Source organism: Pseudomonas sp. PAMC 25886 (genome assembly GCF_000242655.1).
In the GTDB taxonomy this organism is placed as follows: Bacteria; Pseudomonadota; Gammaproteobacteria; order Pseudomonadales; family Pseudomonadaceae; genus Aquipseudomonas.
In genome coordinates, this window is record NZ_AHHC01000081.1 from 1 (window position 1) to 55,321 (window position 55,321).

The 55,321-nt window shown below is 60.8% G+C and carries 59 protein-coding genes and 1 tRNA gene (1 of these 60 cut by a window edge); 27 read left to right on the forward strand and 33 right to left on the reverse strand.

Annotation, left to right across the window (positions count from 1 at the left end):
* Window positions 1–808: 808 nt before the first annotated feature.
* The 7 genes from MUM_RS0125395 to MUM_RS0125425 are packed head-to-tail and all read right to left on the reverse strand — an operon-like array spanning window position 809 to window position 9,774.
* A complete protein-coding gene (locus MUM_RS0125395) occupies window positions 809–2,209 on the reverse strand; it encodes an LLM class flavin-dependent oxidoreductase (RefSeq protein WP_010175519.1) in 1,401 nt (466 codons plus the stop codon).
* 36 nt (window positions 2,210–2,245) lie between these two features.
* On the reverse strand, window positions 2,246–3,904 hold the full coding sequence (locus MUM_RS0125400; protein WP_010175521.1) for a dipeptide ABC transporter ATP-binding protein: 1,659 nt from the start codon (window positions 3,902–3,904) through the stop codon (window positions 2,246–2,248).
* Window positions 3,901–4,764: an ABC transporter permease gene (locus tag MUM_RS0125405; protein ID WP_010175523.1), complete on the reverse strand. Its 864-nt coding sequence runs from the start codon at window positions 4,762–4,764 to the stop codon at window positions 3,901–3,903. The genes MUM_RS0125400 and MUM_RS0125405 overlap by 4 nt, the downstream gene beginning before the upstream one ends.
* Before the next feature lie 15 nt (window positions 4,765–4,779).
* Window positions 4,780–5,832 carry an NADP(H)-dependent aldo-keto reductase gene (locus MUM_RS0125410; RefSeq protein ID WP_010175525.1) on the reverse strand — a complete coding sequence of 351 codons (1,053 nt, stop codon included), beginning with the start codon at window positions 5,830–5,832 and terminating at the stop codon, window positions 4,780–4,782.
* Between the two features lie 32 nt (window positions 5,833–5,864).
* Complete coding sequence (locus MUM_RS0125415) at window positions 5,865–7,118, reverse strand: acyl-CoA dehydrogenase family protein (RefSeq protein ID WP_010175526.1); 1,254 nt, start codon at window positions 7,116–7,118, stop codon at window positions 5,865–5,867.
* Between the two features lie 23 nt (window positions 7,119–7,141).
* Window positions 7,142–8,074, reverse strand: coding sequence for an ABC transporter permease (locus tag MUM_RS0125420; protein ID WP_010175527.1), 933 nt, complete (start codon window positions 8,072–8,074; stop codon window positions 7,142–7,144).
* Entirely contained in the window at window positions 8,071–9,774 is a 1,704-nt protein-coding gene (locus MUM_RS0125425; protein ID WP_010175528.1) for an ABC transporter substrate-binding protein, read from the reverse strand. Before MUM_RS0125425 ends, MUM_RS0125420 begins: the two co-directional genes overlap by 4 nt.
* Window positions 9,775–10,207: 433 nt before the next feature.
* Here MUM_RS0125425 and MUM_RS0125430 point away from each other — a divergent pair, with 433 nt between their 5' ends.
* The 3 genes from MUM_RS0125430 (at window position 10,208) to MUM_RS0125440 (ending at window position 14,053) form a co-directional block, all read left to right on the forward strand.
* Window positions 10,208–12,358: a TonB-dependent receptor family protein gene (locus MUM_RS0125430; RefSeq protein WP_010175529.1), complete on the forward strand. Its 2,151-nt coding sequence runs from the start codon at window positions 10,208–10,210 to the stop codon at window positions 12,356–12,358.
* A 92-nt stretch (window positions 12,359–12,450) separates the two neighbouring features.
* Complete coding sequence (locus MUM_RS0125435; RefSeq protein ID WP_010175530.1) at window positions 12,451–13,191, forward strand: SDR family NAD(P)-dependent oxidoreductase; 741 nt, start codon at window positions 12,451–12,453, stop codon at window positions 13,189–13,191.
* Window positions 13,192–13,219: 28 nt separating this feature from the next.
* Window positions 13,220–14,053 carry a CmcJ/NvfI family oxidoreductase gene (locus MUM_RS0125440; RefSeq protein WP_010175531.1) on the forward strand — a complete coding sequence of 278 codons (834 nt, stop codon included), beginning with the start codon at window positions 13,220–13,222 and terminating at the stop codon, window positions 14,051–14,053.
* A 67-nt stretch (window positions 14,054–14,120) separates the two neighbouring features.
* Here the strand turns inward: MUM_RS0125440 and MUM_RS0125450 are convergent.
* The 9 genes from MUM_RS0125450 to thrS form a co-directional block, all read right to left on the reverse strand.
* Window positions 14,121–14,197: transfer RNA gene (locus tag MUM_RS0125450), tRNA-Pro, on the reverse strand.
* A gap of 90 nt (window positions 14,198–14,287) precedes the next feature.
* A complete protein-coding gene (locus MUM_RS0125455) occupies window positions 14,288–14,644 on the reverse strand; it encodes a MerR family transcriptional regulator (protein ID WP_003219935.1) in 357 nt (118 codons plus the stop codon).
* The gene (ihfA, locus tag MUM_RS0125460) at window positions 14,625–14,927 is read right to left on the reverse strand and encodes an integration host factor subunit alpha (RefSeq protein WP_002553164.1); all 303 of its coding nucleotides are present in this window, start codon (window positions 14,925–14,927) and stop codon (window positions 14,625–14,627) included. The genes MUM_RS0125455 and ihfA overlap by 20 nt, the downstream gene beginning before the upstream one ends.
* 3 nt (window positions 14,928–14,930) lie before the next feature.
* Window positions 14,931–17,309 carry a phenylalanine--tRNA ligase subunit beta gene (gene pheT / locus MUM_RS0125465; RefSeq protein ID WP_010175599.1) on the reverse strand — a complete coding sequence of 793 codons (2,379 nt, stop codon included), beginning with the start codon at window positions 17,307–17,309 and terminating at the stop codon, window positions 14,931–14,933.
* A gap of 26 nt (window positions 17,310–17,335) precedes the next feature.
* A complete protein-coding gene (pheS, locus tag MUM_RS0125470; RefSeq protein WP_003219939.1) occupies window positions 17,336–18,352 on the reverse strand; it encodes a phenylalanine--tRNA ligase subunit alpha in 1,017 nt (338 codons plus the stop codon).
* Window positions 18,353–18,461: 109 nt separating this feature from the next.
* Window positions 18,462–18,818: a 50S ribosomal protein L20 gene (rplT, locus tag MUM_RS0125475; protein WP_002553161.1), complete on the reverse strand. Its 357-nt coding sequence runs from the start codon at window positions 18,816–18,818 to the stop codon at window positions 18,462–18,464.
* Window positions 18,819–18,846: 28 nt separating this feature from the next.
* Window positions 18,847–19,041, reverse strand: coding sequence for a 50S ribosomal protein L35 (gene rpmI, locus MUM_RS0125480; protein WP_002553160.1), 195 nt, complete (start codon window positions 19,039–19,041; stop codon window positions 18,847–18,849).
* Window positions 19,042–19,101: 60 nt separating this feature from the next.
* Window positions 19,102–19,653 (reverse strand): translation initiation factor IF-3, encoded by a 552-nt coding sequence (infC, locus tag MUM_RS0125485; protein WP_169875357.1) that lies wholly within the window; start codon window positions 19,651–19,653, stop codon window positions 19,102–19,104.
* Window positions 19,653–21,575: a threonine--tRNA ligase gene (gene thrS / locus MUM_RS0125490; RefSeq protein WP_010175631.1), complete on the reverse strand. Its 1,923-nt coding sequence runs from the start codon at window positions 21,573–21,575 to the stop codon at window positions 19,653–19,655. Before thrS ends, infC begins: the two co-directional genes overlap by 1 nt.
* 364 nt (window positions 21,576–21,939) lie before the next feature.
* Here thrS and MUM_RS0125495 point away from each other — a divergent pair, with 364 nt between their 5' ends.
* Window positions 21,940–22,254: a hypothetical protein gene (locus tag MUM_RS0125495; RefSeq protein ID WP_029616096.1), complete on the forward strand. Its 315-nt coding sequence runs from the start codon at window positions 21,940–21,942 to the stop codon at window positions 22,252–22,254.
* Between the two features lie 289 nt (window positions 22,255–22,543).
* Window positions 22,544–22,756 carry a cold-shock protein gene (locus MUM_RS0125500; RefSeq protein ID WP_003179963.1) on the forward strand — a complete coding sequence of 71 codons (213 nt, stop codon included), beginning with the start codon at window positions 22,544–22,546 and terminating at the stop codon, window positions 22,754–22,756.
* 73 nt (window positions 22,757–22,829) lie between these two features.
* Here the strand turns inward: MUM_RS0125500 and MUM_RS0125505 are convergent, their stop codons facing one another.
* Complete coding sequence (locus MUM_RS0125505) at window positions 22,830–23,150, reverse strand: I78 family peptidase inhibitor (RefSeq protein ID WP_010175633.1); 321 nt, start codon at window positions 23,148–23,150, stop codon at window positions 22,830–22,832.
* A gap of 147 nt (window positions 23,151–23,297) precedes the next feature.
* Entirely contained in the window at window positions 23,298–23,603 is a 306-nt protein-coding gene (locus MUM_RS0125510) for a hypothetical protein (protein ID WP_003219949.1), read from the reverse strand.
* Window positions 23,604–23,749: 146 nt separating this feature from the next.
* Between MUM_RS0125510 and MUM_RS0125515 the strand changes: the two genes are divergently transcribed.
* Window positions 23,750–23,962, forward strand: coding sequence for a hypothetical protein (locus MUM_RS0125515; RefSeq protein ID WP_010175634.1), 213 nt, complete (start codon window positions 23,750–23,752; stop codon window positions 23,960–23,962).
* Between the two features lie 33 nt (window positions 23,963–23,995).
* Here MUM_RS0125515 and MUM_RS0125520 read toward each other — a convergent pair whose 3' ends face one another.
* From MUM_RS0125520 to MUM_RS0125550, 7 genes are read right to left on the reverse strand one after another with little or no spacing between them, the layout of a single operon-like run.
* Window positions 23,996–25,024 (reverse strand): nucleoside hydrolase, encoded by a 1,029-nt coding sequence (locus MUM_RS0125520; RefSeq protein WP_010175635.1) that lies wholly within the window; start codon window positions 25,022–25,024, stop codon window positions 23,996–23,998.
* Window positions 25,025–25,050: 26 nt separating this feature from the next.
* Window positions 25,051–25,455, reverse strand: a complete 405-nt coding sequence (gene rbsD, locus MUM_RS0125525; protein ID WP_010175637.1) for a D-ribose pyranase — start codon at window positions 25,453–25,455, stop codon at window positions 25,051–25,053.
* The gene (gene rbsK, locus MUM_RS0125530) at window positions 25,452–26,369 is read right to left on the reverse strand and encodes a ribokinase (protein WP_010175639.1); all 918 of its coding nucleotides are present in this window, start codon (window positions 26,367–26,369) and stop codon (window positions 25,452–25,454) included. Before rbsK ends, rbsD begins: the two co-directional genes overlap by 4 nt.
* Before the next feature lie 23 nt (window positions 26,370–26,392).
* Window positions 26,393–27,415, reverse strand: a complete 1,023-nt coding sequence (locus tag MUM_RS0125535) for a LacI family DNA-binding transcriptional regulator (protein ID WP_010175641.1) — start codon at window positions 27,413–27,415, stop codon at window positions 26,393–26,395.
* Between the two features lie 3 nt (window positions 27,416–27,418).
* Window positions 27,419–28,396, reverse strand: a complete 978-nt coding sequence (locus MUM_RS0125540) for an ABC transporter permease (RefSeq protein WP_003219960.1) — start codon at window positions 28,394–28,396, stop codon at window positions 27,419–27,421.
* On the reverse strand, window positions 28,393–29,946 hold the full coding sequence (locus MUM_RS0125545) for a sugar ABC transporter ATP-binding protein (protein WP_010175644.1): 1,554 nt from the start codon (window positions 29,944–29,946) through the stop codon (window positions 28,393–28,395). The genes MUM_RS0125540 and MUM_RS0125545 overlap by 4 nt, the downstream gene beginning before the upstream one ends.
* Before the next feature lie 58 nt (window positions 29,947–30,004).
* Window positions 30,005–30,964 (reverse strand): sugar ABC transporter substrate-binding protein, encoded by a 960-nt coding sequence (locus tag MUM_RS0125550; protein WP_010175646.1) that lies wholly within the window; start codon window positions 30,962–30,964, stop codon window positions 30,005–30,007.
* A gap of 568 nt (window positions 30,965–31,532) precedes the next feature.
* On the opposite strand from MUM_RS0125550, the gene MUM_RS0125555 reads away from it, so the two are divergent.
* From MUM_RS0125555 to MUM_RS0125565, 3 genes are all read left to right on the forward strand, one after another.
* Complete coding sequence (locus tag MUM_RS0125555) at window positions 31,533–32,621, forward strand: asparaginase (protein ID WP_010175648.1); 1,089 nt, start codon at window positions 31,533–31,535, stop codon at window positions 32,619–32,621.
* A 228-nt stretch (window positions 32,622–32,849) separates the two neighbouring features.
* Window positions 32,850–33,101: a DUF1654 domain-containing protein gene (locus MUM_RS0125560; RefSeq protein ID WP_010175649.1), complete on the forward strand. Its 252-nt coding sequence runs from the start codon at window positions 32,850–32,852 to the stop codon at window positions 33,099–33,101.
* A 4-nt stretch (window positions 33,102–33,105) separates the two neighbouring features.
* Window positions 33,106–33,795 (forward strand): endonuclease, encoded by a 690-nt coding sequence (locus MUM_RS0125565; protein ID WP_010175651.1) that lies wholly within the window; start codon window positions 33,106–33,108, stop codon window positions 33,793–33,795.
* A 42-nt stretch (window positions 33,796–33,837) separates the two neighbouring features.
* Here MUM_RS0125565 and MUM_RS0125570 read toward each other — a convergent pair whose 3' ends face one another.
* Window positions 33,838–34,230, reverse strand: coding sequence for a hypothetical protein (locus MUM_RS0125570; protein ID WP_010175653.1), 393 nt, complete (start codon window positions 34,228–34,230; stop codon window positions 33,838–33,840).
* A gap of 247 nt (window positions 34,231–34,477) precedes the next feature.
* On the opposite strand from MUM_RS0125570, the gene csrA reads away from it, so the two are divergent.
* Entirely contained in the window at window positions 34,478–34,672 is a 195-nt protein-coding gene (gene csrA, locus MUM_RS0125575; RefSeq protein WP_003192511.1) for a carbon storage regulator CsrA, read from the forward strand.
* Window positions 34,673–34,791: 119 nt separating this feature from the next.
* Here csrA and MUM_RS0125580 read toward each other — a convergent pair whose 3' ends face one another.
* Window positions 34,792–35,250, reverse strand: a complete 459-nt coding sequence (locus MUM_RS0125580) for a DUF2214 family protein (protein ID WP_010175656.1) — start codon at window positions 35,248–35,250, stop codon at window positions 34,792–34,794.
* Between the two features lie 170 nt (window positions 35,251–35,420).
* On the opposite strand from MUM_RS0125580, the gene MUM_RS0125585 reads away from it, so the two are divergent.
* Together MUM_RS0125585 and MUM_RS0125590 are read left to right on the forward strand one after the other, a co-directional pair.
* A complete protein-coding gene (locus MUM_RS0125585; RefSeq protein ID WP_010175658.1) occupies window positions 35,421–35,681 on the forward strand; it encodes a hypothetical protein in 261 nt (86 codons plus the stop codon).
* Window positions 35,682–35,797: 116 nt separating this feature from the next.
* A complete protein-coding gene (locus MUM_RS0125590) occupies window positions 35,798–36,112 on the forward strand; it encodes a hypothetical protein (protein WP_010175660.1) in 315 nt (104 codons plus the stop codon).
* A 16-nt stretch (window positions 36,113–36,128) separates the two neighbouring features.
* Here MUM_RS0125590 and MUM_RS0125595 read toward each other — a convergent pair whose 3' ends face one another.
* Window positions 36,129–36,803, reverse strand: coding sequence for an HAD-IA family hydrolase (locus MUM_RS0125595; protein ID WP_010175662.1), 675 nt, complete (start codon window positions 36,801–36,803; stop codon window positions 36,129–36,131).
* A gap of 244 nt (window positions 36,804–37,047) precedes the next feature.
* On the opposite strand from MUM_RS0125595, the gene MUM_RS0125600 reads away from it, so the two are divergent.
* The 7 genes from MUM_RS0125600 to MUM_RS0125630 all read left to right on the forward strand — a co-directional run bounded on the left by MUM_RS0125600 (window position 37,048) and on the right by MUM_RS0125630 (window position 41,976).
* On the forward strand, window positions 37,048–37,299 hold the full coding sequence (locus MUM_RS0125600) for a hypothetical protein (protein WP_010175664.1): 252 nt from the start codon (window positions 37,048–37,050) through the stop codon (window positions 37,297–37,299).
* Window positions 37,300–37,468: 169 nt separating this feature from the next.
* Window positions 37,469–38,239, forward strand: a complete 771-nt coding sequence (locus MUM_RS0125605; protein WP_010175667.1) for an alpha/beta fold hydrolase — start codon at window positions 37,469–37,471, stop codon at window positions 38,237–38,239.
* Between the two features lie 111 nt (window positions 38,240–38,350).
* On the forward strand, window positions 38,351–38,608 hold the full coding sequence (locus MUM_RS0125610) for a DUF2790 domain-containing protein (protein WP_010175669.1): 258 nt from the start codon (window positions 38,351–38,353) through the stop codon (window positions 38,606–38,608).
* A 51-nt stretch (window positions 38,609–38,659) separates the two neighbouring features.
* Window positions 38,660–39,331, forward strand: a complete 672-nt coding sequence (locus MUM_RS0125615) for a heavy metal response regulator transcription factor (RefSeq protein ID WP_010175671.1) — start codon at window positions 38,660–38,662, stop codon at window positions 39,329–39,331.
* Window positions 39,328–40,728: a heavy metal sensor histidine kinase gene (locus MUM_RS0125620; protein WP_010175673.1), complete on the forward strand. Its 1,401-nt coding sequence runs from the start codon at window positions 39,328–39,330 to the stop codon at window positions 40,726–40,728. Before MUM_RS0125615 ends, MUM_RS0125620 begins: the two co-directional genes overlap by 4 nt.
* A gap of 94 nt (window positions 40,729–40,822) precedes the next feature.
* The gene (locus tag MUM_RS0125625; RefSeq protein ID WP_010175675.1) at window positions 40,823–41,368 is read left to right on the forward strand and encodes a DUF4410 domain-containing protein; all 546 of its coding nucleotides are present in this window, start codon (window positions 40,823–40,825) and stop codon (window positions 41,366–41,368) included.
* 104 nt (window positions 41,369–41,472) lie between these two features.
* Window positions 41,473–41,976, forward strand: a complete 504-nt coding sequence (locus tag MUM_RS0125630) for a zinc ribbon domain-containing protein (protein ID WP_010175677.1) — start codon at window positions 41,473–41,475, stop codon at window positions 41,974–41,976.
* 3 nt (window positions 41,977–41,979) lie between these two features.
* Here the strand turns inward: MUM_RS0125630 and MUM_RS0125635 are convergent, their stop codons facing one another.
* Complete coding sequence (locus MUM_RS0125635) at window positions 41,980–42,405, reverse strand: GNAT family N-acetyltransferase (protein WP_029616097.1); 426 nt, start codon at window positions 42,403–42,405, stop codon at window positions 41,980–41,982.
* Between the two features lie 165 nt (window positions 42,406–42,570).
* Between MUM_RS0125635 and MUM_RS0125640 the strand changes: the two genes are divergently transcribed.
* The gene (locus MUM_RS0125640; protein WP_010175681.1) at window positions 42,571–43,491 is read left to right on the forward strand and encodes an SGNH/GDSL hydrolase family protein; all 921 of its coding nucleotides are present in this window, start codon (window positions 42,571–42,573) and stop codon (window positions 43,489–43,491) included.
* A 24-nt stretch (window positions 43,492–43,515) separates the two neighbouring features.
* Here the strand turns inward: MUM_RS0125640 and MUM_RS0125645 are convergent, their stop codons facing one another.
* Window positions 43,516–43,992 (reverse strand): hypothetical protein, encoded by a 477-nt coding sequence (locus MUM_RS0125645; RefSeq protein ID WP_010175683.1) that lies wholly within the window; start codon window positions 43,990–43,992, stop codon window positions 43,516–43,518.
* A gap of 74 nt (window positions 43,993–44,066) precedes the next feature.
* Window positions 44,067–44,843 (reverse strand): AraC family transcriptional regulator, encoded by a 777-nt coding sequence (locus MUM_RS0125650; RefSeq protein ID WP_010175685.1) that lies wholly within the window; start codon window positions 44,841–44,843, stop codon window positions 44,067–44,069.
* Between the two features lie 210 nt (window positions 44,844–45,053).
* Here MUM_RS0125650 and MUM_RS0125655 point away from each other — a divergent pair, with 210 nt between their 5' ends.
* The 5 genes from MUM_RS0125655 (at window position 45,054) to MUM_RS0125675 (ending at window position 51,626) form a co-directional block, all read left to right on the forward strand.
* Window positions 45,054–46,670: an APC family permease gene (locus tag MUM_RS0125655; RefSeq protein ID WP_010175687.1), complete on the forward strand. Its 1,617-nt coding sequence runs from the start codon at window positions 45,054–45,056 to the stop codon at window positions 46,668–46,670.
* A 30-nt stretch (window positions 46,671–46,700) separates the two neighbouring features.
* Window positions 46,701–47,627, forward strand: coding sequence for a 4-hydroxyproline epimerase (locus tag MUM_RS0125660; protein ID WP_010175689.1), 927 nt, complete (start codon window positions 46,701–46,703; stop codon window positions 47,625–47,627).
* A gap of 38 nt (window positions 47,628–47,665) precedes the next feature.
* Window positions 47,666–48,613, forward strand: coding sequence for a dihydrodipicolinate synthase family protein (locus MUM_RS0125665; RefSeq protein ID WP_010175691.1), 948 nt, complete (start codon window positions 47,666–47,668; stop codon window positions 48,611–48,613).
* Window positions 48,614–48,791: 178 nt separating this feature from the next.
* Complete coding sequence (locus MUM_RS0125670; RefSeq protein WP_010175694.1) at window positions 48,792–50,363, forward strand: aldehyde dehydrogenase (NADP(+)); 1,572 nt, start codon at window positions 48,792–48,794, stop codon at window positions 50,361–50,363.
* A gap of 3 nt (window positions 50,364–50,366) precedes the next feature.
* A complete protein-coding gene (locus tag MUM_RS0125675; RefSeq protein ID WP_010175696.1) occupies window positions 50,367–51,626 on the forward strand; it encodes an NAD(P)/FAD-dependent oxidoreductase in 1,260 nt (419 codons plus the stop codon).
* Between the two features lie 45 nt (window positions 51,627–51,671).
* Here MUM_RS0125675 and MUM_RS0125680 read toward each other — a convergent pair whose 3' ends face one another.
* The gene (locus MUM_RS0125680; protein WP_010175698.1) at window positions 51,672–52,763 is read right to left on the reverse strand and encodes an NADH:flavin oxidoreductase/NADH oxidase; all 1,092 of its coding nucleotides are present in this window, start codon (window positions 52,761–52,763) and stop codon (window positions 51,672–51,674) included.
* Between the two features lie 58 nt (window positions 52,764–52,821).
* Here MUM_RS0125680 and MUM_RS0125685 point away from each other — a divergent pair, with 58 nt between their 5' ends.
* Together MUM_RS0125685 and MUM_RS0125690 are read left to right on the forward strand one after the other, a co-directional pair.
* Entirely contained in the window at window positions 52,822–53,157 is a 336-nt protein-coding gene (locus tag MUM_RS0125685) for an ArsR/SmtB family transcription factor (RefSeq protein WP_010175700.1), read from the forward strand.
* Window positions 53,158–53,332: 175 nt separating this feature from the next.
* Window positions 53,333–54,505 carry an alpha/beta hydrolase gene (locus tag MUM_RS0125690; RefSeq protein WP_050543226.1) on the forward strand — a complete coding sequence of 391 codons (1,173 nt, stop codon included), beginning with the start codon at window positions 53,333–53,335 and terminating at the stop codon, window positions 54,503–54,505.
* 414 nt (window positions 54,506–54,919) lie between these two features.
* Here the strand turns inward: MUM_RS0125690 and MUM_RS1000000133555 are convergent, their stop codons facing one another.
* Window positions 54,920–55,321, reverse strand: the 3' portion of a protein-coding gene (locus MUM_RS1000000133555; RefSeq protein WP_081480130.1) for an anti-virulence regulator CigR family protein. Its footprint extends 60 nt past the window's final position; only the last 402 of its 462 coding nucleotides appear in the window; the start codon falls outside the window, past its right edge; it ends in the stop codon at window positions 54,920–54,922.

Consider the following 55,321-nt stretch of genomic DNA (forward strand, 5'->3'; position numbering starts at 1 on the left):
GCTCGATGTGCCCTCTCTCCGGTACTACTCCGCGGGCCGCCGCGACGGGGCGTCCCTGCCCCGTCGCGGCTAAACCGGCGTCCTGCCGGTTTACCCGCTCCGTACTACCTGCGTTCGGCCAGCGTGGTTTAACGGGGCGCCTAAGATCAAAGGCAGATCAACAGCACAGCGGCCTACAGGCCGGCTTGAGTGGTGTGAAGCAAAGGCAACATCAAGATCAAAATCTACAGCGGGCACAGTCAAATGTGGGAGCTGGCTTGCCTGCGATAGCATCGCCTCGGTGTACCTGAAAGACCGAAGTTGTCTGCATCGCAGGCAAGCCAGCTCCCACAGAAAAGCAGAGCTACACCGGCTTCAGATTTGGATTTCACTCTGGCCTTTATCTTGGCTTCTACCACTGGGGTCGGCTTTCAGGCTGAGCAAAGGCCAAAGCGAACTCGCTCCCACATTTGGACCGCGTGTGCCCTTGCTCTTGCTCTGGCTTTTACCACTCAAGCCGGCCTGTAGGCCGCTGTGCTCTTGCTCTTGATCTTGATCTGCGGGCCCCGTTAACCACGATGGCCGCAAGTAGGCACGGTGGAGCGGGTAAATCGGCAAGGATGCCGATTTAGCCGCGCTGGGCCAGGGATGGCCCATCGCGGCGGCCCGCGGAACCGGGCCGGAGTGCGGGCATGCCGAGCCTAAGCGAGGCACCGAGTGGTGGGGCAAAGACCTTTTGGTTACTTTTGGGGCGTTTGCCAAAAGTGACCCGCTGTAAGAGCGGAACCCTAAGTGGCCGTTACCGCAGCAACGGATATGTACTCCCCACTCACAACGAAAACCGCAACGGCAACGCCGGCTGAAGCAACGCCGCCGGATCCCGATAACGCGCGCCAAAATGGTCCCCAGGCAACCGTGCCTGCCCAGCCCCGAACAACCGCTCCCGCAACGTCTCGCCCTCGTTATACCGCTCACGAAACCGCCCACGACGACGCAACTCCGGCACCACCAATTCAATGAAATCCCGCGCTGTCTCAAACGACAAATACTGCCTCAGGTTGATCCCGTCGATCCCATCCTCATCCAGCCATTTCTCAATCGCATCCGCCACCACCGTCGGTGTACCCGCCACAAAAAACCGCTCGCGATTAAAACCCCCAAGCTGCGCCAATACCGCCCCAACAGTTGAGTCCGCTTTGTACCGACTCAAACTCTCCCACCCCTTGACCTGCCGGCTCACCAGATCACTGATCAGGGTATCCCGTGGATACGCCGTCAAGTCGATCGCCGACTGCCCATGAGCCAGCGAAGCCTCGACACTCACCAGCTTGCGGTAGCTGTCGAGCTTGGCACTGACTTCCTCATCGGTCCGCCCCACGATCACCCCGGCCATGACGATAAACTTCAACCCCGCCGGATCGCGATCATGTTCAACCGCCTTCTGCCGCATGGCCTGGATATTCGCGCGCACCGCCGGTGCATCATTACCACCGGTAAACACCACCTCAGCATGACGCCCCGCAAACTCGATGCCGGCAGGTGACCCGGTGGCCTGGAACAGCACCGGCGTACGTTGCCGCGAAGGCTGGCACAGGTGCGGCCCGGCGACCTTGAAGTGTTCGCCGACGTGGTTGATGTAGCGCACCTTGTCCGGGTCGGTGTAGATCCGGCGCTCGCGGTCAACGATCACGGCGTCGTCGTCCCACGAGCCTTCCCAGAGTTTGTAGAGCACGTCGAGGTATTCGTCGGCGATCTCGTAGCGGTGATCGTGGACCACCTCGGTGTCGTGGCCGAAGTTGCGCGCGGCGTTCGGCAAGTACGAGGTAACGATGTTCCAGCCCACCCGGCCTTTGGTCAGGTGATCGAGGGTGCTCATGCGCCGCGCAAAGGCGAACGGCGGTTCGTAGGTGGTGGAAAAGGTCGCGCCGAAACCAAGATTCTGGGTCACCCCGGCCATCGCCGGAATCACCAGCAGCGGGTCGTTGCTGGGGATCTGCATGCCTTCACGCAGCGAGGTTTCGGGGCCGTCGCGAAATCGGTCGTAGGTGCCGATCACGTCGGCCAGGAACACACCGTCAAAGGTGCCGTATTCCAGCAATTGCGCAAGCTCGGTCCAGTAGTCCAGGTCGTTGAAGCGGTGCCGGTTGTTGTCCGGGTGCACCCACAAACCATGGACGATGTGACTGACGCAGTTCATCTCAAACAAATTCACGTGCAGCTGCTTGGGCACCAGGAACACTCCTCTGTAGATACTGTTTCCAATACGTCAGATCGCTACGTTCAGGTAGAACGGGATCGGCGTGTCGTCGGTTTCAAGGGTCGGAATCGCGTCGATCAGCGCGCGGGTATAGGCATGGGCCGGGCGGTCGAACACCGCGCGCACCGAGCCGGACTCCACCACTTCGCCGGCCTTCATCACCAGCACGCGCTCGCTGACGTGGTTGATCACGCCAAGGTCATGGGAGATGAACAGGCAAGCCAGGCCGAGGCGGCGCTTGAGGTCGTCAAGCAACTCCAGGATCTGTGCCTGTACCGACACGTCCAGCGCCGACACCGGCTCATCGCAGATCAGGACCTGTGGCTCGGAAGCCAACGCCCGGGCAATCGCGATGCGCTGTCGCTGGCCACCGGAAAGTTCGATGGGGCGGCGGGACAAGGCGCTGGCATCGAGGCGCACCAGTTCCAGCAGTTCCAGCGCGCGGTCGCGCCGGGCGTGACGCGGTACGCCGGCCACCACCAGCGCTTCGAACAACACACGCTGCACGGTGTAGCGCGGGTCGAAGGAGCTGAGAGGGTCCTGGAACACTACCTGGACCGCACGCCGGGCTTCGCTTTTTTGCCGGGCGTCGAGGTCGGACCAGCGCTGGCCCTTGATCCATACCTCGCCGGCATCGGCGGTTTCCAGGCCGAGTATCAGGCGGGTCAAGGTGGTCTTGCCGCAGCCCGATTCGCCCACCACGCCGAGGGTCTCGCCGCGACGCAGTTGCAGCGACACCTGGTTCAGCACCGTGCGGGTTTTACCGTCGGGGCCGACAAAAGTCTTGGATAGCTCGCGGGCTTCCAGCAGCACTTCGCCCTGGGGCGCAGGCTCGGGTTCAACCGCTGTGAGCAGCCGGCGGGTGGGTTGGAAGTGCACCGCCTTGGCCGCCCGCAACAGCAATTGGGTATACGGATGACGCGGGTCTTGCAGGACCTGTTCGGTGCTGCCCTCCTCCACAATCACCCCGTGGCGCATCACGGCCACGCGGTCGGCCAGGCGCGAGACCACCGACAGGTCATGGCTGACCATCAGCAGTGCGTTGTCTTCACCGCGCAGGCTTTCCAGCAGCGCGATGACCTGGGCCTGCACCGTGGCGTCCAGGGCCGTGGTGGGCTCATCGGCAATGATCAGCCGTGGGTTGCAGGCAATGGCCGAGGCGATCAGCGCGCGCTGGCGCAAGCCACCGGAGAGTTGCCACGGGTATTGGCTGGCGCGTAGTTCCGGTTCCGGCACGCCGACATCCCGCAGCAGCTCCAGCACCCGCAGGCGGCGCGCTTCCAGGCCCAATGACGTGTGCAGGTGCAACGGTTCTTCAATCTCGGCGCCCACACGGCGCAGTGGGTCCAGCGCGCCCAGTGCGTCCTGCATCACAAAGCCGATGCTCGCGCCGCGCAGTTGCTGCCAGGCCCGTTCATTAAGCTGGCGCAGGTCGACGCCCTGGAAGGCCAGCTTGGCGGCCTGGACGCGAGCCTCCTTGCCGGTGAGGCCGGCCAGGGTGCGGGCGGTGACGCTTTTGCCGGAGCCCGATTCGCCCACCAGCGCCAGGCATTCGCCACGGTTCAACTGCAGGCTGACACCGTGCAATACCGGTTCGGCCTGACCGAAACGTACGGTCAGGTCGCGGATGTCGACCAGCGGGCCGAGGGTATGGATATTCATCGTCATAGAGGCTTTCCTTCGCTGCGGCGCAACAGTTCGCGGCCGATGGCACTGATGGAGACAACGGTCAGGGTGATGATCAGAGCCGGCCAGGCCACCAGCCACGGCGCGTTGGCCAGGAAGCTGCGCCCGATGGCCATCATCCCGCCCCACTCCGGCGCGGGCGGCGGTGCGCCAAAGCCGAGAAAACTCAAGGCGGCACCGGCGGTGATCGCACCGCCGATGCCGATGGTGGCGAGGATCAGCACCGGCTTGAACGCATTCGGCAGGATGTGCCGCAGCACCACGGCCAGCTGCGATTGACCGAGGGTGACGGCGGATTCGACGTAGCCGGCGTTGCGCACGGTGAGGGTTTGCGCCCGCACCAGCCGCGCGTACCGCGGCACGCCGGCGATGCCCACGGCAAGGATCAGATTGGCCGTGCCCTGGCCGAAAAACGTGATGATCACCAGCGCCAGCAACAGGTCGGGAAACGACAGCAGCACATCAATCCCGCGCATCAAGGCGCCGTCCAGCCAGCGCGGGCCAAGGCCGGCGATCAACCCGAGCAAGGTGCCCCAGGCCAGCCCCAGCGCAGTGGCGGCCAGGCCCATGAACAGCGACGAACGCACGCCATAAATCAGCCGGCTGAGCACGTCACGTCCATTTTCATCAGTGCCCAGCCAATGCACGTTGCCCGGTGCCTGGAACGCCAGGCGCGCCGAGGCATCCAGCGGGTCATACGGGGCCAGCCACTGTGGAAAAACAGCGGCCAGCAGCAACAGCCCGACAAATACCCCGGCGAGCAACAGCCCGGGCCGCAGTTGGGTAAACCCGGCAAGACGCAACGGGTGACTGCCGCTCAACGTTTCAATGCTTTGCGTCATGCCAGGCTCCTCGTTCTAGGGCGCGGGGTTGGGAATGCGCTGGTGGATGGCCTGGACCTGCGCCTTGATCTCGTCGCTGAGGCTCACGTCCAGCGCGCCGAGGTTGTCGCGCAATTGCGCCAGGTTGGTTTGCCCGGTGAGCGCGCTGGAGACGAAGGGTTTGTCGATGATGAACGCCAGCGCCAACTGGGCCGGTGTCAGGCCGTGTTGCCGGGCAATCTCCACGTAGCCGGTGATGGCTTCCTGGGCCGAGGCGCTGTCATAGCGATTGAAGGTGCGGTACACCGCCGACAACCGCGAGCCCTCGGGACGTGCGCCGCCCAGGTACTTGCCGGTGAGCGCACCGAAGGCCAGTGGCGAGTACGCCAGCAGGCCGACGCCTTCGCGGTGGCTGAACTCCGAGAGCCCGCCTTCGTACAGGCGATTAAGCAGGCTGTAGGGGTTTTGCACGCTGGCAATGCGCGGCAGGCCAAGGCGTTCGCTTTGCTTGAGAAACTCGGCGACGCCCCACGGGGTTTCGTTGGATACACCGATGTGACGCACCTTGCCGGCCTTGACCTGATCGGCCAGCACCGCCAGGGTTTCTTCGATGGCGACGCTTTGGGTGTCTGCCTGATACGGGTATTCGCGCTGGCCGAAGATATTGGTGGCGCGGTCAGGCCAGTGCAGTTGGTAGAGGTCGAGGTAGTCGGTGTTCAGGCGTTTGAGGCTGCCCTCCAGGGCTTCGACGATGTTGCGTCGGTCGTGATGGCTGAGGCCGTCGCGAATGTGCTGCTGGCTGCTGGGGTCACGGGCCGGCCCGGCGATTTTGCTCGCCAGGATCACCTCGTCGCGTCGACCGCTGGCCGCCAGCCAACTGCCGATATAGCGCTCGGTGGTGCGCCAGGTTTCAGCCTTGGTCGGCGTGGGGTACATCTCGGCGGTGTCGATGAAGTTGATGCCTTCGGCCAGCGCCAAATCAATCTGCTGATGGGCATCGGTCTCGGTGTTCTGGTGGCCCCAGGTCATGGTGCCCAGGCCCAGCACGCTGACTTGTAGGTCGCTGTTGCCCAGTTGGCGGTAACGCATGTGTGATCCTTTTTTTGTGAAGGGTTGAAGGCTCATACCGCACTCGCTTCGTCGCGGGCGGTCTGCTGGTCGGCGTCGGCGGCTTGCAGGCTGCGCCACGCGGCGTTGGGGGTGACGTCGTTGAGGTAGTAATTGCCCAGTGCCCGTTCGCGAAAGATCGCCGGGTTGTGGGAAGCCAGGGTTCGCGCGTTGCGCCAATGCCGGTCGAAGCGACGCGACTCGCTGGTGGCGGATGCGCCGCCGACTTCGAACAGCAGCGTGGTGGCTTCCAGCACCTGTTCCAGCACGATTTGTTGCGCCTGAAAAGCGCGAATCTCGGCCTCGGTGTAATGCTGTTCGTTGGCGTAGCCGCCCTGCTCTGCTTCGTGCGCCTCCTGCAGCACCTCGGCGACGGCCAGCACCTGGGTGCGGGCGGCATAGGCCAGGCTCGACAGGCGACCGATGACCCGCTGCACCAGCGGGTCATCCTTGGGGCTCGATTGCCCCGGCACGCCAAACGCGCGGGTGCGGCCTTTGACGAATTCGGTGGCATCGCGCAGCACCGCATTCGCGATGCCGGCCAGGGTCGCCAGGTGGAACAGCTGGTAGAACGCGCTCAGGTAGGACTCGGCGCGTAGCTCGTCTTTCTTGAAGCGCCGCACGATGTGCCGGGCCGGTACGTCCACCGCCTTGAAGCGGGTGGTGCCGCTGCCGGTGAGGCGCTGGCCAAAGCCGTCCCAGTCGTCCTCGACGGTGACACCCGGCGCATCGGTACGCACCGCGAGGCTGACAAAATCCTCGCCATCCAGGGCGACGGCGGCGATCCAGTTGGCGTACAGCGTGCCGGTGCAGTAGTACTTCTCGCCGTCCAGTTGCCAGCCGGAATCGACCGCGCTGAGGGTTACCGAGTTGCGGGTGGTGTCGGTGCGCTCAGCCATGGCGGCGCCCCACAGTTCGCCGTCGACGACTTTGGCGAACCAGTACGCCTGGGACTCGCTGTCGCGACTGGACAGCCGGCCTTCAACAAAACCGAAATGCGCGCGCACGATCTGCGGCAGGTTTGAATCGGCCTCGCCCAGCTCAATCAACAGGCGAAACAACTGCGGCAGGCTGGCACCCAGGCCGCCCTGGGCCTGCGGCACGCGCAGGGCACCAAAGCCGGCCTCCCGCAGCCACGCCACCGCATCGTGGGCCAGCTCGCGCTGCTGCTCGCGGGCGACCGCGGTGTCGGCTATGCGTGCAAATACGTCGGCGAAACGCTGGTGCAAGTCGGCATAACTCACTTCAGCGGGAATCGAAGCACTCATGGTTTTTCCTTCTTCAAAGGCACTCACGCTTGATTGGCCCGGGGGTCAATCCAGCGGTTGATCAAATCGACGGCCAGGTTCACCAGCACGTACACCGTGGCCGCGAGCAGGGTCACGCCCAACACCATCGGCACGTCTTTGTTGCTGGTGGCGTCGAGCATCAGGCGCCCGATGCCCTGGCGTGCAAACAGCAACTCCACCACCACCGCACCGCCCAGCAGGCTGGCGAACACGAACCCCGCCAGCGTCACCAACGGCACCAGCGCATGGCGCAAGGCATGGCGCAGGCGCACGGCGGTTTCGGACAGGCCACGCGCACGGGCCATGGCGATAAAGGGTTGTTCGAGGGTGTCTTCCAGGGACTGGCGCAGCAACTGGGTCAGCACCGCCGCCACCGGCAAGGCCAACGCGACGGAGGGCAGGATCAACGAACGCCAGCCCACCGAGCCGGACGGCGGCAACCAGTGCCAATGAAACGAAAACACCAGCAACAGCAGCATGCCGATCACAAACGAAGGCGCCGACGACAGCACCAGCTCGCCGCCTGAAACAACCGAGCGAATCCAGCGCGAACGATTGGCAGTGAGGATCGCGCACGCCAGCGCCAACACCACCGCCAGCAACGCGGCGCTCAGGGACAGTTGAATGGTTGCGCCGATCTGTTCGGCAATCGCCTGCTGCACCGGGATGCGCAGGCGGTAGGATTCACCCAGGTCGCCGTGGGCCAGGCGCAGCAGATAATTGCCGTATTGCACGATCAAGGGTTGGTCCAGGCCATACTCGGCCCGCACCCGCGCCAACAGCTCCGGCGTGGGCATCGCATCCGGTCCGCCGAGGATCGCCAGCGCGGTGTCACCGCCACTGAAGTTGACGGCGAGGAAGGTCAGCGTCGCCGCGCCCCACAGCACGCCAATGCCCGCCAGCAGGCGCCAGGCGATGGATTTGAACAGGCTCATGGTTGCCCCCGGTCCAGCCAGATGCTGGTGAAGAACGGTACGTTGTGGGAGGTGTCGAAAATCACGCCCTGGACTTGTCGGCCATAGGCGGTGAGTACCTGGGCTTCCACCGAAGGCACCGACGGCACGGTTTCGGTCAGGCGCTTTTGTGCTTCGCCATAGAGCGCCTGCAACTCAACCGGATCGCGGGATTGGCGAGCGGCGCTGAGCACGCGATCCAGTTCGGCATCACGGAAGCGTCCAACGTTCTGGCCGATCCTTTTATCGGTGCTGATGGACTCGCTGTGATAAAGCACGAACATGCCGTCGGGTGTGTTGGTGTGCCAGTAACCGTCCGCCATCGCCTGGAACTTCCCGGCATAGCGCCTCTCGATCACCCGGGTCAGCGGCAGCATCTCGACGGTCATCTCAAAGCCGACTTTTTTCAGGTCGGCCTGGATGGCCACCGAAACGCTGCCGGGAAAGGCTGGGCTGCTATAGGCCAACAAGGTCGCCTTCAGGCGCTGCCCGGCCTTGGTCCGATAGCCCTGGGCGTCGCGCCCTGTCCAGCCGGCGTCGTCGAGCAAGGTATTGGCCGCCTTGACGTCGTAGGCCAGGGCTTCTTTGTTGGGTTGATAAAACCGGGTATTCGCCGCCAGGAAATCGGCTTTGGCGATGTATTCGCCGAAGCCGGAAATCCACGCCAATCCTTCGCGGTCGACGGCTTTGGCCACGGCGCGACGTACTCGCACGTCGTCGAATGGCGCCTGCTCAACGTTGAACACGATGCCACGGCTCGGGTTGCCCTTGCGAATCCGGCTGCGCATCACCAGGTCGGGGTTGGCGCGGATGGCGGCAGCATTCTGGGCCGGTGCATCGAGGGCGAAATCCGACTGGCCGGACTCCAGCGCCGTGAAGCGGATCATGGCTTCAGGGACGTAGCTCAACTCGATACGGTCCAGGTATGCCTCACCCGTGTGACGGGTCACCGGCGGCGCCCAGTTGTAGCCGGGGCGCTTGATGAACACCGCACCCTGATCACGGGTATAGCTCTGCAACAGGAACGGGCCGCTGCCGATGGGATGCTCGGCGATGGTCTTCGGCGCTTCGCGAATCTGCCTGGGGGAGATCATGCTCAACCAGGACTGCGCCAGTACGTCGAGGAAAGGCGTATAGGGTTCGCGCAAATGGGCTTCGAAGGTGTAGTCGTCGATGACCTTGCCATCCAGGTACGGCGCGATATAGGCCGCTGCCAGTGGGGACTTGGTCGCTGGATCGCGCATGTGTTCCAGGTTGGTTTGCAGCGCCTGGGCGTTGAATTTCTCGCCGTCGCTGAAGGTCACGTCGTCGCGCAGGTGAAAGGTGTAGGTCTTGCCGTCGTCGGAGATGTCCCAGGAGCGGGCCAGCCATGGGCTGATGTTGCCCTGCTCGTCCTGGTACACCAGGCAATCGAAGAGAATCCGGCCCATCCACTGGATGTTGCCGTTAGACAGTGCATGAACATCGAAACTGCCGGCGTCGGAGGCGGCTGAGACGCGCAAAGTTCCGCCACTGCGCCCCGGTGACGACTCATGAAAGTCCGTCGCCGAATAAGTCACTACACCGTTGTTGACCGTGCCATCGGCCGCAGAAATTTCATGTTTCGGTGCCGCAGCCGGTGAGCAGGCATTGATCGCCAGGCACAGTGAAATAACCGCCGAAAGTTTCAGGATGGTTGTCAATGACGCTTCCTTAGAGGAACTCGGTGAACACTGAAAGTTTGCAATTACGGGGTGTAATGCAGTGAGCATGCCAGTCTTCAAGAAACGCCATATTGACCACAAAACCAGCACAAAACCCTTGTAAAACGGGGCGAACACTGCCAAACACTTATATGGTTATACCCGTTATACACCCCGGAATTGTTGGCAGCCTTACACACTGCTTATCAACTGTTGCGTTCGCGACAGTTGCAGTAATCCCGGCCATCAAAGTTGACTGTTGAGAATCAAACACCGATTCAAAACAAAGTATCCCGCAGAACACTTAACCTGAACTAAGCGCCCGTAATCCTTGGCCAATAGTCTTGGCATAGAAACTGCTCAGAGCGAAACAGGCATGACTATTCGAATAGAAAGCTGGGGCTCATTTATCTATTCACAAGGAACACGCTTAATGGATCCAATCTTTCGGGGAGAGTTTAAAAAGTTGACACTTGCCGTGCGGCAAGCAACTTGGCTGGCGATGGTCGGGCTGGGCTCAGCCCTGGTTTTTTCCGCCAGTGTGCAGGCAGATGACGAGGTCACACCGACGACCGGAACACGGCTAAAGACGGTGACAGTAGAGGCACAAAAAATCACGCCCGTTGAGGCAGCCAAAAGTCAGTTGTCCGAAGTGCCAGGCGGCACCAGCGTGGTCGACAGCGAACAGGTGGCCAAGGGACGCACCGCCACCTTGCAGGACACCCTCGCCTATCAGCCGGGTGTGTTCGTGCAGTCCACCGGCGGCAACGACGCGGCCAAGATTTCCATTCGTGGATCGGGGGCCAACACCTCGCCGGGGTATTTCCGTGAGGGCATCAAGTTCCTGTTCGACGGCCTGCCGATCACCGGCCCGGGCGGCACACCCTACGAATTCCTCAACGGTTCGGGGGTGAACTACAGCGAAATCCTGCGGGGTGCCAACGCCTTCCAATACGGCGCGCTGAGCCTTGGCGGCGCCATCAACTTCGTCAACCAGACCGGCTACACCGCACCCGGGCTGCGGGTGCGGGCGGAAACCGGGAGCTACGGCTACAACAAGCAAAGCCTGAGCGTCGGCGGCGTCGAGGGTGCGTTCGATTACTACCTGAATGCCGACAACTACCGCAGCGACGGCTACCGCGACTACAGCCTGTCGAAGAGCCAGGGCGTGGTGGCCAACTTTGGCTACCGCTTCAGCCCGCAACTCGAAACCCGGGTGATGCTGCGTTACCGCGACGAGTTCCACAACGACCCGAGCGCCACCACCCTGGATGCGGTCAAGCACCACTCCGACCGCGCCAGTGCCACCGCCGAAAGCAGCGGCGCCGGCAGCCGTCGCCCCGGCAGCGTATGGCTGGGCAGCAAGACCACCTACACCTTTGAGGACGACGCCACCCTGTCGGTGGGTTTCGTCTACTACCAGTACGCCCACAACAACAGCCCGAACAGCCCGAGCAACCCCAGCTACTGGGACTGGCATGACCTGAGCGCGGTGATCAACTACGACCGGCGCGACACCCTGTTCGGCCACGAAAGCCGCTCCAGCCTGGCCTTCACCTCCACCGAACACCTCAAGGGCCAGGTCGACTCCACCTTCGCCAACAAACAGACGCGCAAGTTCGTCGACTACAGCTCCTCGTTCGATCATGTGTTCTCCCTGGGCAACGACCTGGAGCTGGTGGACGGCCTGTGGCTGACCAGCGGCGTATCGGCGATCAACGTGCGCCGCCACGCCGACGTCAAGGAAGCCCTGGTGGCCAACACCACCACTTACCCGAGCGACGTGACCTACGACAACTGGAGCCTGGCACCGCGACTGGGCGTACGTTACGAGTTCACCCCGCAACTGCAGGTGTTCGCCAACGTCAGCCGCTCGGTCGATCCACCGGCGTCGTGGGAATACTCCGGCTCCGGGCCGACCACGCCGTACGTAAGGCCGCTGGTGGAGCAGAAAGCCAATACCGTTGAAATCGGGATCAAGGGTTCATCAGGCATCTTCGACGGCAGCCTGGCGCTCTACCGTTCGTGGGTGAAAAATGAATTGCTCAACGTGCAGATCATCCCGGCCACCTCCACTGCCGCGGCGATCACCGGCGCCTTCAACGCCACACCGACGATCCACCAAGGCATCGAGGCCGGCTTGAATACACGCCTGTGGGAAAACACCTCGGGTGAAAAGGTCACCTTGCGCCAGGTGTACACCTACAACGACTTCTACTACCGGCACGACCCGACCTTCGGCGACAACCAGTTGCCGGGGATTCCGAAGCATATCTACCAGGGCGAGCTGCAGTATCAGCACCCGGCGGGCTTCTATACCGGGGTGAATGTGCAATCGGCCTCACGTACGGCGGTGGACTATGCGAACAGCTTCTATGCGCCCTCCTACACCATCTTCGGGGCGAATGTGGGGTATGAAACGCCGAGCAAGGACTGGAAGGTGTCGCTGGATGTGAAGAACCTGACCAATCAGAAATACGTGACGGCGGTGCAGCCGCTGTATGACGCGAAGGGCCAGGATACGGCGTCGTTGTATCCGGGGGATGGGATTGGGGCGTATGTGGCGGTGGAAATGCGCTATTGAGTCAGCGCATAACCTTAGCTGTCGATGTTCTTATTCCTCGCGCCCGCCGATGAGTAAATTGTTAGCCACGTATCTCATTGAGGAAGTGGCTAATGTCTGAGTCTCGATCCGAGCCGGTGGTCTGGATTGCCGGTGTGGGTGCTGTGGCGGGCCTGGGAGCGGCACTGGCGCGACGCTTCGCACGGGAGGGTTATCAGGTCGCGGTCAGTGGCAGAAGCCTGGACAAGTTGCAGGCTGTGGTCGAGGGCATCCACGCTCTTGGCGGGCAGGCGGTGGCGATCGTGGCGGATTCGGGAATCGAGTCCGAGGTGATCGCCGCCCGCCAGCAGGTCCAAAAGCTGGGTGCCCTCAAGGCTGCGATTTTCAATGTGGGCAACTCCGTCGCCGCACCCACGCTGGAGTTGAGTGCGCAGCTGTTCGAGCAAACCTGGCGGGCGTCGACCCTGGGCGGTTTTCTGTTTGCCCGCGAGGCCACCCGCTTGCTGCTCGACAACGGCGGCGGCAGCCTGTTGTTTACCGGGGCTACCGCGTCATTGCGCGGCAAGCCACCGTTCGCCGCCTTTGCTGCCGCGAAGGCCGGATTGCGCTCCCTGAGCCAGTCATTTGCCCGCGAGTTCGGCCCGCAAAACGTGCACGTCGCCCACGTGGTCATCGACGGCGCCATCGACGGCGAGCGCGTGCAAAGCCGGGCCCCGGATTACCTGGCGCGACTGGGCGAAGACGGCGCACTGAAACTCGAAGACATCGCCGACGCCTATTGGTACCTGCACACCCAACCGCGCAGCGCCTGGACCCAGGAGCTGGACCTGCGGCCCTTCAAGGAACCCTTCTGAAAACCGCCTCACGCCTGGAGGATTGTTCATGGGAACGCATCAGACTCATCTCGCCCCGCCATCGGTTATCGGTGAACTCAACTACCTGCTGGATACCGGTGAGCGGCCGGTGAACTACACCTTCCCGCAGCCAGACGGCAGCCCCAAGCGCAGCGGCGTGCTGGACCCGACTCAAGTGAGCATCCACAACGCCCGGTTGCTCGACGAACCGGCCCATCTTGATCTTCAGGGCTTCGAGAAGGTCGACCACACCAGTGGCGTGCTGCACCTGGAAAACGAGGACCAGGTTCGCGAGCATTACTATCCGGAAACCGAAGCCTTGCTCAAGCAACAGACAGGTGCGGTCAAGGTGGTGATCTTCGACCACACCATCCGGGTGGACGAGCACGGACGCGAGGATCGTGGGCTGCGTGAGCCGGTGCGTTACGTGCACAACGACCAGACCGAGCGCTCGGCGATTCGCCGGGTACGTGATCATCTGCCTGCGGATGAGGCGGAACAGCGACTGCTGAAACGGTTTGCGATTATTAACGTTTGGCGGCCGATTGGTGCACCGGTCCTCAGCACCCCACTCGCCTTGTGCGATGCGCGAAGCATGGCCGAGAGCGACTTGCTGCCCAGCGACCTGGTGTACCGGGACAAGGTTGGCGAGACTTTTTCGGTCAAGGCCAATCCGGCGCATCGCTGGTATTACTACCCGCAGCTGCGGCCGGATGAGGTGTTGTTGTTGAAGATCCATGACTCGCGTGGCGATGTTGCCAGGCGCAGCGCACATACCGCGTTTGACGACCCGACTACGCCGGTGGATGCGCCATCCAGGAGGAGTATTGAAGTGCGGGCGTTGGTGTTTTTTGGGGAGTGAGGGATGCTTGGGTTTATCTTCATGCATGAAAAAGCCCAACCTTTCAGGTTGGGCTTGATCAGAAATATGGTCGGGACGGAGTGATTCGAACACTCGACCCCTAGCACCCCATGCTAGTGCGCTACCGGACTGCGCTACGCCCCGACTAGGCGTGTTACTGGGTTCGCTTCGCAACGAAGCGATCAGGAATATACCGCAAGCTTTTGAAATGTGGAAGTATTTTAAAAGCCGGAATTACTTCTTCAAAACCACCAGCACATCTTCGAGTTCGGAGATCATCTGGCGGATCATTTGCTTGTATTGGGTGGTGTCGTCTTTGGCTTCATCACCGGACATACGCTGACGCGCGCCGCTGATGGTGAACCCCTGGTCGTAAAGCAGCGCACGGATCTGTCGGATCATCAGCACATCCTGGCGCTGATAATACCGACGGTTCCCGGTGCGTTTGACGGGGTTGAGTTGAGGAAACTCCTGCTCCCAATAGCGCAGCACGTGCGGCTTTACCGCACAGAGCTCGCTGACTTCACCAATGGTGAAGTAGCGTTTGCCTGGGATGACGGGCAGTTCGTCGTTATGACTTGGTTCCAGCATAAGCCTCAACTCGGGCCTTCAACTTCTGCCCTGGACGAAAGGTGACCACACGGCGAGCCGTGATCGGGATTTCTTCTCCCGTTTTTGGATTGCGGCCAGGCCGCTGGCGTTTGTCCCGCAGGTCAAAATTGCCGAAACCGGACAATTTGACCTGTTCGTTGTCTTCAAGAGCGTGCCTGATTTCTTCAAAGAACAGCTCGACCAATTCCTTGGCCTCGCGCTTGTTCAGGCCCAACTCTTCATACAGACGTTCCGCCATCTCAGCTTTCGTCAAAGCCCCCATACGTCACTTCCTTAACGTGGCGTTCAACCTTTGTTCGAGCGAGGTGAGGATATTTTGCGTCGTCGTATTCACCTCATCGTCATTAAGAGTGCGCGATGGATGCTGCCAGGTCAAGCCAACTGCAAGGCTTTTTCTATGCGGATCAATGCCTTTACCCTGATAAACGTCAAATAGCCTGAGGTCTGTCAGCCATTCCCCTGCATTTTCACGGATTACGTCCAGAACAGCACTGGCCGCAACACCCTGATCGGCAATCAGCGCCAGATCACGTCGTACTTCAGGGAAACGCGACAACTCGCTGAATTTAGGCATTTTGCCCGAGGCGACTTCAGCCAAGACTAGCTCAAAAACGAAGACTGGACGGTCCAGCCCCAAAGTTTTCGACAGTTCAGGGTGAATCGCGCCAACGAAGCCCACCAGACGACCTTCACGTTCGATACGCGCGGTCTGGCCCGGGTGCAACGCAGGGTGTTTGCCCGGGGTGAAAGTGAAGGCATCCAGCGCACCGGCAAAGCCCAGCACCGCTTCCACATCGGCCTTGACGTCGAAGAAGTCGACGGTGTCGCGACCTTGTGCCCAGCCTTCCGGCAAACGGCTGCCGCAGACAACGCCAGCCAGCATCGGCTCTTGCTTCAGGCCATCCAGCTGACCAACAAAACGCAGGCCGCTTTCGAACATACGCACGCGGTCTTGCTGACGGTTCAGGTTATGGGACAGCGCTTTCACCAGGCCCGGCCACAGCGACGAGCGCATGGCGGCCATGTCGTTGGAGATCGGGTTAGCCAACAACAGCGGCTCGACACCTGGGTTGAACAGTTCGAACTGCTTTGGATCGATGAAGCTATAGGTCACCGCTTCCTGATAACCACGAGCCACCAGCAGGCGACGCAGTTCCGGCAGGTGTGCACGGGCTTCGGCTTTCGGCTGCGGCGCCAGGCGCGCTTGCGGGTAACGAACCGGCAGGCGGTTGTAGCCGTACAGGCGGGCCAGCTCTTCGATCAGGTCGACTTCCAGGCTGATATCGAAGCGATGGCTTGGCACTTCTACGTGCCACTGCCCTGCTTCGCCGGCGGAAATGCCGAGGCCGAGTGCCGACAGCAGGCGCTCGATTTCAACCAGGTCGATCACCAGGCCGAGCATTTGCTCAACGGCCTTGGCACGCAGGACGATTGGCGCAACCGACGGCAGGTGCTGCTCGCTGACGGTTTCGATGATCGGGCCGGCTTCGCCGCCGGTGATTTCCAGCAGCAGGCCAGTGGCGCGCTCCATGGCTTCACGGGCCAGTTGCCAGTCCACGCCACGCTCGTAGCGGTGCGAGGCATCGGTGTGCAGGCCGTAGGAACGGGCCTTGCCAGCGATGGCGATCTGATCGAAGAAGGCGCTTTCGAGGAAAATGTCGCGGGTGGTTGCGGACACGCCGCTGTGCTCGCCACCCATCACGCCGGCAATCGCCAGGGCGCGGGAGTGGTCAGCAATCACCAGCGTGTCGGCGCGCAGGCTGACTTCCTGGCCGTCGAGCAGCACCAGCTTCTCGCCTTCCTCGGCCATGCGCACGCGGATACCGCCGTTGATTTCGGCGAGATCGAATGCGTGCAGCGGCTGGCCCAGCTCCAGCATCACGTAGTTGGTGATGTCGACGGCAGCATCGATGCTGCGCACTTCGGAGCGACGCAGACGCTCAACCATCCACAGCGGGGTTGGCTTCGACAGGTCGACATTACGGATCACACGACCCAGGTAACGTGGGCAGGCGTTGGGTGCCAGCACTTCGATGGAACGTACTTCGTCGTGCACGGCAGGTACCGCTGCAATCACCGGGCGGGTCACGGTCGCGGCGTACAGGGCGCCCACTTCACGCGCCAGGCCAGCCAGGGACAGGCAGTCGCCGCGGTTCGGGGTCAGGTCGACCTCGATGCTGGCGTCTTCCAGCTCCAGGTAGACACGGATGTCCTGGCCCACTGGCGCGTCGGCCGGCAGCTCCATCAGGCCATCATTGCCTTCACCGACCTGCAGCTCTGCCTGGGAACACAGCATGCCGTTGGATTCAACGCCACGCAGCTTGGCCTTCTTGATCTTGAAGTCGCCCGGCAGCTCGGCACCGATCATGGCGAACGGGATTTTCAGGCCCGGGCGCACGTTGGGCGCTCCGCACACGACCTGGAAAGTTTCCGCGCCATTGCTGACCTGGCATACACGCAATTTGTCGGCGTCCGGGTGTTGCTCGGTGCTCAGCACCTCGCCCACTACCACGCCACTGAAAACACCGGCGGCCGGCGTAACGCTATCGACCTCAAGGCCGGCCATCGACAGACGGGCAACCAGCTCGTCGCGACTTACCTGCGGGCTTACCCAGCCACGCAGCCATTGTTCACTGAATTTCATCCTGCTCTCCTAAAGATCCGTTACGACTAGCGAAATTGCGCGAGGAACCGCAAGTCGTTGTCGAAGAACAGACGCAAGTCGTTCACGCCGTAACGCAGCATGGCCAGACGCTCAACGCCCATGCCGAAGGCAAAGCCCGAGAATTCTTCCGGGTCGATCCCGGACATGCGCAGCACGTTGGGGTGAACCATGCCGCAACCCATCACTTCCAGCCAGCCAGTCTGTTTGCAGACGCGGCAGCCTTTACCGCTGCACATCACGCATTCCATGTCGACTTCAGCGGATGGCTCGGTGAACGGGAAGAACGAGGGACGGAAACGCACCGCCAGCTCTTTCTCGAAGAACACCCGCAGGAACTCTTCGATGGTGCCTTTGAGGTCGGCGAAGTTGATGTCGCGATCAACCAGCAGGCCTTCGACCTGGTGGAACATCGGCGAGTGGGTGATATCGGAGTCGCTGCGGTACACACGGCCTGGGCAGACGATGCGGATCGGCGGCTTCTGCGACTCCATGGTGCGGACCTGTACCGGCGAGGTATGGGTGCGCAGCAGCATGTTCGCATTGAAATAGAAGGTGTCATGCATCGACCGGGCCGGGTGATGGCCTGGGATGTTGAGCGCCTCGAAGTTGTGATAGTCGTCTTCGACCTCAGGGCCTTCGGCAATGCCGTAGCCGATGTGGGTGAAGAACTGCTCGATACGTTCCAGAGTCCGGGTAATCGGATGCAGGCCGCCCGAGGTCTGGCCACGGCCAGGCAGGGTCACGTCAATGGACTCGGCGGCGAGCTTGGCCGCAAGATCGGCCTCCTCGAGCGACGCCTTGCGCGCATTGAGAACCTCTGTAACACGCTCCTTGGCCACGTTGATCAGCGCGCCGACTTGCGGACGCTCTTCAGCCGGCAAATTCCCCAGGGTCTTCATCACCTGAGTCAATTCACCCTTTTTGCCAAGGTAGTGAACCCGGATTTGCTCCAGGGCATTGATATCTTCTGCGCTTTGCACAGCCTCTAGTGCTTGAGAGACCAGCGCATCCAGGTTTTCCATGTACAGACTCCAGATACAAAATAGGGGAAGAGCTTGAAGGCTCTTCCCCTATTTAAGACGTTTAACACCTTGGGCCACGAAAGCGGCCCAGGGTGACTGTCGGGGGTACTTAAGCCAAGGTGGCTTTAGCTTTCTCGACAATCGCAGCAAACGCCGCTTTTTCGTTCACTGCCAGATCAGCCAGAACCTTACGGTCGATCTCGATGGACGCTTTCTTCAGGCCAGCGATGAAACGGCTGTAGGACAGACCGTTAACACGTGCACCAGCGTTGATACGGGCGATCCACAGAGCGCGGAACTGACGTTTTTTCTGACGACGGTCACGGTAGGCGTATTGGCCAGCCTTGATTACCGCTTGCTTGGCAACACGGAATACGCGTGAACGCGCGCCGTAGTAGCCTTTAGCAAGTTTCAGAATTTTTTTGTGACGTTTACGGGCAATGACGCCACGCTTTACACGAGCCATGAGTTACTTCCTCTATTCTTGACTAAAATTAACGAAGGCGCAGCATGCGCTCGACTTTTGCCACGTCAGACGGATGCAGCAAGCTGCTACCGCGCAGTTGACGCTTACGCTTGGTCGACATTTTAGTCAGGATGTGGCTCTTGAAAGCGTGCTTGTGCTTGATACCGTTAGCAGTTTTCAGAAACCGCTTAGCAGCACCACTTTTAGTTTTCATTTTTGGCATGTTCGGATACTCCGCATTCAGTTGATAAACATAATCAGAAGGCCTGCCGTGCCCTATTGATTACTTCTTCTTTTTCGGGGCGATGACCATGATCAGCTGGCGTCCTTCCATCTTAGGATGCTGTTCGACCGAACCGTACTCGAGCAGGTCAGCTTCAACCCGCTTGAGGAGTTCCATCCCCAGCTCCTGGTGGGCCATCTCACGGCCGCGGAATCGCAAGGATACCTTGGCCCTGTCCCCATCACTCAGGAAACGTACCAGGTTGCGCAGTTTTACCTGGTAATCCCCTTCCTCCGTCCCTGGACGAAACTTGATTTCTTTTACTTGAATCTGCTTCTGGTTCTTCTTCGCCGCGGCAATCTGCTTCTTCTTTTCGAAGATCGACTTGCCGTAGTCCATCACCCGGCAAACGGGCGGGATTGCATCGGCGGAGATTTCCACCAGGTCCAATTTGGACTCTTCAGCAATACGAAGCGCTTCATCAATCGAGACGATGCCAATCTGCTCGCCGTCAGCGCCAATTAACCGAACCTCGCGTGCCGAGATATTCTCGTTGATCGGGGCTTTCGGTGCAGCTCGTTTATCTTGTCTCATTTCACGCTTAATAATAATTACTCCGAATCTGGGCGACCACGCCGGGAAACCGCTTGCGCGAGGAACTCAGCGAACTGGGCGACGGGCATCGAGCCCAGGTCAGCACCTTCACGAGTACGCACAGCGACAGTCTGCATCTCGACTTCCCGATCTCCGATAACCAAAAGATAGGGAACCTTGAGCAAAGTATGCTCGCGGATTTTAAAGCCGATCTTTTCATTTCTCAAGTCGGACTTGGCACGAAACCCGCTTTCATTGAGAGTTTTTTCAACTTCAGCGGCAAAATCTGCCTGTTTATCAGTGATATTCATGATCACTGCCTGGGTCGGAGCCAGCCACGCAGGGAATGCACCCTCGTAGTGCTCGATCAGGATCCCGACGAACCGCTCGAACGAGCCGAGGATCGCCCGGTGCAGCATAACCGGGTGTTTACGGCTGTTGTCTTCGGAGACGTATTCGGCTCCCAAACGGATCGGCAGGTTAAAATCGAGCTGCAGGGTACCACACTGCCAGACGCGTCCAAGGCAATCTTTCAGCGAGAACTCGATCTTCGGACCGTAGAACGCGCCCTCGCCCGGCTGCAGGTCGTACGCAAGCCCCGCACTGTCGAGCGCTGCAGCCAGTGCCGACTCGGCGCGATCCCACAGCTCGTCGGAACCGACGCGTTTTTCCGGACGAGTGGACAGCTTCATTTCGACTTCGGTGAAGCCGAAATCGCGGTACACGTCCATGGTCAGCTTGATGAACGCAGCGGATTCAGCCTGCATCTGCTCTTCGGTGCAGAAGATGTGGGCGTCATCCTGAGTGAAGCCACGCACACGCATGATGCCGTGCAGTGCACCCGACGGCTCGTTACGGTGGCAGGCACCGAACTCGGCCAGGCGCATCGGCAACTCGCGGTAGCTCTTCAGGCCCTGGTTGAACACCTGTACGTGGCACGGGCAGTTCATCGGCTTGATGGCGTAGTCGCGGTTTTCCGACTGGGTGGTGAACATGTTGTCGGCGTAGTTGGCCCAGTGCCCGGATTTCTCCCACAGGCTGCGGTCAACGACTTGCGGTGTCTTGATTTCCAGGTAGCCGTTGTCGCGCTGAACCTTGCGCATGTACTGCTCGAGCACCTGGTACAGGGTCCAGCCGTTCGGGTGCCAGAACACCATGCCCGGCGCTTCTTCCTGGAGATGGAACAGGTTCAGGCGCTTGCCGATCTTGCGGTGGTCGCGTTTTTCGGCTTCTTCGATGCGCTGGATGTAGGCCGCCAGCTGCTTCTTGTCAGCCCAGGCAGTGCCGTAGATCCGCTGCAGTTGTTCATTCTTCGCGTCACCGCGCCAGTAGGCACCGGACAGCTTGGTCAGTTTGAACGACTTGAGGAAGCGCGTGTTTGGCACGTGCGGGCCACGGCACATGTCGACGTATTCTTCGTGGTAATACAGGCCCATGGCCTGCTCGTCCGGCATGTCTTCCACGAGGCGCAGCTTGTAGTCTTCGCCGCGAGCAGTGAACACGTCGATCACTTCGGCACGCGGAGTGACTTTCTTGATGACGTCGTAATCTTTCTCGATCAGCGCGTGCATGCGCTGCTCGATGGCCGCCAGGTCGTCCGGAGTGAAAGGACGCTCGTAGGCGATGTCGTAATAGAAGCCTTCGTCGATGACCGGGCCGATGACCATCTTCGCGGTGGGGTACAGCTGCTTGACCGCGTGGCCAATCAGGTGCGCGCAAGAGTGGCGAATGATCTCCAGCCCCTCTTGATCCTTGGGCGTAATGATTTGCAGGCTGGCATCGCCGGTGATCAGGTCGCTGGCGTCCACCAGCTTGCCGTCGACTTTACCGGCCACGGTGGCCTTGGCCAGGCCGGCACCAATGGATGCGGCGACCTCGGCTACGGAAACCGAATGATCGAATGAACGTTGACTGCCGTCGGGAAGAGTAATAGTTGGCATGGCGCCTCCTCTCCTAGTGGTGACCCCTACCAAAGGTCACGTGGGTTGGGATGAGCCAGTACAAGATCCAATACCAGGCCGTTCAGTGATGAACGCCTGCCTTACAGCGGCAGGAGCCTTTCGGCCAACCGATAATCGAACCAGAGTGACTGGAGTTAAACAAAAAAGACCTTGGCAAGGCGGCAAAGGGCGCGCCGGAAAATAGCCAAGCGAAAGATGCTAGCACAGATGAACGGTCATGGCGCCGGCTCAGCTTCACGAAACGCAAATTCCCGGATTTTAGGGGCAAAAGTGAACTTGAACTGTACGGCGAGCCTCAAACACATCGAGAATCGCCGTTCGTCCACGACTCCAGGAGCATTTAATTATGCGTTTTACCTCGACTTTCGCCCTCGCTGCATCCCTGACCCTCATGTCCATTGGCGCGCACGCCGCAGCCCCTTCGAACTGGCCTGCCGGTGCCCGGGACAGCTTCATCAAGGATTGCAGCGCAGCCGCCCAGCAAAGTGTTGATGCCAAAACCGCCAAAGACCATTGCGAATGTGGCGCAGACAAGATCAATGCCGAGTTGAGCAGTGCCGAGATCAAAGAGCTGATGACCAACCAGAACGCGGATCCTGCGCTCAAGAACAAGGCCGTCGCCGCTATTTCGTCTTGCAAGGTCGTGAAGAAAAAGTAATTTTTACGCCCCGCCAGACCGGCTAAAGGGCCAAAAAACGCCCAGAAAACTGCCATTTCTCACAAATTACGCAGCTTTTACGGCTTTTTTTAACAGCTGATATTTCACCTGAAAGCCCCGTAGATCGGGGCTTTCAGCCAGCCAAGGCATGAAACACAACGCGTTTGATTAGCAAACAATGCCTTGGGGGGGCTCCCAAGCCGAACATTTCGACTATGATAGCTCGGTGTGCCCAGTTGGCCTGAGCAGCACAGCACTACTGAAAATATATGTTTCTTGGAGATACACCATGTCTAATCGCCAAACCGGCACCGTTAAATGGTTCAACGATGAAAAAGGCTTCGGCTTCATCACTCCTCAAGGTGGCGGTGACGACCTGTTCGTACACTTCAAAGCTATCGAAAGCGACGGTTTCAAAAGCCTGAAAGAAGGCCAAACCGTTTCCTTCGTGGCTGAGAAAGGCCAAAAGGGTATGCAAGCTGCACAGGTTCGCCCAGAGTAATTTCTGCGCTGATCTAAAAAACCCCGTCCATGTGACGGGGTTTTTTATGGCCTGGATAAAAGCGCTGAAGCAATCAGCCGCAATTAACCCGGTTGATCACCAGATTGTCATCGGTGTTGAGGTTCAGGCGATCCGAGCGGTATTCCAGGGTGACCATGTCGTCTGGCTTGAGAATGCGTGCGTTCTGCGCACCGGCACGGCTACGGGCCTGTTCCAGCAGTTGCGGCGAAGCCTTCTGGCCGATTGCGAACTCGGCAGCCTTCGCCTCACAGCGGCTGTGACCAGCATCGGCCACGGCAGTGTCTTTGGCTGGCTCAGAGGTACCCGGGGTGCTGCAACCCGTCAAGGCGAGCGCAGCCAACAAAGTACCGAATGATGCGAGCTTCCAAGGCATGAAGCCTCCTTTGAGAAAAAATGGACAGAGATCGTGCGACCGTGGTTTGGCCGATTGGTTTCAGAATTGTCACAATTGGCCGTGGGCCAGTCTGCCTGAGTCGACCCTTCACACTGGCGAATCAATCGTCACCAGATATGAACGCACTCAGTAAATGTCGATGTAATCAAACGGCGGCGTTGGCCAGTTCTGCTTGAGTGCGTTGAAAATCTGCATCACCCACACCTCATCGCTGGCCGCGACGTTGCCGACGTAACCGGAACCCGCCGCCCAGGTCTCCAGACGGAACAACAGGCCGTCGATATCAACGCCGCCCACCACGCCGGAAGAGATGTAGGCAATGCCGGCCTTGGTGACGCGCAATTGGGTGTGAACGTTGTCACTGGCGGAGGCAAGCAGCTGGCGCACAGCGTCCAGTGTCAGGTTCTCGGGGTTGTTCAAATCGATCTGCACGCGGTTTGCCCTGGCAATTAAACAGGCGGACAGTGTCGCACAGCCCTCCCCTCATGCCTAAGTAGCAGTGCCAAACGCCGCGCAAAATGGTTAACTCCACACGCCAGATAAACGCACCAGCCGCCTTTCAGCCTCGCGAGACACCCATGACCATCGTGACGATCCACGCCGACATCAAAGCCAAGTGGCCCCACGGGCAGAGTTCCTACAGCCCGGGCAGCCCGGAGGAGTTGGCAATCATCGGTATCGACCTGTTGGTCAAGGAGATGGGGACACAGGCTGCGCAGGCATTTATCGGCCAGGTATTCGAGAAATACCCGGCCGATCACATGGGGGCACCAGACCCCGAGCGCGAATAAGACCCGGCCGACGAACGCCGACCGGTAAACCGCTTACTTCAGGCGGCCAAGACGTTCGGTCAGCAGATCGAAGAAGCCCTGGGCATCGCCATTTTCAACCCAGAACGCGTTCTTCGGTTGTTTCAGGCCGTCGTACCAATCGACGATGGTCTGGCCGAAGGTCGGGCCTTCACGGCTGTCCACCACCACATTGACCTCGCGGCCGCTGAACAGCGAAGGCTTGAGCAGGTAGGCAATCACGGTAGCGTCATGCACCGGGCCGCCTGGAATACCGTAGTGCTCCATGTCGCCCTTGACGTATTCATTGAGAATGTCGCCAACCACCTTGCTCGCGTTGTTGTTCAGCGCAGCGATTTGCTTCAGGCGTGCGTCGCTGGTCAGGACCTTGTGGGTCACGTCCAACGGCAGGTAAGTCAGCTTGACGCCGCTTTTGAGCACGATCTCGGCCGCGATAGGGTCTGCGAACAGGTTGAACTCGGCCACCGGCGTAATGTTGCCGCCGTTGAAGTGTGCGCCGCCCATCACCACCACTTCCTTGATGCCTTGAGTGATTTCCGGTGCCTGGGTCAATGCCAACGCCAGGTTGGTCTGCGGGCCGAGCATGGCGATGGTGATGCTGTGGGGCTTGGCGGTGCTGAGGGTCTTGATCAGGTAATCAACGGCATTGCCTTCGGCCAGGCCTTTTTTCGGCTCATGCACGGTAACGCCGGAAATACCTTCCTTGCCGTGGATGTTTTCGGCATAGATCGGCGTGCGCAGCATCGGTTTAGGCGCACCGGCGTACACCGGGATTTCTTCGCGCCCTGCCCACTCGCGGGCCAGCCGCGCATTGCGGGAGGTCTTGTCCAGGCGCACGTTGCCGGCAACGGTGGTCAGCGCACGGATTTTCAGCTCATCGGGCGAAGCCATGGCGAACAGCAAGGCCACTACGTCGTCGGCACCGGGGTCGGTATCGATGATCAGGTCGATTTTTTCCGCCCCGTGGGCGCTTGCAGCGGTTAGCACGGACAAAAGCAGCACACTCCGGAACAGGTGTCGCAGGGTTTGGGTACCACGTTGCATGACGCACTCCTTGTCGTTGGGAAATTCTAGAACGTTACGCCGGAAACCAGCGCGATATTGCAGTAAGGCTGGCACTCGCCCGTGCGCACCACCGCCCTCGCCTTTCGGCTGAGCTGCTTGAACTCTTCATGGCTGACCAGGCGGCGCTCACCGAGGGCAGCCTGTTCGGTCAGGGCATTGAGGTCAGTCAGTGCCGGCGGTTGCTTGAGCAGGATTTCTTCAGCGAGCACGTGGCTTTCCACCTGCATTTCGCTGAGCACGATGCGCAGGGTGCTGACGAAATCCGGGATGCCTTTGGTCAGCGCCAGGTCGATCAACTCGACACCCGGCGGCACCGGCAGGCCGGCATCGCCGATCACCAGAATGTCGCCATGGCCAAGGGATGCAATCACCCGCGACAGCGCGATATTGAGCAAGGGAGTCTTTTTCATGAGGGCACAAAACCTTGGACGTCATGCAATGTAGGAATGGAGGGTTGTGCACCGGCGCGGGTCACGGACAACGCCGCCGCCACCTGGCCAAAACGAATGGCCTCGGCCTCGCTTTTTCCGTTGGCCAGCGCCGCCGCAAAACCACCGACGAAGGTGTCACCGGCAGCCGTGGTATCGACCGCCTTGACCTTGGGCGCCACCAGGTGCTCAAAGCCTTGGCCATCGGCGAACAACGCGCCCTCGGAGCCGAGGGTAATGATCACTTTACCGGCACCGGCCTTGATCAGGCGCGTAGCGGCGACCTTAGCGCTGTCCAGTGAATCGACCACCACACCACTCAGGGCCGAGGCTTCGCTTTCGTTGGGAATCAGGTAGTCGATGGCGGCATACCAGTCCTCAGGCAACGGACCGCTGGCGGGTGCCGGGTTGAGGATCACCGTCTTGCCCAGTTCGCGGCCGCGCTTGAGGGCATGGCCGACGGTGTCCATCGGTGTCTCAAGCTGACAGACGATGACGTCGGCAGCCTGCAGCACACTGTCAAATGTCTGTAATTTGGCCGGGGTCAATTCGCCATTGCCGCCGGCGACGATCACGATCGCATTCTGGCTGCTGTCATCCACCACGATCAGCGCCACGCCGCTGGAACCGTCGACGGTGCTGACGGCCTGGCAATCGATACCTTCCACCACCAACGCGTCGCGCAATTGCACGCCATAGGCATCGGTGCCTACACAGCCGACCATCGCGACCTCGGCCCCAAGACGCGCCGAAGCGACCGCCTGGTTCGCGCCCTTGCCGCCCGGGACGGTGGAAAATGATTGGCCGATCAGGGTTTCACCGGCGCGGGGCAGCCGGCTGGCCCGGGTGACCAGGTCCATGTTCAGGCTGCCTATTACCACTACTTTTGCTGGCATACATCAGTACTCATCAATTCGGTTCAGCGGTATTGGGCAAATACACCGGCCAACGGCGCCGTCGACTCGCGCAGAACAATACTCGGCGTCACGATGCGTTGATCGATCGGCAATTGGGGTGTCGCAATTCGTCGCAGTAAAAGCTCGGCCGCCATCTCTCCCAGTTGCAGGATCGACTGGCCCACCGTGGTCAGCGCCGGGTACACGTACTGGCTCATCTGGATATCGTCAAAGCCGATCACCGACAACTCGCCGGGCACGCGGATATTGCGCTCGGCAGCCGCGCGTAATACGCCGAAGCCGATCATGTCGTTGCCGGCAAAAATCGCGCTGGGGGGATTATCCGCCAGCAATTGCGCTGCAGCCGCATAGCCACCGGTGCTGGTGAAATCACTTTCCAGTACCCGCCCGGCCGACACCTCAACCCCGGCTTCGGCCAGGGCTCGGTAGTAACCCGCCATACGCATCTGCGCCACACGGGTGTGGCTCGGGCCGCCAATGCAGGCAATGTCGCGGTGGCCCAGATCAAGCAAGTGCCGGGTCGCCAGGTAAGCGCCCTGTTCGTGGTCGATGCGCACCAGGTCGACATCGATTCCGTCCAGTGCACGGTCGACGATGACCATGGGCGTACGCACCGCTTTCAGGCCCGTTGCCAGGCCGCTGTCATCGCCGCCCACCGAGGTCACGATCAAACCGTCGATGCGCTTTTCCAGCAGCACCCGCAGGTAGCTGCGCTGCTTTTCGGCATTGTCATCGGAGTTGCAGAGGATCACGCAATAGCCGTTACGCTCGCAATAATCCTCGATGCCCCGGGCCAGCTCCGCAAAGTACGGGTTGAGGCTGTTGGGCACCAACAGGCCGATGGTCGCGGTGGTCTTGGCCTTCAGTGACCGTGCGACCGCACTGGGCACATAGTCGAGCTGCTTGATGGCCGCCTCGACCTTGATTCGTACAGGCTCGCTGACCGGGCGCGTCTTGTTCACCACATGGGACACCGTGGTGTAGGAGATCCCCGCCAGCGCGGCCACATCCTTGATCGTTGCCATGGCTCAGGCTCGCCGACTGGCGCGCTGGCTGCGGTACGTATCCAGCACGACCGCGATCACGATCACGGCACCGGTGATGATACGTTTGGTCGGTTCGGTGGCGCCAATCTGCGCCAGCCCTGCCGCCAATACCGAGATAATCAGTACGCCGAAGAACGTGCTGATGACCGAGCCACGCCCGCCCATCAGGCTGGTGCCGCCGATGACCACGGCAGCGATCACTTGCAGCTCCAGGCCGGAACCGGCGTTGGGATCTGCCGCTTCCAGGCGCGAAATCTGGAACAGGGCCGCCACGCCGGCCAGCAGCCCCATCAGGCTGAACACCAAAATCTTGTAGGGCTTTGGATTGATCCCCGCCAGACGCACGGCCTCTTCGTTGGTACCGATGCCGATCAGGTAGCGACCGAACACGGTACGCGTCAGCACAAGCTGCGCGGCGATGATCACCAGCAACGCGATGATGAACGAGGGGGAAATACCGAAGGCCACCGGGTTGGACAGCCAGGCAAACGAATCACCGATATAGGCGGTGCGCGAGCCGGTCATCTGGTAGGCCACACCACGGGCCATTTCCAGCACGCCGAGGGACACGATGAACGACGGGATGCGCCAGGCCACGGTGATGGAACCGGTAATGGTACCGGCCAGCGCGGCGCAGCCCATGCCCAGCACGGCGGCCGGCAACACACTCCAGCCCCAGCCGAGAATCGCCACGCTGACAGCTGATGCAGCGAGGGCCAGCACCGAGCCCACCGACAGGTCGATGCCGCCGATGATCAGCACAAAGGTCATGCCGACCGCCAACACCATCAGGTCAGGAATCTGGTTGGCCAGGGTGCTGAAGGTGTCGTACGAGAGGAAGTGGTCGCTCAGGAACGAGAACAGCGCAATCATCGCCAGCAACGCGCCGGCAAGGCCCAGGTAAGTACCCAGGCCGTAGAAGTTGCCGCCACGTTTTGCGGGGGAGGAAGTGGTTTTCATGGGGTATTCCTAGGCGCTGCATCGTTGAGCAACGCATCACGTTTCTGATAGCCGGCAAAAGCAGCGGCAAGCAATTCATCCTGGGTCCAGCTGTCGCGCTCGAAGGTCTCGATCAGGCGCCCGGCGGAAAGCACGCCGATACGGTCGCAGATCAGCATCAACTCACGCAGGTCGCTGGACACCACCACCAGCGCCTTGCCCTGGCGGGTCAGGTCGCCGAGCAAGGCATAAATATCGAATTTGGCGCCGACGTCGATGCCCCGGGTCGGCTCATCGAACAGCATTACCGCGCAGTCGCGTTCCAGCCAGCGGCCAATCACCACCTTCTGCTGGTTACCGCCCGACAGCTCGGACACCAACTGCGCCGGGCTGGAGCTACGGATGCGCATGGCGTCGACCTGGCGCTTGGCCAGGGCCGTTTCGTCACGACTGTTCACCAGGCCGGCGCTGGACACCTTCGGCATGTTGCCCAAGGCAATATTGGCGCCGATGGATTGGGTCAGCAGCAGGCCTTCACCTTTACGGTCCTCGGTGATCAGGGCGATGCCATGACCGACCGCGTCGGCGGGCGAGCGAATGCTGACGACTTGCGCGGGTGTGCCCAGGGCCACGGTGCCGCTGTCGGCCAGGTCGGCACCGAAGATCAGGCGCAGCAATTCTGTACGACCGGCACCGATCAGGCCGGAGATGCCGTAGATTTCGCCGGCACGCACTTCAAACGAGACATCGCGGACCTTGTCCGAGCGGGTCAGGCCTTTTACGGTCAACAGCGGCGCGCCGATGGTGCGCGGGCCCAGGTCGATTTTCTCGCCCAGCTCACGACCCACCATCAGTGTGACCAGTTGCTCACTGTTGTAGTTGGCCATCGGCTCGACACACACCAGCTTGCCGTCCCGCAATACCGCAATGCGCTGGGCGACACGGGCGAGTTCTTCGAGCCGGTGGGAAATATAGATGATCGCCACGCCCCGGGCCTGCAGGCGGGTGATTTGTTCAAAGAGCATCTCGACCTCACGGGCAGTCAACATCGCCGTGGGTTCGTCGAGGATCAATACATGGCAATCGCCAATCAGGTTGCGGGCAATCTCGACCATCTGTTGGTGGCCGATGCCGAGGCTGCCGACCAGCGTGTCCGGGTCGATGGCGTCCAGGCCAACCTGGGCCATGGCTTCAATGGCAGCCTTGCGCAGTTGCTTGCGGCTGATCCAGCCACCGTGGCTGGGCAGGTTATCGAGGAACAGGTTTTCGGCGACAGTCAGGGTCGGCAGCAGGTTGAGTTCCTGCATGACCATGCGGATACCCTGCTCTTCTGCCTGGGTCCGGCTGCCCGGCGTGTAGGCCTGGCCATTGAACTGCATGTGGCCGTCAGTCGGTGTGACCAGCCCGCCGATGATCTTCGACAGGGTGCTTTTCCCCGCGCCATTCTCACCGGTAAGTGCCAACACTTCCCCACGATTGAGCGTCAGGGTGATGTCGGATAGAACCGGTTGGGCATAGGTCTTGCCGATACCGCTGACCGAGAGGACAGCGTTCGGTGCGGAAGATGACATAGGAACGTCTCCAGGCGTCCGCTCAGGGTGAGCGGACGCTGTTTTGTGCTGCCGGGAATTACTTCTTGAGGATGAGTTCGACCGGGGTTTCGATCATGCCATCCACGGCATCGACTTTTTCACCCTTGACCAGCTTCAGAGCATTCTGGATACCGAAAACGGCTTGCTGGGCAGCGGCCTGGTCGGCGGTGGCCAGGACACGGCCATCCTGAAGCATCGGCTTGATCGCTTCGATGTTGTCGTAGCCGACCACGAGCACCTTGCCCGCCTTGCCAGCGCCACGCACAGCGGAGACTGCGCCCAGTGCCATGTTGTCGTTACCGGCCAGCAGCGCCTTGATGTTCGGGTTTGCCTGGAGCATCGCAGCGGCAATCGCGTTGCCCTTGTCGATTTCCCACTCGCCGGACTGGGTGGAGACGATCTTCATGCCGGCGGCGTCCATCGCATCCTTGAAGCCCGCAGTACGCTGCTGGGCGTTGGTGGTGGTGGAAACACCTTCGATGATGCCAACCTCGTCACCCTTGGTGAGGTGCTTGGCCAGTTCTTCACCCACCAGGCGCGCGCCTTTGCGGTTGTCCGGACCTACGAACGGGATATTCAGGGATTTGCTTTTCAGCACATCGACGTCGAGGCGGTTGTCGATGTTGACGATTTTGATGCCTTTGTCCGAGGCCTTCTTCAGCACGGTGACCAAAGCTTTCGAATCAGCCGGAGCAATGACGATGGCGTCAACTTTGGACAGGATCATCTGGTTGACGATATCGATCTGAGCAGCGGTATCGGTTTCGTTCTTGATCCCGTTGGTGATCATGTCGAAGTCGGCGGCGTGAGCCTTCTGGTATTCCTTGGCACCGTCTTGCATGGTGACGAAGAATTCGTTGGCGAGGGATTTCATGACCAGGCCGACCTTGGGTTTGGCGGCGGTCTCGGCGGCAAATGCAGAGGAAAGAGGCAGGGCAGCGGATGCGGCAGCAAGCACAGCGACAGCAAGAAGACGTCCAGCGAATGGCAGCTTCATGGGTTCACTCCGATCTTATGATTATTGTGAGCAACGCTTGCACCGAAGAACGCTTCGGCAGCCATCCCACCCGGGCGACTGATACGAGCTTTCACGACACTCAAGGAGCACCCCGTGAAACATCTCGCAAACGTTTGCGTTAGGTCAAACTATGAGAAGCTTGTCGAGATTTGTCAACGGGAGAAAACAGCCTTTTGATGAATCCGCTCTACGCCCTGCCCTCGCGCCCATTGTCTGCCCTCATTAAACATCGACGCCGTTTGATCGTTCTCTGAAACGACAGGTCGCGGTGTGCCTGCCACGTATTACTCCATCGCTTTTCCGTCATACTTTTCGGACAACCGAACACCAACCCGCCGCTTTGTTCGGAAAGCCGGACACGAAGCGGAAACCCACACCTGAAAATCAAATATAAATAGATATAAATCAATAAGTTAAATTCTATTGAATAACAAAATACCGCTGGTACAAATCCTGCTCTTACTCAGCACCTCGTGGCGTTCAGAACCGCCCGGGTGTTTCTAGATGAACCTGCATCAGCACTCATCAAAAACTAGAGAGAAGAATAATGAAATCTGCGTTGAAAACTTTCGTCCCGGGCGCGTTAGCCCTCCTGCTGTTGTTCCCTGTTGCCGCTCAGGCAAAAGAAGCTGAAACCAAGCAAAAACTGTCCAACGTGGTGATCCTCGCCACCGGTGGCACCATCGCCGGCGCTGGCGCCAGCGCGGCCAACAGTGCGACCTACCAGGCCGCCAAAGTCGGCATCGAACAATTGATCGCCGGTGTTCCTGAGCTTAGCCAGATCGCTAATGTTCGCGGCGAGCAAGTGTTGCAAATTGCCTCCGAAAGCATCACCAACGAAAACCTGCTGCAACTGGGTCGCCGCGTCGCCGAGCTGGCAGACAGCAAGGACGTCGATGGCATCGTGATCACCCACGGTACCGACACCCTGGAAGAGACCGCCTACTTCCTCAACCTGGTGGAAAAGACCGACAAGCCAATCGTCGTGGTCGGCTCGATGCGCCCAGGCACCGCCATGTCGGCTGACGGCATGCTCAACCTGTACAACGCCGTTGCCGTAGCCGGCAGCAAAGACGCTCGCGGCAAAGGCGTACTGGTGACCATGAATGACGAGATCCAGTCGGGTCGCGATGTCAGCAAGATGATCAACATCAAGACTGAAGCGTTCAAGAGCCCGTGGGGCCCGCTGGGCATGGTGGTTGAAGGCAAATCCTACTGGTTCCGCCTGCCAGCCAAGCGCCACACCATGAACTCGGAATTCGACATCAAGACCATCAAAAGCCTGCCGGACGTCGAAATCGCCTACTCCTACGGCAACGTAAGCGACACCGCCTACAAAGCCCTGGCCCAGGCCGGCGCCAAAGCCATCATCCACGCCGGTACCGGCAATGGTTCGGTGTCTTCCAAGGTGGTGCCAGCCCTGCAGGAACTGCGCAAGCAAGGCGTGCAGATCATTCGTTCTTCCCACGTGAATGCCGGCGGTTTCGTTCTGCGTAACGCCGAACAACCAGACGACAAATACGATTGGGTGGTTGCTCACGACCTGAACCCGCAGAAAGCCCGCATCCTGGCAATGGTCGCCCTGACCAAGACCCAGGACAGCAAAGAGCTGCAACGGATGTTCTGGGAATATTGATCGCTCCCAGGCCTGACCGGTAACGGTCGGGCCATCCCGCTCGTGGCGCACCGCGAGCGGGTCCAGCCTCCCCCGCTTTCCCCCCGCGCAAAAAGTCCTTGAAAAACAAAGCCCTCCTACACCAAACCAGCAAAATTATTGTCAGAAGAACTTCTTTAATTTTAAGCAGTTGCGAAATTGCCCACAGTTAAATACTGTATGCACGTACAGCCTAATAAGGAATACTCCGTGGCAAAGCCCTCTTCCGCAGCACCCACAGCTCCCGACGCCTACCAACGCCTGGCCGTTCGCGTGCAGAAAATCATCAATTCCACTAACGCTCAAAAAAACAAGGCGGCGTTGATTTTTCGTCTGCCGGAGGAACCGGAAGACGAGTGGGCACGACTACTGGAGGAAATTGCAGAAAACGATAACGTCACCCTCGCCTATCGCGATGACGGTGGCGTGCAGATTTTCTGGGTTGTGCCGAAGGAAGATTGAGTCAATGAGTGTCCGTTTTATCAGTGTTTTGTTTCTGCTTTTTGCTGTTACCGCTCACGCGCAAGCCCCCAGAACCTTCAGTGAAGCCAAGAAAATCGCCTGGAAGCTATACGAGCCGCAATCCACGGAGTTTTACTGCGGCTGCAAATACAGCGGTAACCGGGTGGACCTGAAAGCCTGCGGCTATATCCCGCGCAAGAACGCCAACCGGGCAGCGCGTATCGAGTGGGAGCACATTGTTCCTGCCTGGCAGATCGGCCATCAGCGCCAGTGCTGGCAGGACGGCGGACGCAAGAACTGCACCCGCAAGGACGCGGTATACAAGCGCGCCGAGGCGGACCTGCACAACCTGGTGCCGAGCATCGGCGAGGTCAATGGCGACCGTAATAACTTCAGTTTTGGCTGGCTGCCGGTGCAGAGCGGGCAATATGGCTCGTGCCTGACCCAGGTGGACTTCAAGGCCAAGAAGGTCATGCCCCGCCCGTCCATTCGCGGGATGATCGCCCGCACGTACTTCTATATGAGCAAGCAGTATGGCTTGCGCCTGTCAAAACAGGATCGCCAGCTCTACGAAGCCTGGAACAAGACTTACCCGGTACAACCCTGGGAGCGCCAGCGCAATCAAACCGTGGCGTGCGTGATGGGCCGCGGCAATGAGTTTGTCGGCCCGGTGAACTTGAAAGCCTGCGGCTGAATAAAAAAGCGGGAGCGCTACTGCCTCCCGCTGGCCGGTATCTTACTGTGCAACCTTGTGTTCGATGACCTCGGATACCGTGTCATTTTTCTTCGCGGTGACCAGCTTCTGGGTCAATTGCGCCTGCTTCGCTTCAGCCTCGGCCTTGGTGCTGAAAGGCCCCAGCAGTACCTGGTCCTTACCGTCTTCCTTCACCAGATAGAAACTGAAACCGTGCTCGAGCAACCACGCGGTCAGGTCAGTCATCGCCTGGAGCTTGTGATCCGGCGGTCCCACCCATACATCCCACTCCTGGGAGGCGATCGCACCGACCGCAGGTTGGCCCTGAGCGGGCGCCTCGGCAACGGCGGGCCTGGCCTTGGGAGCATCGACGTTTTTGCCTTCACCGCAACCGGCCAATGCCAACACCGCAATTGCCATCGCTACTTTACGCACTACCCTGCTCCTTAGAGGATCAAAGAGGCGACTTTATCATTCACTGTCTATTCTGGCCGTCATAAACGTTGGCTTAAACAATGCGAATGATGTATCGCAGACCTGTATGATGGCGTCATGGGAATTAATGCTGCCTCTATGCGTCCTAAAAGAGGCAGCCACAGGGAAGCGCTTCGCAGTAAGCTACACACATCCGACATCTGCCCTGTCTGAACATGTGCCTTTCAAAGCAATCAAGGAGAAGTCCATGCTGATACTCACCCGCAAAGTCGGTGAAAGCATAAACATCGGTGATGACATTACGATCACCATTCTGGGCGTTAGCGGCCAGCAAGTAAGAATCGGCATCAATGCTCCAAAGGACGTTGCCGTGCATCGCGAGGAGATCTACCAACGTATCCAGGCGGGCCTGACGGCTCCGGATAAAAACCAGACACCTTGAAGCGCCTCCAGTAGCCAGCCCTTTCGTTCACTGTAACGGCTGGCGAAAACCTCTTTGGCCTGCTCGCGGCTTTCCGCGGCCAGCGCACCCTATTCCCTTATCCCAGCGCCAGGCTAGCGTCACCCCAGGCCGACGCCGCGCGCCATACCCGTCGCCGCAATCATCATCAGCACAACCAGCAGCGCCTGCAGGTGGCTGATGCGTGCAAAAAGACCGGCCTGGTGCAGATCCAGACGCGTACCTCGAACCAAGCCGATACGCCATTTGATAAAGCGGATCATCGGCGCGAGCTCAAGTAACAAAATTAATGCAAACAGCGTCATCTTCACGTGAAACAACGGCTGGTGCAGGTAATACTCACTGCCTTTTTCGTAACTGCCAAAGGCCCGCAGGCTACCGGTTATCAGGAGCACCAGAGCACTGATCCCCCAGATGTTGTCCGCGATCAACACGCTGCGTACGGTGGATGGGGCACTATCAGAAACACCGCGCAGGGCCTTGCCCCGCGCAAGCACGGCTGATAACGCCATGGCGAATGCCAGTAAATGGACGGCTGCAAGAAACCACTGGATGAACATAAGGCGTACTCCCTTCTGTCTGACACATGGCAGGAACCCTGTTCAGTAATAGCCGCTGGCTGCGTTACACGCATGAAACAACCTGCAAACAAAGGGAACTTGTTGAATGTTACAGAGCCGAATCTCGTGACAAATCTTTTACAGTCTGCAGCGCGCCAAGGAGCACGTTGATGAGGCGACCTGATAAACAACCCCACTTATCCAAGTCCTGGATGATCGCCGTGCTGATAGCCGTGGTCTTTTTTGGGCTGGAATATGGTCTGCGGTACAAAATGGAGGGCATCTCCGACACGGCCTACTCCTGGCTGGATCTGACGCTGTTCCTGAGCGCCTATTTGTTTTTCTTCTGTCTCAAGCCGATCCAGGCCGCCATTCATCGAAAACTGTGCCGGCGTGCTCCTCGCGGCGAGCGCCGGAAAGCGTCCTCCTGATCCCAGGCAGGGCACCCGTGAACCCCCGCTTAATCGCTATCAGATCGCCGGTATTTACAGCCGCGCACCACAACCTATGCTAGGGCATGCACGGTCAGTGAAAGGTTGTAGCGCGGATGGACACTCTGAGTAAAACCGAAATCGAAGCGGCACTGGCAGCGCGCCTGCCGAGCTACAAAATCGTCTGCACCCTGCACGCCGACGGCACGCTCTCCGCGATCCTCAGCGGCCCTGAAGCTGATCACTTTGCGATAACCGGCATCGTCCGGGCGCACCATCGAGGGCCGGAAGCGATCGCCAGGCTCGCCAGCGAAATTCTCAAGGAAATGGTGTTGTCTCGCCAGGGGATCAAGGGCACCCGCCTCCAGGCGCTGGCTGATGACAATCCCCCTGCTGAATCCTCCGTTTACGAAGAAGGCCGATCCGCTTAACCGGATCGGCCTTTTTTCACGGCAGGCGCTGCAGGTGCAACAGCCCGGCTTCATCCCGCCGAACCTGCAGATGCTCGTACCCGGCAATCGACGAGTGCTCTGTGACCATGGGCGTCAGGTGCGTCGACGTCACCACCATCACATCGGCACCCGCCGCCTCACCGGCGCGAATCCCGACGCTGGCATCTTCAAACACCAGGCAGTCCTGTACCGGCACGCCCAGCCGTTGCGCACCGAGCACATAACACGCCGGATCCGGCTTGCCGCTGGCGACATCCTCCGCCGTTACCAACACCGCCGGCGGGTTGATGCCGGCGGCCTGCATGCGACGCAGGGCCAGCGCCTTGGGCGCAGAGGTGACCAGCGCCCACTGGTCGCCGGGCAGCGAATTGAGGAACTGCACCGCGCCGGCAATGGCCACCACCCCTTCCACATCGTCGAGTTCAGCCTCGGTAATCCACTGCGCCTCAGCCTGTGCATCCACACCGGGCAACGCCTGGCGGGTGATGGTATCGATGGCCCGGGCGCCATGGATGGTCTTCAGGAACGCCGCGACATCCAGCCCATGGCGTTCAGCCCAGGTGGCCCAGACGCGCTCGGCAGCGGCAATGGAGTTCAGGAGTGTGCCGTCCATATCGAACAGGAAGGCGCGGTAACGGTTGGCGAATACAGCTGAATCGCGGGTGGACACTGCTCGGCTTCCTCTTGCTTTCGTCACCCGGTCTTGGGTGCTGACGAATCACGTGCCTGGTGCAATCTACGGATCAGCCCAAACGCTGTAAACCTTCCCGTGGTTTTGTATCGGACTGTATGGAAACCCTCCCCGGATACGCGAACCGGCATTTCACTACGCACGGGCACACATGGCGGATACACCCCGGCGATTAACTAAAGCCACCAGCCAATCCGGCTGACTCACTCGCAGGAGCACCACCATGTTCAATTTCTCGAAAGCGTCGTCTCTGGTATTCGGCCTGGCTGTAGTCGCAGGGCTCGGGCTGGCATCCGTGGCGTCAGCCAACCCTCATGCCGCCGTGGTCAAGAGCCAACCGTCACACCTGCTCGTCGAGGGCGGCGCAGATCGCCTGCAACAAAACCGGGTCGCTGAAGGCGGTGCTGATCGCCTGCATGAACTCGGCCTGGCGGAAGGTGGCGCCGAACGCGTACGAGAAGCCCGCACGGTGTAATGCATCACTGCCCCACTTTGAATTCGGGCAGCCTCCAGGCTGCCCATTGCATTACAAACTTGTCATTAAGCTGTCAGTGTTGCCAGCACCCTCACTTCATACAGTGAAGTCGTCAGTCACCCACAGCGGGTGACTCAACTTCCCACTGACAATGAAGCGAGCCCGCCCCATGAAACCTGCAAGCAAACTCTGCCTGATCGCCGCCAGCCTGTTGATGCTGGGCACCGGCGCCGCCGTGGCCGGCCCGATTGCACCGGTGAAAGCCAATAACGTGGTCCTGGTACACGGTTCCTGGGCTGACGGTTCCAGCTGGTCCGAAGTGATCACCCGCCTGCAGGCCGCCGGTTTGCATGTCACCGCCGTGCAAAACCCGCTGACCTCGGTGGCAGATGACGTCGCCGCCACCAACCGCGTACTCGATCAACAGGACGGCCCTACCGTTCTGGTGGGTCATTCCTACGCCGGTACCGTGGTCAGCGACGCCGGGGTCAATCCGAAGGTCAGCTCCCTGGTGTACGTCGCCGCTCGCGCCCCGGACGCCAACGAAGACTTCGTCGCGCTGTCTGCCAAGTATCCGACCACACCCGTACGCGCCGGTGTGGTGGAGCATGACGGTTACCTGACCCTGAACCAGGATGCCTTCCTCAAGTACTTCGCCGCCGACGTGCCCCGCGCCAAGGCCATGGAGCTGTACGCCGTACAACAACCGATCGCCAAGACCCTGTTCAGCGGCCGCACCGTCAACGCGGCGTGGCACACCAAGCCGTCCTGGTATGCGGTGTCCAGCAACGACCAGACCATCAACCCGGACCTGGAACGCTTCCTGGCCAAGCGCATGAACGCCACCACCATTGAGGTGCCGTCGAGCCACTTGTCGCTGGTTTCCCACGCCAAGGAAATCACCGACCTGATCCTCGAAGCGTCCGGCCGCCAGCCTTAAGCCTTTCATTACAACCTTGTCATCATCCTGTTGGTTGGCTGTTTGTGTCGCCTGATTACTGTGAACTCACTGCCGAATACCGGCAGCCAACCCTTAAAGAGAGATACCGCCATGAAACTGTTTATCCTCGGCTTTGCTGCCCTCCTCGCCACCGGTTCGGCCTTTGCCGACACCACCGCAGCTACCTCGGTGATCCACGACACCCCCGGTTTCTTCATGCACATGGACGTGGCCAAGGTACTGTCCAGCACTGACACCTACGGCCAGTGCGGCATCGTCCCCGCCCGCCTCGACTACCTGGACAGCCAGGGCCGCGAACACGTGCTGGACTACCAGGTACAAGGCATCGGCTGCCCCAATGACAATTGATCGGGCTACACTTGCGCCACCAAAGACCTGCACATCACCAGGGCAAACCCCATGAATATCCTCGTAGTCGAAGACGAGCCCAAGGCGGGCAACTACCTGCTTAACGGCCTGCAGGAGCTGGGCTACTCCGTGAGCCTCGCCCGCGACGGCGTGGACGGTTTGCACCTGGCCCTCGAAACCCCGTTCGACGTGATCGTGCTGGACGTGATGATGCCGAAGATGGACGGCTGGGAAGTACTGCGTCGCCTGCGCAAGGAAGCTGACACCCCGGTGCTGTTCCTCACCGCCCGGGACGACATTGCCGACCGCATCAAGGGCCTGGAGCTGGGCGCCGATGATTACCTGATCAAGCCGTTTTCCTTCGCCGAACTGGTGGCGCGCCTGCGCACCCTGACCCGGCGCGGGCCAAGCCGTGAAGAAGAACAACTGCAGATCGCCGACCTGCAGATCGACGTGCTCAAACGCCGCGTCACCCGCGGCGGCGTGCGCATCACCCTGACCAACAAGGAGTTCGCCCTGTTGCACCTGTTTGCCACCCACCAGGACCAGGTGCTGTCGCGCTCGCTGATCGCCTCGCGGGTGTGGGACATGAACTTCGACAGCGACACCAACGTGGTCGACGTGGCCGTGCGCCGCCTGCGCCTGAAAATCGACGACCCGTTCCAGCTCAAGCTGATCCACAGCGTGCGCGGCATCGGCTACCGCTTCGATACCCAACCATGAGCAAGCCCCGGCATTACTCCCTGACCCTGCGCCTGGCGCTGATCTTCGCCTTGCTGGCGTTTGCCCTGCTCGCCACCCTCGGCGTGGCGCTGTACCGCGAGCTTGAGCGCGAACTGATCCACCGGGACGACGCCGCGCTGATCTACCGCGTCGACCAACTGCGCAACCTGCTGAACGACAGCAACACCCTGGACCTGATCAAGACCAAGCCGGAGCTGTTCCAGAACATGCTGGGCAACCGCGAGTCGGTGCTGAGCATCGCCGCGCCCGGGCAGAAGCCGTTGCTGGAAGTGAACCCCGGCAACATCGATATGCCCGACGTTGCCCCGGTGCCCAGGGACCACACCCTGGAATTCGCCGACGTGCAGCACTTGCCGGGCGTGAATGGCGTGCCCTTCTCCACCCTGGCCGCCACCATCGACTCGGGCGACCTGGGCAGCCTGCAAGTCACCACCGGGCGGCTGATGACCGAGCGCACCGCCGTGCTCGCCAGCTATCGGCTGAGTGTGTATATCCTCGCCAGCATCGCGGCGTTGGTACTGGCGGTGGTCGGCTACCTGATGGTGCATCGCGGCTTGCTGCCATTGCGGCGCCTGGCGGTGCATGCCCAGGGCATCGGCGTCGGCAACCTCGCCGCACGCCTCGACAGCCACGGTGCGCCGAAAGAACTGCTGCCGATGATTGATTCGTTCAACACCATGCTCGAACGCCTGGCGAAGGGCTTCGTGCAATTGGGCCAGGTCTCCACCGACATGGCCCACGAACTGCGCACGCCGATCAACAATTTGCTCGGGGAAACCCAGGTGGCGTTGCAGCAACACCGCAGCGTCGAGGCCTACCAGCAACTGCTGGCCTCCAACGTCGAAGAACTCGAACGCCTGGCGCGCATGCTCGACAACATGCTGTTCCTGGCCCGCACCGACCCTGCCAGCGCCCTGCGCCAACGCCAGGAACTGGACGCGGCCGACGAGGTGGAACGCATGGCCGACTACTTCGAAGGCCTGGCGGGCGATGTCGACATCAGCATCCTCCCCCAGGGTGCCGGTGTGATCTGGGCCGAACCGATGCTGCTGCGCCGCGCCCTGGCCAACCTGTGTGCCAACGCCATCAAATACGGCGCGCCAGGCTCTGAACTGCTGATCCAGGCCACGCCCAGCGCCGAGGGCATCAGCCTGACCGTGACCAATCACGGTACGACCATCCCGGCCGAGCACTTGCCCCGGTTGTTCGAGCGGTTTTATCGCGTGGACGAGTCCCGGGAGCGCTCGGCCCATTCCAATGGATTGGGGTTGTCGATTGTCGCGACCATCATGCAGTTGCATAACGGCCGATACAGCGTGAGCAGTGAAGACGGCATAACGTGCTTTGAGCTTTTTTTTCCGGGGCGGGAGGCATAGCCGCTTGCTAGGGAGCGGGGTGTTCAAGCATCGTAGCGCCCCCATCCGATGCGGTGGCTTCCCCTCTTTCTTAATCTGTGGATACGGAAATTCAATGAAAACCTCCAAGGCGTTGTACGCCCTGTCTTTTGCTGTCGCCCTTTCGATGCTGGGTGGTTGCGCAGCCAAGGTAAAGAGCGGCGGTACAGACGCGCTGGCCATTCCGGAATCGGCCAAACAAAACCTGGTGGTGAGCTTTAAAGGCAACACCACGGTCGAGCAAAACCAGGACTGGCCACTGCTCAAGCAACAATGGGGCGCGGCCCTGCAAACCGAAGCGCAGCAGGCCGGTTATAGCCTCAAGGAAACGCCAACCCTCAACACCGGCAGTGCCGACGGCGTGGGCATTACCATCAACGTCAGCAAGTTCCGCTACCTGACCGCGGGCACCCGCTACGCCGCCGGTGCGCTGGTGGGCAACGCCTGGGTCTTCTCGAAAGCCGATTTTTCCGACTTGAAATCCGGCGCACCGTTGGGCGCGCGCACCTATGAAACCGAGTCGTCGGCCTGGGAAGGCGTGGCGTCGGCCATGACCCAGAAGCAGGTCCAGGCGATTGCCAAACAAGTAATCGCGGACATCAAGAACGCCAAGGCGCAGTAACCCCCTGGCGGGTATCCCTGTAGTCAGCGCTGCGGGTGCCGACGCGGGGCCATACCGGCCCAGCGTCGGCATTGCGCTCGTAAAATAAATACAAGGACGAATAAATGAGCATCTACCCTGCCCTGTTGCTGGCACTCGCCATTGTCACCGCCTACGTGGCCAGTCAGCGCGGCCGATCAGGCCCAAGATGGTTTGCGATAGCCGTATTCGTGCCCGTGGTCCCTTTGATCGTGCTCCTGCTGATGCCACGCATTCCCAAGACCGGTGTTGACGCTTTGGTGCACGAAGACTTGCGGCCCTGCCCTGCCTGCACAACCCCCATCAACGCCGCCGCAGCCCAATGCAAACACTGTGGCGCCGAGGTGCAACCCATCGCCCTGAAAGACCGCAGCGGCTGGGTCGTGCGTATCACCGCCGATACCGATGAAGGGTTTGGCCTGCTGGTGGCGCAATTGAAAGAGCTCGATGTGCCCAGGGTTCGCGATGAACCGCCTCACGCCTTTGTCGGCCCGTTTGAAGAAAAGGCCCAGGCGCAGAATGTGCTCAGGTACTTGAAGTCCGATCAGGGTTTGGACGGCCTGGTGACCTGGCGGTCGGTGACCCGCTAGCCCTCAGGCCAGGTGCTTCTGGAAAAAGTGACGCGTGTGCCCAGACGGGTAGTCGGCGATATGCCCGAACTCGCTGAAGCCCAGTTTTCGATAGAACCCGGGAGCCTGGAAGCTGAAGGTATCCAGCCAGATCCCGGTGCACTTTTTCTCCCGCGCCAGGTCCTCGGCCGCCTGCATCAGCTTTGAACCGGTGCCTTGAGTGCGCATCGACTCAGGCACGCTCAACAGCTCAACGAACATCCAGCCATAAGAGATTTTCCCGTAGAGACCACCCACCACGTCCTGGCTGACGGGATCACGCAGCAACAACCCGAAGGTTTCAAACGGGTTCTCGCCGCATTGGCTGATGTTGTAGGCCCTCAGTGGCTGGAGGATGGCCTGGCGCTCTTGCTCCGTGACGTCAAAAGACAACTCTATCGCTGATGCCATCTCAATCTCCCTGATGTGAATACCCAATCCCGAGGACATTACCAGCGATAGCCACCTGTCGCATACGGAACACTCTTTACGCCCTCAGCTATACGCAGGTCGCAACCGCCCCAGGGCAACTACATCGCCGGCGGTACTCTGGGATGATCACCCGGGAGATTTCCAATGACTCTACGCGCTTGCTTGGCCGCTCTATTGGTACTGACCGCCTCCACCGCCTTTGCCGCCCCGCGCTACGATCACCTGTATGCATTCGGTGACAGCTACTCCGACAACGGTGCAGGTGAACGCTTCACCAAAACCCTGGCCACGCAGAAGGTCAAGGATGCGCAGGAACTGCCCGGCTCGCTGTATTGGAAAGGCCGCTGGAGCAACGGCCCGACGGCCGTCGAGAACCTGGCTCACGCCTTGAAAACGCCCTTGACCGACTACGCAGTGGGCGGTGCCAAGAGTGGCAACGGCAACTATTACGCCTGGATGGAACCGGCACGCGACACCGGCGTTTCGGGCCAGATCGCCGACTACCTGAAATCCGCCAACTCACACAAGGCAGACCCGAACGCGCTGTATTTCATTTTCATCTCGGCCAACGACTTTTTTGAATGGGCCGACTTCTCGCACCCGGAGTCGGTTGCCGTGCTCAGCCAGAACAGCGTGGCGAACATTCAAAAAGCCACCGAGACGCTGCTTGCCGCAGGCGCCAAACACGTGATGGTAGTCGGCACCACGGATTTGAGTCATGTCCCGGCGGTGGTACAGGGTAATCAAGTCGAGAATGCAAAAAGCTACCAGCAGGCGCTCGAACAGAAATTGCCGGTGGTGCTGAGTACATTGGCTAAAACCCACCAGGTCAGCATCCGCTACTTCGACCATGTGGCCTTCAGCGACAAGCTGCGTGCGGCGCCCGAGGCTGCGGGGTTGAAAGACCTGGATACGCCCTGCCAACACACCTATCCAGACGTGAAGCCGGTGTGTGAAAACCCGGATGCACATTACTACTGGGATGAATGGCACCCGACGCGCAAGGTGCATGCGCTGGCGGCGGAGGCGATGTTTGAAACGCTGAAGGCTGGCCAGGGTATTTGAACAAGGTCACACGGCCCTATTGAATCAAGGCGAACACCCACCGACGACCGCTTCTCTTCTGAACGACTCAGGCGCCCGCCCGGTATTTTTGTCGGTGATCTCCACCACGCAGCCACTCACGGGAACCGCCTGGACGATTTGATAAGTCGCGCCAACGGCAGGGATAAAACTGGCGACGTTGGCGCAACTGCGAAAATAGTTTTCGCCTTTCTTGTTGGCGCCACCGCTGCTCATGACGTTGACGTAGATGCGCCGGTCGGGGATCAGTAAAAACCGCTCGCTGACCTCGCCTTTGCGAGTGCCCAGCACGCCGGTCTCGGCCGTGTCATTGCAGCCCGGGTCGTAGTAGGCCCAATACATTTGCACGCCACCGTTCAACAGGGTGTTAGTGCCCGGGATAGCTTCGAGCGTTGCATGAGGCGCGGTGGGGGCTGGTTGTTGGTAAAAACCGACACAACCTGTCGCCAGGCTGCAGAACAGTGCCAATAAGACCTTTTTCAAAGACAAACTCCCTGTAAACCAGACAGGCCAACGGCGGCCATGGGCGATTGTACGCAGACAATATCAATTAGACATCACTGCACGCTCGTCGCCTGCCGATACTGCCGAGGCGTAAACCCGGTCAACGCCTTGAACTGCCGGGTAAACGCACTGTGGTCGGTGTACCCGCACTGCAACGCCACCTCAGTGATCGGCATCTCGGTATGCAGCAGCCGGTGCGCATGCTCCAAGCGCACTTTCTGAATCATCTGGCGCGGCGTCAGGTGGAACACGCGCTTGCAGTAGCGCTCCAGTTGCGCCACTGAAATCCCGGCGATCCGCGTCAGTTCACCCAACGTGACACGCCGGTTGAAATGCGCCCGAATGTGCTCATCCACTGCCGCCAACCGTTGATAGCCCGGGTGGGTTTCACTGGCGGTCTGCAGGTCGACCGAGATCCCCGCCAGGCCGATGATTGCACCGTCGCGGTTGTACAGCGGCCATTTGTGCGTCAGGCACCAACCCGGCTCGCGGGTGCCGTAGAGGTGCAATTCCAGCTGGTCTTCCAGCACAAACCCCTGCTCCAGCACCCGCCGATCCTGTTCGGTATAACCGGGGCCCAATTGCGCGGGGAACACCTCGGCGCTGGTTTTTCCCAGCAACGGTTGCAAGTGCTTCAAGCCGCACCGTTGCACCAGGGTGCGGTTGGCCAATACGTAGCGCGCCTGCACGTCCTTGATAAAAATCGCGGCGTTGGGAATCACGTCCAGCATCGGCAACAACAGCCCCACCCCTGCCAATAATTCTTCAATGGTGTGCGGGCGGTGGGACTCGCTCCCTTGGCATAGGGTGGCGAACGCGCTCTGCATCATGACGCTCTCTCCTGCATTTTGCGGACAGGCCAGGCGCCCGGCGGGCGGTGCCTGGCGAGCAGATTGCCGCATGGCGCTGGCCCTGTCGAGCACTCGAAATTGTGCTGATTTCGTCATCACAGCCTGCGCAAAACATCAATCGCGGCGCCGTTGATGGGTTCACTGTATGGCACTGCATGCCTATCCAATAACCCACAAGAAGGCGCCGCTATGTCAGCCCAAGGCAAGTTCAAGAAACAGCTTTCATTGATCGACCTCACCTTTATCGGACTGGGAGCGATCTTCGGTTCGGGCTGGCTGTTCGCGGCCAGTCACGTCTCTGCCATCGCCGGTCCGGCGGGGATTTTTTCCTGGTTGCTGGGCGGCTTCGCCGTACTGCTGCTGGGCATTGTGTATTGCGAATTGGGGGCGGCATTGCCCCGCGCCGGTGGCGTGGTGCGCTACCCGGTTTACTCCCATGGCCCGCTGCTGGGCTACCTGATGGGCTTCATCACGCTGATCGCGTTTTCGAGCCTGGTGGCGATTGAAGTGGTCGCCTCGCGCCAATACGCCGCAGCGTGGTTTCCCGAGTTGACGCAAGCGGGCTCCAGCAACCCCACCGTCCTCGGCTGGTTCGTGCAGTTTGCGCTGCTCTCGCTGTTTTTCGCCCTCAACTACCGCAGCGTGAAGACCTTCGCCATGGCCAATAACCTGGTCAGCGTATTCAAGTTCATCGTGCCGCTGCTGGTGATCGGCGTGCTGTTCACCTTCTTCAAGCCGGAGAATTTCCACAGCCAGGGCTTTGCGCCGTTCGGCCTCTCGGGGATTGAAATGGCGGTGTCCGCCGGCGGGGTGATTTTCGCTTACCTGGGCCTGACGCCGATCATCTCGGTGGCCAGCGAAGTGAAAAACCCGCAACGCACGATTCCGATTGCACTGATCCTGTCGGTGCTGCTCTCCACTGCGATCTACGTGCTGTTGCAGACCGCTTTCCTCGGCGGCATCCCCACCGAAATGCTCGCCAACGGCTGGGCCGGCGTCGCCAAGGAACTGGCCCTGCCGTACCGCGATATCGCCCTCGCCCTGGGTGTGGGTTGGCTGGCCTATCTGGTGGTCGCCGACGCGGTGATCTCCCCCAGCGGTTGCGGCAACATCTACATGAACGCCACGCCACGGGTGATCTACGGCTGGGCGCAAACCGGGACCTTCTTCAAGGTCTTCACCCGCATCGATGAAAAGTCCGGCATCCCGCGCCCGGCGCTGTGGCTGACCTTTGGCCTGTCGGTGTTCTGGACCCTGCCCTTCCCGTCGTGGGAAGCGCTGATCAACGTGGTGTCCGCCGCGCTGGTGCTGAGCTACGCCGTGGCGCCGGTGTCCGTTGCCGCCCTGCGCCGCAATGCGCCTGACCTGCCGCGCCCGTTCCGGGTCAAGTGGATGGGGCTGCTCGGCCCGCTGTCGTTCATCATCGCCGCGCTGATTGTCTACTGGTCGGGCTGGAGCACCGTGTCGTGGCTGCTCGGCCTGCAAATCCTGATGTTTGTGGTGTACCTGCTGTGCGGCCGTTTTGTGCCGACCCTGCACCTCAGCCTGGGCCGCCAGGTGCGCTCTTCCGCCTGGCTGATCGGCTTCTACGCCGTGACCATCATCCTGTCGAAACTCGGCAGCTTCGGCGGCCTGGGCATCCTCAGCCATCCGTTCGACACCGTGGTCGTCGCCGCCTGCGCGCTGGGTATTTATTACTGGGGCGCGGCCACCGGCGTGCCGGCCCATCTGGTTCGCCTGGAAACCGAAGACGACGAAAGCGAAGCCCCTGAGCCCGACATGGGCCGGGTGCAGCTTGCTTCCTGAACGTCAGCCCACCCCTGAATGGATAGCGATATGAAACGAGTCCACATCATTGACTCCCACACCGGCGGCGAACCCACGCGCCTGGTGATGAGCGGTTTCCCCGAGCTTGCCGGCGAGACCATGCTCGACAAGCTCGACGACCTGCGCACCCGGCATGACCCATGGCGCAGGGCATGCCTGCTGGAACCCCGTGGCAACGATGTGCTGGTGGGCGCGCTGTATTGCGCGCCGGTCTCGGCCGATGCCACCTGCGGCGTGATTTTCTTCAACAACGCCGGCTACCTCGGCATGTGCGGCCACGGCACCATCGGCCTGGTTGCCTCGCTGCATCACCTGGGCCGGATCGCCCCGGGAGTGCACAAGATCGACACGCCCGTCGGCCCGGTCAGCGCCACGCTGCATGCAGACGGCGCGGTAACCCTGCGCAACGTGCCTGCCTATCGCTATCGCCAACAGGTGCCGGTGGATGTGCCCGGGTATGGCCGGGTCTACGGCGACATCGCCTGGGGCGGCAACTGGTTCTTCCTCGTCTCCGAGCACGGGCACGTGCTGCACATGGACAACGTCGAAGCCCTGACCGATTACACCTGGGCCATGCTCAAGGCCCTTGAGGCCCAGGGCATCCACGGCGAAGACGGCGCACTGATCGATCATATCGAACTGTTCGCCGACGACGCCCGGGCTGACAGCCGCAACTTCGTCATGTGCCCGGGCAAAGCCTACGACCGCTCGCCCTGCGGCACCGGCACCAGCGCCAAGCTGGCGTGCCTGGCGGCCGACGGAAAACTCGCCGCCGGTGAACCCTGGGTGCAGGCGAGCATCACCGGCAGCCAATTCGAAGGCAGCTATGAATGGGAAGGCGACCGTGTGCGCCCTTCCATCACCGGCCGCGCCTACATGACCGCCGACAGCACCTTGCTGATCGACGAACAGGATCCCTTCGCGTGGGGCATCTGAACCGCCCCCGCCCCTTCAATCAAACTGGAGCTGAAACCATGAACACCCACATTTTCACCGGCTGCATCCCCGCCCTGATGACCCCGTGCACCGCCGAGCGCAAACCGGACTTCGACGCACTGGTTGCCAAGGGTCGCGAACTGATCGATATCGGCATGAGCGCGGTGGTGTACTGCGGCTCCATGGGCGACTGGCCGCTGCTGACCGAGGCCGAGCGCCAGGAAGGCGTGGCGCGCCTGGTGGCCGCCGGCGTACCGACCATCGTCGGCACCGGCGCGGTCAACAGCCGTGAAGCCGTGGCCCACGCGGCGCACGCAGCGAAAGTCGGGGCCCACGGCTTGATGGTCATCCCGCGCGTGCTGTCCCGTGGCGCCTCGGCGACTGCGCAAAAGGATCACTTTGCGGCCATCCTCAAGGCGGCGCCGAACTTGCCGGCGGTGATCTACAACAGCCCTTATTACGGCTTCGCCACCCGCGCCGACCTGTTCTTCGAACTGCGCCGCGAGTACCCGAACCTGATCGGTTTCAAGGAATTCGGCGGCGCTGCCGACCTGCGTTACGCGGCAGAGCACATCACCTCCAGGGACGATGACGTGACCCTGATGGTGGGCGTGGATACCCAGGTGGTCCACGGTTTCGTCAACTGCAACGCCACCGGCGCAATCACCGGCATCGGCAACGCGTTGCCGCGGGAAGTGCTGCAACTGGTGGCCCTGAGCAAGAAAGCCGCCAAGGGCGACGCCACCGCACGCCGCCAGGCCCGGGAGTTGGAATCGGCGCTGGCAGTGCTGTCGTCCTTCGACGAAGGCTGCGACCTGGTGCTGTTCTACAAGCACCTGATGGTGCTCAACGGCGACAAGGAATACACCCTGCACTTCAACGAAACCGATGCCCTGAGCGATGCCCAGCGTCGTTATGCCGAGAACCAGTACGCGCTGTTCCGCCAGTGGTACGCCAACTGGTCGGCCGAGCAGAACGTCGCTTAACACTACTGTCGGCAACAAAAATCAAATGTGGGAGCTGTCGAGCCCGGGCGAGGCTGCGATGGGATCACCGCGCAGTGCCTGCCAGACCGCAGCGCCTGCATCGCAGCCTCACTCGGGCTCGACAGCTCCCACAGTGGATTTTCTTTGCCAGGCCTATCTTTACTTTCAGGACTACGCCATGACTCTGAAGGGCACCATGCTGATTGGTCAGCACTCCATTCCAGGCAGCCGCGAGGCCATCCGGGCGATCAATCCTGCCACCAACCTTGCGTTGGAACCCGCCTACGCCGGCGGCACCGCCGAACATGTCGAACACGCCTGCGCGTTGGCGTGGAGCGCCTTCGATAACTATCGCGAAACGTCGTTGGCGGCTCGCGCAGAATTCCTTGAAACCATCGCCAGCGAAATCGAAGCCTTGGGCGATGAACTGATTGAACGGGCGATGGCCGAGACCGGCCTGCCGCGCCCACGCATCCAGGGCGAGCGCGGACGCACCTGCCAGCAGTTGCGTACCTTTGCCCGTACCGTGCGCGCCGGTGAATGGCTGGATGTGCGGGTCGATTCTGCGCAGCCGGATCGCCAACCGCTGCCCCGCTCGGACCTGCGTCAGCGCCAGGTGCCGCTGGGGCCCGTGGCAGTCTTTGGCGCGAGTAATTTTCCGCTGGCATTCTCGGTGGCCGGCGGTGATACCGCGTCGGCACTGGCGGCCGGTTGCCCGGTGATCGTGAAGGCTCACGGCGCGCATCCTGGCACCAGCGAACTGGTGGGCCGCGCGGTGGCCAAGGCCGTTCAGCACTGTGGCCTGCCTGAAGGGGTGTTTTCGCTGCTGTACGGCTCGGGCCGCGAAGTAGGCATTGCACTGGTCTGCGACCCACGTATCAAGGCCGTGGGTTTTACCGGTTCGCGCAGCGGCGGCATCGCCTTGTGCCAGGCAGCCCAGGCGCGTCCCGAGCCGATTCCGGTGTATGCGGAGATGAGTTCGATCAATCCGGTTTATCTGTTTCCGGCGGCACTGAGCACGCGGGGCGAAGCATTGGCGCAGGGATTTATCGCGTCCCTCACCCAGGGTGCCGGCCAGTTCTGCACCAACCCCGGACTGGTGATTGCCGTTGCCGGACAAGCGCTGGACCACTTCATTGACAGCGCCACCCATTGGCTTCAACGCAGCGCTGCCCAGACCATGCTCACCCCGGGGATCTTCAAGGCTTACGAAGACGGCGTCAGCGAGTTTGCCAAGCACGCTCAGGTCGCGGGTACAGGTTTGCCGGCAGCGGGCCCCAACCAGGGCCGAGCCCATCTGTTCGTGACCCAGGCCCGTGACTTCCTCGCCAATCACAACCTGCAGGCCGAGATCTTCGGCGCCGCCTCGTTGATTGTGCAATGCGCCAATGCCGATGAAGTCCGCCAGGTCAGCGAACACCTGGAAGGCCAACTCACCGCCACGCTGCACCTGGATGACGACGATCTGGAAACCGCCCGCGCATTGCTGCCAACCCTGGAGCGCAAGGCCGGCCGCCTGCTCGTCAACGGCTGGCCGACCGGCGTGGAAGTGTGTGATGCGATGGTGCATGGCGGGCCTTTCCCGGCCACCTCGGACTCGCGCACCACCTCGGTGGGCACGGCCGCGATCCTGCGATTCCTGCGGCCGGTATGCTACCAGGACTTCCCGGATGGCTTGCTGCCGACGGCGCTGCAACACGGCAACCCGTTGCTGTTGCGGCGCTTGCTCGACGGTCAGAGAGAAGCCTAGGCCATGTCCGATAACGTCATGCCTGATATCGCCGTAGTGGGCGCCGGAATCATTGGCGTTGCCTGCGCGCTGCAACTGGCCCGCCAGGGGCGGCACGTGGTGATCATTGACCAGCAGGAACCCGGCCATGGCGCCTCGTTCGGCAACGCCGGGCACCTGGCGACCGAGCAGGTGTTCCCTATTGCGGACGCGTCGATCCTGACGCGCTTGCCCGCCATGCTCATGGACCCGATGGGCCCGTTGCGCCTGGACTGGAAATACATGCCGCGCGCGCTGCCATGGTTTACCCGCCTGCTGTTGAACCTGCGCCCGGCGCCATTCCAGCGCACGGTCGCCGGCATTCGCGCCCTTAATGAAAGCAGCCTGGGCGCCTGGCACCGGCTGCTGGGCAGTATTGATCGCACCGAACTGATGCGCGAAGACGGCTCGCTGCTGGTCTTCGAACGCCCCGCGTCGCGACAAGCCATCGACGCCGTGCAAGCCCGCATGCGCCAGCAACAAGTGCCGGTGGATTATTGGCAAGCCCGTGCGGTGCAGAATGTGGCGCCGCAACTCAGCGAAAGCATTCAGGGCGGGTTGTTCTTTCCGCGTACCGGTCATTTTCTCGATCCCTACCGGGTGGTTTGCGAACTGATGGACGCAGCCAAGGCCAGCGGGGTGCAGTTTCTCAGGCGACAAGTCGTAGGCGGCAAGCTGGACGCACACGGCGTCTCGTTGATGACCGACCAAGGCGCAGTGGCGGCGCGCCAGGTATTGATTGCCTGCGGCGCGCATTCGGCCAAATTGACTGCGGCACTCACGGGCCACAAGGTCCCGCTGGACACCGAGCGCGGCTATCACCTGATGCTGCCCCATGAGCATGAGCGACTGCCGTTTGCCGTCACCTCACTGGAGCGCAAGTTCATCATGACGCCCATGACCGACGGGCTGCGATTGGCGGGCACGGTGGAATTCGCGGGCCTTGATCGACCACCGAACATGCAGCGCGCCTGGCAGTTGCACCGGCTGAGTCATGGGTTGTTTCGGCGTAATTTGAGTGCGGAGGACGCAACGCCATGGATGGGGTTTCGCCCTTCCCTGCCGGACTCGCTGCCGATTATCGACAAGGTGTGCGATGGCAAGGTGTTGCTTGCGTTTGGGCATCAGCACCTGGGGCTGACGCAGGCCGCGGTGACAGCCGAATTGATTGGTCAACTGGTGTCGCCCGCGTTTTTCAGTCAGGACTTGCCGGCGCTGGAGCCCTATCGGCTGAGCCGTTTCTGAAAGGAGCGGCACCCGAATTCGGTGCCGCCCGTCTGTTGGCGCTACTTAGCGATAACGTTCCAGCCAGTGAGCGTAAGGCGCGGGCAAGGTCCAGGATGACTTATCGACCCCCAGTTCCTTGGCCGCAAAGTACGCCCAATGTGGATCGGCCAAATGGGCGCGCCCTACCGATACCAAGTCGAGCTGCCCGGCCTGCAACGCACCTTCTGCCAGTTGCGGAGTACCAAAGCCCCAGGCAGAAGTCACCGGCAAACCGGCCTCGCGACGCACACGCTCGGCGATCGGCCCCATAAATGCCGGGCCCCACGGAATGTTGGCATCGGGCGTGGAGAAACCGACGCTGACGCTCAGCAAGTCCAGGCCACCGGCCTTGAAACGACGGGCAAGCTCGATGGACTCCGTCAGGGTCTGCTCGTCACGACCGTCATATTCGATCACGCCAAACCGTGCGGTCAGTGGCAGGTTTTCTGGCCATACCTCGCGCACTGCGGCAAGGGTTTCCAACAGGAAGCGGCTACGGTTATCGAAGCTGCCACCGTAGGCATCGGTGCGTTGGTTGGAATGCTCGGAGAAAAAGCTCTGGCCCAGGTAACCGTGGGCGAAATGCAGTTCGATCCATTCAAAACCGGCGTCACGGGCACGACGAGCAGCATCGACGAAGTCCTGGCGAACCCGCGCGATATCTTCCAGGGTCATCGCGCGTGGGACATTCGGCAGGTGTGCGCCAAAAGGGATGGCCGATGGTGCAATGGTCTGCCAGGACCGGGCATCGGAAGCCGGGATATGGTCATCGCCTTCCCACGGACGATTGGAACTGGCCTTACGACCGGCGTGACCAATCTGGATGCCAGGGACCGAACCTGCGGCCTTGATGGCTTTGACCATGGGCACGAAGGCTTGCGCATGCGCGTCGCTCCAGATCCCCGCGCAGCCAGGTGTGATGCGCCCTTCAGGCGCTACAGCGGTCGCCTCGACCACCAGCAGACCCGCGCCGCCACGGGCCATACTGGCGAGATGCACGTGGTGCCAGTCGTTGACCATGCCGTCGTCAGCCTGGTACTGGCACATCGGCGGGATAGCGATCCGGTTGCGCAACGTCACGTCTTTCAGCTTGTAGGGTTCGAACAATGCAGCCATGAAAAATCTCCTGAAGCGAAGGTGGGATAATTTTCGATTGTTCGATGCTAATCGAACTATGGTGTTAAGCGATAGCCCTGTTATCATTCGCTTCATGCGAGCCTTCAAACACCCCAATGCCGAAGACCTGATTCTCGAACGCGTGCTCTACGCGTTAAGTGACCCTGTTCGACTGGAAATCGTTCGCTGCCTGGCTGGCGTCACCGAGGCCACCTGCGGCGAGCTGGACGGCGGACGGCCGAAATCCAGTGTCTCCCATCACTTCCGGGTGTTAAGGGATGCGGGGCTTGTTCACACCCGCAGTGTTGGCACGACCCATATGAACTCGTTGCGCACTGATGTAATGGACAGCCGGTTTCCAGGGCTGGTCCAGGCGATCCTTTCCCAGCAGTGAGCATGCCCGCTGCGGTGGCGCCTTTTCCTGCGCCGGCCAGCGCTACAGGCGAAATGTCTTGCGACTGTTTTGCACTACCAGCAGCGGCAGCCCGGTGATTATCGTGCATGACTTTACGGTTACGCGACGCCGGGAACCCGCCTTGAACAACACCCGCTCCTTCTCCATGCGCACGATGCTGCGAAGCGCTGCCTTCGCGATCATTACCCTTCTATTTGCCAATACCGCCATCGCCGAATCGGCCATGCCTTTGGGCCAGAAATCGTTCGAGTCGTATCGCCTCGATACCCTGCAGTGGCTGCGGAAGTATCGCGACTTCCAGGGCACCGACAAGGAAGCCGAACTCAACTGGAACGCGCCGCAGGAATGGCGCCCGGCCGGAACACCCAAACGCGGGATCATCCTCGTGCACGGCCTGGGCGACTCTCCGTGGTCGTTTCACGATATCGGCAGCGCACTGGCTGCGCGCGGCTTCCTGGTAAGGACCGTGCTGCTTCCCGGCCACGGCACACAACCGGCCGACATGCTGCAAGTACGCATGGAAGACTGGCGCCGGGTGGTGGACGAACAGGCCGCGATACTTCGCGCAGAAGTGGGCGAGATTTACCTCGGCGGCTTCTCCACCGGTGCCAACCTGGTCCTCGACTACGCCTACAAACACGACGACGTCGCCGGGCTGCTGCTGTTCTCCCCCGCTTTCCAGTCCAGTATGACCTACGACTGGCTGACACCCCTTATCAGTTGGGCCCGCCCGTGGCTGCTGGCGCCAGACGCCAGCCGGCCACAGCAGAGCCTGGTGCGCTACATGACCGTCCCCACCAATGGCTTCGCCCAGTTCTACCGAAGCAGCCGAGTAGCCCGCCAGGACCTCGAGCGTCGTCCCTACGACAAACCGGTGTTCATTGCCGTAGCAGCGCACGACTCAGTGCTCGATACGAACTATGTGCTGGAGACCTTCCAACAGCGCTTCAGTCATCCACACAGCCGCTTGGCCTGGTACGGAACACTGCCGGAGAGCGCCTGGGATACGCAGCGGGTAAAAGCGCGCACCGACTACGTGCCAGAACTGCGGATCAGCCAGTTCTCACACATGGGGTTGTTGTTCTCACCCGACAACCCGCTCTACGGCGAACAGGGCAGCCTGCGGTTTTGCTGGAACGGCCAGACGGAAGACGCCACCCGCGCCTGCGAACAAGGCTCAGAGGTCTGGTATTCGGACTGGGGTTATCGTGAGCCGGGCAAGATGCACGCGCGGTTGACGTTCAATCCGTACTTCAACTGGCAGCTTGGGCTGATTGATGAGGTGCTGGGCAACCTGGCTCTGGCTGGTGACAACGCTGGGCGCTGAAACCCTTTCACATTCCTTTCACAGATAAACATCTATGGTTTCCCTGCTCCTGGTGAAACCCTCAAGCCCGCGCTCCCCATCGCGGGCTTTTCTTTGCCTGTGATATATGGCTTTGTCCGGGTACAAGGCACCGTTCTCGTTACGAACCCTCGCTCGGCCAACGTCCTGAAAAAAAGCGGATATCAATACGAAGGAACGCTGAGGTCGTTCCGTATGGTGCGTGGCAGGCCTGGGACTTTGCAATGTACGCCCTCTTGAATACCGACCGAGCCTGAAAGGGTTGCCTGGCTGTTTGTAGAGACATACCAGAACGTGAAGTCCGGTGGCCGTTTCCCCAAACGATAGTGGTCGGAATATCAGCTTAAGTGAGTGCAGACGCGACCCGGGCGACGAGGTCACGGCTCCGTAAGCACATCAATCAAAGGCCCCGTTGAGGACTTCGTAAATTATGCCGGAAGCGATTGCGACCAGTATGAGATCAGTACCCGCTTGTTGCCATTCGTAGCCGTCGTAATGGGGCAGTCTGCCGAGCAAGCGACCATCCAGCTTCTTGGCAATGCCAGGAGGAAGAGGTTTTCCTCTGGCCAGGTTCTTTTGTATTCCGGGTGGCAGCGAAGGGCCTGGGCGCCAATAGTCACGGTAGCCACCGACCACACCCAGTACGCCGCCCCGGTCAATGCTGGGGCCGCGCGCCCAATCATCTGCGCTGGAACCTTTCCCCTTATTACCCTGGTTGCCATGGCCCTGGCCGCCCTGAGAGTTGCCTTTTCCATTGCCTTGACCCTTCCCATTCCCTGGGTCGGCCAGCGCCGTCAC

What these genes read in the sequence shown, in the direction of transcription:
- MUM_RS0125400 (WP_010175521.1), bottom strand. Translation starts at nt 3,904, where the DNA reads ATGACGATGAATATCCATACCCTCGGCCCGCTGGTCGACATCCGCGAC.
- MUM_RS0125405 (WP_010175523.1), bottom strand. Translation starts at nt 4,764, where the DNA reads ATGACGCAAAGCATTGAAACGTTGAGCGGCAGTCACCCGTTGCGTCTT.
- MUM_RS0125410 (WP_010175525.1), bottom strand. Translation starts at nt 5,832, where the DNA reads ATGCGTTACCGCCAACTGGGCAACAGCGACCTACAAGTCAGCGTGCTG.
- MUM_RS0125415 (WP_010175526.1), bottom strand. Translation starts at nt 7,118, where the DNA reads ATGAGTGCTTCGATTCCCGCTGAAGTGAGTTATGCCGACTTGCACCAG.
- MUM_RS0125420 (WP_010175527.1), bottom strand. Translation starts at nt 8,074, where the DNA reads ATGAGCCTGTTCAAATCCATCGCCTGGCGCCTGCTGGCGGGCATTGGC.
- MUM_RS0125430 (WP_010175529.1), top strand. Translation starts at nt 10,208, where the DNA reads ATGGATCCAATCTTTCGGGGAGAGTTTAAAAAGTTGACACTTGCCGTG.
- MUM_RS0125435 (WP_010175530.1), top strand. Translation starts at nt 12,451, where the DNA reads ATGTCTGAGTCTCGATCCGAGCCGGTGGTCTGGATTGCCGGTGTGGGT.
- MUM_RS0125440 (WP_010175531.1), top strand. Translation starts at nt 13,220, where the DNA reads ATGGGAACGCATCAGACTCATCTCGCCCCGCCATCGGTTATCGGTGAA.
- MUM_RS0125455 (WP_003219935.1), bottom strand. Translation starts at nt 14,644, where the DNA reads ATGCTGGAACCAAGTCATAACGACGAACTGCCCGTCATCCCAGGCAAA.
- ihfA (WP_002553164.1), bottom strand. Translation starts at nt 14,927, where the DNA reads ATGGGGGCTTTGACGAAAGCTGAGATGGCGGAACGTCTGTATGAAGAG.
- pheT (WP_010175599.1), bottom strand. Translation starts at nt 17,309, where the DNA reads ATGAAATTCAGTGAACAATGGCTGCGTGGCTGGGTAAGCCCGCAGGTA.
- pheS (WP_003219939.1), bottom strand. Translation starts at nt 18,352, where the DNA reads ATGGAAAACCTGGATGCGCTGGTCTCTCAAGCACTAGAGGCTGTGCAA.
- rplT (WP_002553161.1), bottom strand. Translation starts at nt 18,818, where the DNA reads ATGGCTCGTGTAAAGCGTGGCGTCATTGCCCGTAAACGTCACAAAAAA.
- rpmI (WP_002553160.1), bottom strand. Translation starts at nt 19,041, where the DNA reads ATGCCAAAAATGAAAACTAAAAGTGGTGCTGCTAAGCGGTTTCTGAAA.
- thrS (WP_010175631.1), bottom strand. Translation starts at nt 21,575, where the DNA reads ATGCCAACTATTACTCTTCCCGACGGCAGTCAACGTTCATTCGATCAT.
- MUM_RS0125500 (WP_003179963.1), top strand. Translation starts at nt 22,544, where the DNA reads ATGTCTAATCGCCAAACCGGCACCGTTAAATGGTTCAACGATGAAAAA.
- MUM_RS0125505 (WP_010175633.1), bottom strand. Translation starts at nt 23,150, where the DNA reads ATGCCTTGGAAGCTCGCATCATTCGGTACTTTGTTGGCTGCGCTCGCC.
- MUM_RS0125515 (WP_010175634.1), top strand. Translation starts at nt 23,750, where the DNA reads ATGACCATCGTGACGATCCACGCCGACATCAAAGCCAAGTGGCCCCAC.
- MUM_RS0125520 (WP_010175635.1), bottom strand. Translation starts at nt 25,024, where the DNA reads ATGCAACGTGGTACCCAAACCCTGCGACACCTGTTCCGGAGTGTGCTG.
- rbsD (WP_010175637.1), bottom strand. Translation starts at nt 25,455, where the DNA reads ATGAAAAAGACTCCCTTGCTCAATATCGCGCTGTCGCGGGTGATTGCA.
- rbsK (WP_010175639.1), bottom strand. Translation starts at nt 26,369, where the DNA reads ATGCCAGCAAAAGTAGTGGTAATAGGCAGCCTGAACATGGACCTGGTC.
- MUM_RS0125535 (WP_010175641.1), bottom strand. Translation starts at nt 27,415, where the DNA reads ATGGCAACGATCAAGGATGTGGCCGCGCTGGCGGGGATCTCCTACACC.
- MUM_RS0125540 (WP_003219960.1), bottom strand. Translation starts at nt 28,396, where the DNA reads ATGAAAACCACTTCCTCCCCCGCAAAACGTGGCGGCAACTTCTACGGC.
- MUM_RS0125545 (WP_010175644.1), bottom strand. Translation starts at nt 29,946, where the DNA reads ATGTCATCTTCCGCACCGAACGCTGTCCTCTCGGTCAGCGGTATCGGC.
- MUM_RS0125550 (WP_010175646.1), bottom strand. Translation starts at nt 30,964, where the DNA reads ATGAAGCTGCCATTCGCTGGACGTCTTCTTGCTGTCGCTGTGCTTGCT.
- MUM_RS0125555 (WP_010175648.1), top strand. Translation starts at nt 31,533, where the DNA reads ATGAAATCTGCGTTGAAAACTTTCGTCCCGGGCGCGTTAGCCCTCCTG.
- MUM_RS0125565 (WP_010175651.1), top strand. Translation starts at nt 33,106, where the DNA reads ATGAGTGTCCGTTTTATCAGTGTTTTGTTTCTGCTTTTTGCTGTTACC.
- csrA (WP_003192511.1), top strand. Translation starts at nt 34,478, where the DNA reads ATGCTGATACTCACCCGCAAAGTCGGTGAAAGCATAAACATCGGTGAT.
- MUM_RS0125580 (WP_010175656.1), bottom strand. Translation starts at nt 35,250, where the DNA reads ATGTTCATCCAGTGGTTTCTTGCAGCCGTCCATTTACTGGCATTCGCC.
- MUM_RS0125585 (WP_010175658.1), top strand. Translation starts at nt 35,421, where the DNA reads ATGAGGCGACCTGATAAACAACCCCACTTATCCAAGTCCTGGATGATC.
- MUM_RS0125590 (WP_010175660.1), top strand. Translation starts at nt 35,798, where the DNA reads ATGGACACTCTGAGTAAAACCGAAATCGAAGCGGCACTGGCAGCGCGC.
- MUM_RS0125600 (WP_010175664.1), top strand. Translation starts at nt 37,048, where the DNA reads ATGTTCAATTTCTCGAAAGCGTCGTCTCTGGTATTCGGCCTGGCTGTA.
- MUM_RS0125605 (WP_010175667.1), top strand. Translation starts at nt 37,469, where the DNA reads ATGAAACCTGCAAGCAAACTCTGCCTGATCGCCGCCAGCCTGTTGATG.
- MUM_RS0125610 (WP_010175669.1), top strand. Translation starts at nt 38,351, where the DNA reads ATGAAACTGTTTATCCTCGGCTTTGCTGCCCTCCTCGCCACCGGTTCG.
- MUM_RS0125615 (WP_010175671.1), top strand. Translation starts at nt 38,660, where the DNA reads ATGAATATCCTCGTAGTCGAAGACGAGCCCAAGGCGGGCAACTACCTG.
- MUM_RS0125620 (WP_010175673.1), top strand. Translation starts at nt 39,328, where the DNA reads ATGAGCAAGCCCCGGCATTACTCCCTGACCCTGCGCCTGGCGCTGATC.
- MUM_RS0125625 (WP_010175675.1), top strand. Translation starts at nt 40,823, where the DNA reads ATGAAAACCTCCAAGGCGTTGTACGCCCTGTCTTTTGCTGTCGCCCTT.
- MUM_RS0125630 (WP_010175677.1), top strand. Translation starts at nt 41,473, where the DNA reads ATGAGCATCTACCCTGCCCTGTTGCTGGCACTCGCCATTGTCACCGCC.
- MUM_RS0125635 (WP_029616097.1), bottom strand. Translation starts at nt 42,405, where the DNA reads ATGGCATCAGCGATAGAGTTGTCTTTTGACGTCACGGAGCAAGAGCGC.
- MUM_RS0125640 (WP_010175681.1), top strand. Translation starts at nt 42,571, where the DNA reads ATGACTCTACGCGCTTGCTTGGCCGCTCTATTGGTACTGACCGCCTCC.
- MUM_RS0125650 (WP_010175685.1), bottom strand. Translation starts at nt 44,843, where the DNA reads ATGATGCAGAGCGCGTTCGCCACCCTATGCCAAGGGAGCGAGTCCCAC.
- MUM_RS0125655 (WP_010175687.1), top strand. Translation starts at nt 45,054, where the DNA reads ATGTCAGCCCAAGGCAAGTTCAAGAAACAGCTTTCATTGATCGACCTC.
- MUM_RS0125660 (WP_010175689.1), top strand. Translation starts at nt 46,701, where the DNA reads ATGAAACGAGTCCACATCATTGACTCCCACACCGGCGGCGAACCCACG.
- MUM_RS0125665 (WP_010175691.1), top strand. Translation starts at nt 47,666, where the DNA reads ATGAACACCCACATTTTCACCGGCTGCATCCCCGCCCTGATGACCCCG.
- MUM_RS0125670 (WP_010175694.1), top strand. Translation starts at nt 48,792, where the DNA reads ATGACTCTGAAGGGCACCATGCTGATTGGTCAGCACTCCATTCCAGGC.
- MUM_RS0125675 (WP_010175696.1), top strand. Translation starts at nt 50,367, where the DNA reads ATGTCCGATAACGTCATGCCTGATATCGCCGTAGTGGGCGCCGGAATC.
- MUM_RS0125680 (WP_010175698.1), bottom strand. Translation starts at nt 52,763, where the DNA reads ATGGCTGCATTGTTCGAACCCTACAAGCTGAAAGACGTGACGTTGCGC.
- MUM_RS0125685 (WP_010175700.1), top strand. Translation starts at nt 52,822, where the DNA reads ATGGTGTTAAGCGATAGCCCTGTTATCATTCGCTTCATGCGAGCCTTC.
- MUM_RS0125690 (WP_050543226.1), top strand. Translation starts at nt 53,333, where the DNA reads ATGCTGCGAAGCGCTGCCTTCGCGATCATTACCCTTCTATTTGCCAAT.